The 44,936-nt window shown below is 71.7% G+C and carries 41 protein-coding genes and 1 pseudogene; 21 read left to right on the forward strand and 21 right to left on the reverse strand.

The annotated features are described in order from the left end of the window. Nucleotides 1-182 precede the first annotated feature (182 nt). The 4 genes from A3Q37_RS31835 to A3Q37_RS31850 all read right to left on the reverse strand — a co-directional run bounded on the left by A3Q37_RS31835 (nucleotide 183) and on the right by A3Q37_RS31850 (nucleotide 3,813). A complete protein-coding gene (locus A3Q37_RS31835) occupies nucleotides 183-1,253 on the reverse strand; it encodes a MarR family transcriptional regulator (protein WP_079138081.1) in 1,071 nt (356 codons plus the stop codon). Between the two features lie 346 nt (nucleotides 1,254-1,599). Further along, nucleotides 1,600-2,181: an HD family hydrolase gene (locus tag A3Q37_RS31840; RefSeq protein WP_065490005.1), complete on the reverse strand. Its 582-nt coding sequence runs from the start codon at nucleotides 2,179-2,181 to the stop codon at nucleotides 1,600-1,602. 49 nt (nucleotides 2,182-2,230) lie between these two features. Further along, a complete protein-coding gene (locus A3Q37_RS31845) occupies nucleotides 2,231-2,545 on the reverse strand; it encodes a 4a-hydroxytetrahydrobiopterin dehydratase (RefSeq protein WP_065490006.1) in 315 nt (104 codons plus the stop codon). 2 nt (nucleotides 2,546-2,547) lie between these two features. Next, nucleotides 2,548-3,813 carry a Twin-arginine translocation pathway signal gene (locus A3Q37_RS31850; protein ID WP_255312001.1) on the reverse strand — a complete coding sequence of 422 codons (1,266 nt, stop codon included), beginning with the start codon at nucleotides 3,811-3,813 and terminating at the stop codon, nucleotides 2,548-2,550. Nucleotides 3,814-4,550: 737 nt separating this feature from the next. On the opposite strand from A3Q37_RS31850, the gene A3Q37_RS38130 reads away from it, so the two are divergent. From A3Q37_RS38130 to A3Q37_RS31855, 3 genes are read left to right on the forward strand one after another with little or no spacing between them, the layout of a single operon-like run. Then, nucleotides 4,551-4,775 carry a hypothetical protein gene (locus tag A3Q37_RS38130; protein ID WP_079138083.1) on the forward strand — a complete coding sequence of 75 codons (225 nt, stop codon included), beginning with the start codon at nucleotides 4,551-4,553 and terminating at the stop codon, nucleotides 4,773-4,775. Further along, a complete protein-coding gene (locus tag A3Q37_RS38135; protein WP_255312007.1) occupies nucleotides 4,772-4,903 on the forward strand; it encodes a hypothetical protein in 132 nt (43 codons plus the stop codon). The genes A3Q37_RS38130 and A3Q37_RS38135 overlap by 4 nt, the downstream gene beginning before the upstream one ends. Beyond that, nucleotides 4,900-6,003, forward strand: coding sequence for a methyltransferase domain-containing protein (locus A3Q37_RS31855; RefSeq protein WP_065490009.1), 1,104 nt, complete (start codon nucleotides 4,900-4,902; stop codon nucleotides 6,001-6,003). Before A3Q37_RS38135 ends, A3Q37_RS31855 begins: the two co-directional genes overlap by 4 nt. Nucleotides 6,004-6,144: 141 nt before the next feature. Here the strand turns inward: A3Q37_RS31855 and A3Q37_RS31860 are convergent, their stop codons facing one another. After that, nucleotides 6,145-6,546 carry a hypothetical protein gene (locus tag A3Q37_RS31860; RefSeq protein WP_255312002.1) on the reverse strand — a complete coding sequence of 134 codons (402 nt, stop codon included), beginning with the start codon at nucleotides 6,544-6,546 and terminating at the stop codon, nucleotides 6,145-6,147. A gap of 416 nt (nucleotides 6,547-6,962) precedes the next feature. Here A3Q37_RS31860 and A3Q37_RS31865 point away from each other — a divergent pair, with 416 nt between their 5' ends. The 3 genes from A3Q37_RS31865 to A3Q37_RS31875 all read left to right on the forward strand — a co-directional run bounded on the left by A3Q37_RS31865 (nucleotide 6,963) and on the right by A3Q37_RS31875 (nucleotide 12,988). Then, nucleotides 6,963-12,005 carry a hypothetical protein gene (locus A3Q37_RS31865; protein ID WP_065490013.1) on the forward strand — a complete coding sequence of 1,681 codons (5,043 nt, stop codon included), beginning with the start codon at nucleotides 6,963-6,965 and terminating at the stop codon, nucleotides 12,003-12,005. Between the two features lie 65 nt (nucleotides 12,006-12,070). Continuing rightward, a complete protein-coding gene (locus A3Q37_RS31870) occupies nucleotides 12,071-12,418 on the forward strand; it encodes a hypothetical protein (protein WP_065490016.1) in 348 nt (115 codons plus the stop codon). A gap of 189 nt (nucleotides 12,419-12,607) precedes the next feature. Further along, the gene (locus A3Q37_RS31875; RefSeq protein ID WP_065490021.1) at nucleotides 12,608-12,988 is read left to right on the forward strand and encodes a hypothetical protein; all 381 of its coding nucleotides are present in this window, start codon (nucleotides 12,608-12,610) and stop codon (nucleotides 12,986-12,988) included. Nucleotides 12,989-13,067: 79 nt separating this feature from the next. Here A3Q37_RS31875 and A3Q37_RS31880 read toward each other — a convergent pair whose 3' ends face one another. The 5 genes from A3Q37_RS31880 to A3Q37_RS31900 form a co-directional block, all read right to left on the reverse strand. After that, nucleotides 13,068-14,234 (reverse strand): alanine--tRNA ligase-related protein, encoded by a 1,167-nt coding sequence (locus A3Q37_RS31880; protein WP_065490023.1) that lies wholly within the window; start codon nucleotides 14,232-14,234, stop codon nucleotides 13,068-13,070. Between the two features lie 264 nt (nucleotides 14,235-14,498). Next, nucleotides 14,499-15,311, reverse strand: a complete 813-nt coding sequence (locus tag A3Q37_RS31885) for an alpha-ketoglutarate-dependent dioxygenase AlkB (RefSeq protein ID WP_176711547.1) — start codon at nucleotides 15,309-15,311, stop codon at nucleotides 14,499-14,501. Next, a complete protein-coding gene (locus tag A3Q37_RS31890; RefSeq protein WP_065490026.1) occupies nucleotides 15,295-16,530 on the reverse strand; it encodes a hypothetical protein in 1,236 nt (411 codons plus the stop codon). Before A3Q37_RS31890 ends, A3Q37_RS31885 begins: the two co-directional genes overlap by 17 nt. Further along, entirely contained in the window at nucleotides 16,527-17,249 is a 723-nt protein-coding gene (locus A3Q37_RS31895) for a uridine kinase (protein WP_255312003.1), read from the reverse strand. The genes A3Q37_RS31890 and A3Q37_RS31895 overlap by 4 nt, the downstream gene beginning before the upstream one ends. Nucleotides 17,250-17,259: 10 nt before the next feature. Beyond that, the gene (locus tag A3Q37_RS31900) at nucleotides 17,260-17,916 is read right to left on the reverse strand and encodes a helix-turn-helix domain-containing protein (RefSeq protein WP_065490035.1); all 657 of its coding nucleotides are present in this window, start codon (nucleotides 17,914-17,916) and stop codon (nucleotides 17,260-17,262) included. Between the two features lie 108 nt (nucleotides 17,917-18,024). Here A3Q37_RS31900 and A3Q37_RS31905 point away from each other — a divergent pair, with 108 nt between their 5' ends. Both A3Q37_RS31905 and A3Q37_RS31910 read left to right on the forward strand, forming a co-directional pair. Beyond that, on the forward strand, nucleotides 18,025-18,684 hold the full coding sequence (locus tag A3Q37_RS31905) for a bifunctional 2-polyprenyl-6-hydroxyphenol methylase/3-demethylubiquinol 3-O-methyltransferase UbiG (RefSeq protein WP_065490038.1): 660 nt from the start codon (nucleotides 18,025-18,027) through the stop codon (nucleotides 18,682-18,684). Nucleotides 18,685-18,785: 101 nt separating this feature from the next. Then, complete coding sequence (locus A3Q37_RS31910; RefSeq protein ID WP_065490040.1) at nucleotides 18,786-19,373, forward strand: hypothetical protein; 588 nt, start codon at nucleotides 18,786-18,788, stop codon at nucleotides 19,371-19,373. 100 nt (nucleotides 19,374-19,473) lie between these two features. On the opposite strand, the gene A3Q37_RS31915 is transcribed toward A3Q37_RS31910, so the two are convergent. Then, nucleotides 19,474-20,577 carry a citrate synthase 2 gene (locus A3Q37_RS31915; RefSeq protein WP_065490042.1) on the reverse strand — a complete coding sequence of 368 codons (1,104 nt, stop codon included), beginning with the start codon at nucleotides 20,575-20,577 and terminating at the stop codon, nucleotides 19,474-19,476. 274 nt (nucleotides 20,578-20,851) lie between these two features. Between A3Q37_RS31915 and pdxH the strand changes: the two genes are divergently transcribed. Then, the gene (pdxH, locus tag A3Q37_RS31920; protein ID WP_065490045.1) at nucleotides 20,852-21,490 is read left to right on the forward strand and encodes a pyridoxamine 5'-phosphate oxidase; all 639 of its coding nucleotides are present in this window, start codon (nucleotides 20,852-20,854) and stop codon (nucleotides 21,488-21,490) included. Between the two features lie 291 nt (nucleotides 21,491-21,781). Here the strand turns inward: pdxH and A3Q37_RS31925 are convergent, their stop codons facing one another. Then, nucleotides 21,782-23,188, reverse strand: a complete 1,407-nt coding sequence (locus tag A3Q37_RS31925; RefSeq protein WP_065490047.1) for a phytase — start codon at nucleotides 23,186-23,188, stop codon at nucleotides 21,782-21,784. 350 nt (nucleotides 23,189-23,538) lie between these two features. Here A3Q37_RS31925 and A3Q37_RS31930 point away from each other — a divergent pair, with 350 nt between their 5' ends. Next, nucleotides 23,539-24,969, forward strand: coding sequence for a PAS domain S-box protein (locus A3Q37_RS31930; RefSeq protein ID WP_065490049.1), 1,431 nt, complete (start codon nucleotides 23,539-23,541; stop codon nucleotides 24,967-24,969). Nucleotides 24,970-25,553: 584 nt separating this feature from the next. Here A3Q37_RS31930 and A3Q37_RS31935 read toward each other — a convergent pair. The 4 genes from A3Q37_RS31935 to A3Q37_RS31950 are packed head-to-tail and all read right to left on the reverse strand — an operon-like array spanning nucleotide 25,554 to nucleotide 29,108. Then, the gene (locus A3Q37_RS31935; RefSeq protein ID WP_065490051.1) at nucleotides 25,554-26,783 is read right to left on the reverse strand and encodes an ABC transporter permease; all 1,230 of its coding nucleotides are present in this window, start codon (nucleotides 26,781-26,783) and stop codon (nucleotides 25,554-25,556) included. Then, nucleotides 26,780-27,520 (reverse strand): ABC transporter ATP-binding protein, encoded by a 741-nt coding sequence (locus A3Q37_RS31940; protein ID WP_065490053.1) that lies wholly within the window; start codon nucleotides 27,518-27,520, stop codon nucleotides 26,780-26,782. Before A3Q37_RS31940 ends, A3Q37_RS31935 begins: the two co-directional genes overlap by 4 nt. Next, nucleotides 27,517-28,581 (reverse strand): efflux RND transporter periplasmic adaptor subunit, encoded by a 1,065-nt coding sequence (locus A3Q37_RS31945; protein WP_176711548.1) that lies wholly within the window; start codon nucleotides 28,579-28,581, stop codon nucleotides 27,517-27,519. Before A3Q37_RS31945 ends, A3Q37_RS31940 begins: the two co-directional genes overlap by 4 nt. Continuing rightward, on the reverse strand, nucleotides 28,578-29,108 hold the full coding sequence (locus A3Q37_RS31950) for a hypothetical protein (RefSeq protein ID WP_065490057.1): 531 nt from the start codon (nucleotides 29,106-29,108) through the stop codon (nucleotides 28,578-28,580). Before A3Q37_RS31950 ends, A3Q37_RS31945 begins: the two co-directional genes overlap by 4 nt. A 126-nt stretch (nucleotides 29,109-29,234) precedes the next feature. Here A3Q37_RS31950 and A3Q37_RS31955 point away from each other — a divergent pair, with 126 nt between their 5' ends. Both A3Q37_RS31955 and A3Q37_RS31960 read left to right on the forward strand, forming a co-directional pair. After that, nucleotides 29,235-29,954 carry a response regulator transcription factor gene (locus tag A3Q37_RS31955; protein ID WP_065490059.1) on the forward strand — a complete coding sequence of 240 codons (720 nt, stop codon included), beginning with the start codon at nucleotides 29,235-29,237 and terminating at the stop codon, nucleotides 29,952-29,954. Next, nucleotides 29,951-31,207, forward strand: coding sequence for a HAMP domain-containing sensor histidine kinase (locus A3Q37_RS31960; protein ID WP_255312005.1), 1,257 nt, complete (start codon nucleotides 29,951-29,953; stop codon nucleotides 31,205-31,207). The genes A3Q37_RS31955 and A3Q37_RS31960 overlap by 4 nt, the downstream gene beginning before the upstream one ends. Before the next feature lie 29 nt (nucleotides 31,208-31,236). Here A3Q37_RS31960 and A3Q37_RS31965 read toward each other — a convergent pair whose 3' ends face one another. Continuing rightward, nucleotides 31,237-31,992, reverse strand: coding sequence for an SIS domain-containing protein (locus tag A3Q37_RS31965; RefSeq protein ID WP_065490061.1), 756 nt, complete (start codon nucleotides 31,990-31,992; stop codon nucleotides 31,237-31,239). 210 nt (nucleotides 31,993-32,202) lie between these two features. Between A3Q37_RS31965 and A3Q37_RS31970 the strand changes: the two genes are divergently transcribed. Further along, nucleotides 32,203-32,895 (forward strand): metal-dependent transcriptional regulator, encoded by a 693-nt coding sequence (locus tag A3Q37_RS31970; RefSeq protein WP_006126698.1) that lies wholly within the window; start codon nucleotides 32,203-32,205, stop codon nucleotides 32,893-32,895. A 536-nt stretch (nucleotides 32,896-33,431) separates the two neighbouring features. Continuing rightward, nucleotides 33,432-34,316: an alpha/beta fold hydrolase gene (locus A3Q37_RS31975; protein WP_065490066.1), complete on the forward strand. Its 885-nt coding sequence runs from the start codon at nucleotides 33,432-33,434 to the stop codon at nucleotides 34,314-34,316. Between the two features lie 34 nt (nucleotides 34,317-34,350). Here the strand turns inward: A3Q37_RS31975 and A3Q37_RS31980 are convergent. The 3 genes and pseudogenes from A3Q37_RS31980 to A3Q37_RS31990 all read right to left on the reverse strand — a co-directional run bounded on the left by A3Q37_RS31980 (nucleotide 34,351) and on the right by A3Q37_RS31990 (nucleotide 37,557). Continuing rightward, nucleotides 34,351-35,975, reverse strand: a pseudogene (locus tag A3Q37_RS31980) (transporter). Continuing rightward, nucleotides 35,972-36,811: an ABC transporter ATP-binding protein gene (locus A3Q37_RS31985; RefSeq protein WP_065490068.1), complete on the reverse strand. Its 840-nt coding sequence runs from the start codon at nucleotides 36,809-36,811 to the stop codon at nucleotides 35,972-35,974. The pseudogene A3Q37_RS31980 and the gene A3Q37_RS31985 overlap by 4 nt, the downstream one beginning before the upstream one ends. 59 nt (nucleotides 36,812-36,870) lie before the next feature. After that, on the reverse strand, nucleotides 36,871-37,557 hold the full coding sequence (locus A3Q37_RS31990; protein ID WP_065490070.1) for a bifunctional DNA primase/polymerase: 687 nt from the start codon (nucleotides 37,555-37,557) through the stop codon (nucleotides 36,871-36,873). 290 nt (nucleotides 37,558-37,847) lie between these two features. On the opposite strand from A3Q37_RS31990, the gene A3Q37_RS31995 reads away from it, so the two are divergent. The 6 genes from A3Q37_RS31995 to A3Q37_RS36985 all read left to right on the forward strand — a co-directional run bounded on the left by A3Q37_RS31995 (nucleotide 37,848) and on the right by A3Q37_RS36985 (nucleotide 43,469). Beyond that, nucleotides 37,848-39,230 (forward strand): transcriptional regulator, encoded by a 1,383-nt coding sequence (locus A3Q37_RS31995; protein WP_065490072.1) that lies wholly within the window; start codon nucleotides 37,848-37,850, stop codon nucleotides 39,228-39,230. A 199-nt stretch (nucleotides 39,231-39,429) separates the two neighbouring features. Further along, nucleotides 39,430-40,977: a hypothetical protein gene (locus tag A3Q37_RS32000; protein ID WP_176711549.1), complete on the forward strand. Its 1,548-nt coding sequence runs from the start codon at nucleotides 39,430-39,432 to the stop codon at nucleotides 40,975-40,977. Between the two features lie 135 nt (nucleotides 40,978-41,112). Next, complete coding sequence (locus tag A3Q37_RS38140) at nucleotides 41,113-41,433, forward strand: leucine zipper domain-containing protein (RefSeq protein WP_255312006.1); 321 nt, start codon at nucleotides 41,113-41,115, stop codon at nucleotides 41,431-41,433. Nucleotides 41,434-41,701: 268 nt separating this feature from the next. Further along, on the forward strand, nucleotides 41,702-42,103 hold the full coding sequence (locus A3Q37_RS36980) for a hypothetical protein (RefSeq protein ID WP_141693628.1): 402 nt from the start codon (nucleotides 41,702-41,704) through the stop codon (nucleotides 42,101-42,103). Further along, nucleotides 42,100-42,843, forward strand: coding sequence for a hypothetical protein (locus A3Q37_RS32010; RefSeq protein WP_065490080.1), 744 nt, complete (start codon nucleotides 42,100-42,102; stop codon nucleotides 42,841-42,843). The genes A3Q37_RS36980 and A3Q37_RS32010 overlap by 4 nt, the downstream gene beginning before the upstream one ends. A gap of 374 nt (nucleotides 42,844-43,217) precedes the next feature. Then, nucleotides 43,218-43,469 carry a hypothetical protein gene (locus A3Q37_RS36985; protein WP_141693629.1) on the forward strand — a complete coding sequence of 84 codons (252 nt, stop codon included), beginning with the start codon at nucleotides 43,218-43,220 and terminating at the stop codon, nucleotides 43,467-43,469. A gap of 22 nt (nucleotides 43,470-43,491) precedes the next feature. Here A3Q37_RS36985 and A3Q37_RS32015 read toward each other — a convergent pair whose 3' ends face one another. Beyond that, on the reverse strand, nucleotides 43,492-43,674 hold the full coding sequence (locus A3Q37_RS32015) for a UTRA domain-containing protein (protein ID WP_065490081.1): 183 nt from the start codon (nucleotides 43,672-43,674) through the stop codon (nucleotides 43,492-43,494). 700 nt (nucleotides 43,675-44,374) lie between these two features. On the opposite strand from A3Q37_RS32015, the gene A3Q37_RS36990 reads away from it, so the two are divergent. Further along, nucleotides 44,375-44,936: hypothetical protein (locus tag A3Q37_RS36990; protein WP_218064581.1), on the forward strand; the 562-nt coding region annotated here is incomplete at its 3' end.

Raw genomic sequence — 44,936 nt, forward strand, 5'->3', positions numbered from 1 at the left:
GCCCCTGGAGTTGTAGTGGTCGCAGTTGGAGTTCGTCAGTGGCGATTCTGCCCTCTGCCCGGCTGTGGGGCGCGGGTTTCTCGGAGGAGAGAGTCGTGGCTTTCGTCCCGTCGGGGTCTGTGTGTTGGTCTTGCTGGGGGCGGTAGGCCTGGCGGTGGCGGGTTGTTCAGGCGTGGTTGGGGTCAGACGGGTTTGAGCAGGGTGCGGAGGTTGGCCATGTGGGCCTTTACGGCGGCGATTTCGGTGGGGTCGGGCGGACCGGCCTGCTGGCCCTGGGAGTGGGCGGCGCGGCAGGGGCGGCAGAGGCCGTCCGGGAGGGCTTCCGGCTGGCCGGGGCGGCCGCAGTCGGTGCATTCCACGAGGATGCGGTGGGTGGGGGATGGTGCTGAAGTTCCGGTGCCAGGCGAGGGGGTCGGGGTGGTGGGGAGCTGGGGTGGGATCTTGTCGGTGAGGCGGCGGCGGATGAAGCGGGGCGGGCAGTCGACCTGTTCGGGGAGTCCTGCGGTGAGGGCTGCGGTCAGGTAGTCGGTGCTCACGCCTCGGGCGAGCCATTCCCCAGCCTGCGCCTCCAGGGCGGCGCAGTCGTCGGCGGACAACGCCAGCCGGCTGTCCTTGCGGCCGAGTTCGGCCAGGGCCAGGTAGGCGGGGGAGGGGGCTGCTGTCGGGGCTGCCTGGGCTGTCAACGCCGCCGGAGCTGTCGACGGTGCCGGTGTTTCCGGTGTCTGGGTCAGAGCCTCTGCCGGGCCCGGGGCGGCCTCGGGCGCGGTGCGCTGCTGCGGTACGGCGACGGGGGCTGGGGCAGGCGGTGCTGTGGCGGCCGGGGGCTCCGTAGGGGCTGCGGTCCGGGCGGCTTTCTCGGTGGCCAGGTAGGTGTTCCACCACTCGTTGTCGCGGGCGGTGCGGGACCAGAACGTGCGGAAGACCCACCGGGTTTCGTCGCCCGCGCCGACAGCGCACCGTACGCGCCGAAGGTGCCCCGCGACGGACAGGGCGTTCAGGGCGGTGGAGATGGCCTGCTGTCCGTAGAGCGGGAGCTGCTTGGCCAGCTGCTTCACGCTCATGTCTGCCCCGTCGGGGAGGTGGTCGACGAATCCGGCGACGTACCGCTCACGAGTCGGAAGCAAGGCGAAGTCGTCGCGAGTGCGGGGTTGTTGGTCGGGTGCGGAGCGTTTGCCGTAGCCGGGCTTGGCCATCGGGTACGCGGCGGGGACTGCGGGGACGGGCAGGGCGGAGCTAGAGTGCTGGACAGCCACGGGATCGCCTTCCAAGGGAGTGATCTTGCGGTGAGACCCCGGCCTGGTGCTGTAACACCGTGTCGGGGTCGTTTGGTTCTCGCACCGTAAGCGGCTGTCACGCTGCGCCGCAAGCTGTCACGATTAGTCATACTGGCTGGCCGTGACGGGGTGGGGAGGTGGGGGAGGTTTTTCCCAACCCCCCTCATTTCCAGCCCGGTTAAAGAAGGCGCTCGGGTCACGGGTCTCGCATCCCGACGCCCGAGTCTCGACACCCGAGCTTCGGGCCGGAGCCCCGTCCACGTACCCCCGAACGAGTGATGACGGAGGCTCGGGTCTCGGGTCTCGGGCCCCGAGCTTCGGGGGTTTACGCCTTGCTCTCGCCCAGGGCGGCACGCAGCCAGTCGAGGCTTCCTTGTGCCAGGAGTTCGTCGGCGAGGCGGTTGGCGGTCTCGGTGACGATTCGACCCCGGCTGTTGTCGATCCACCGCTGAGCGTTCTCGTAGCCCTGGGCCTTGTACTCGATGCCCTGGAGCAGGCACTCCAGCTTGTCCGCGTCCCGGGCGCAGACCGCCTCCGGCGATTCCTTCGCCTCGTACTCCGCGACCAGTTCGCGGATCGCCGAGGCCAGCACCTCGGGCATTCCCGCAGTTTGGTCGGCGGTGACCTCCTGCGGGTCGCCGGCGGGGGCGTACTTCTTCCCGAGGTGGTTCACGTCCCCGGTCCGTGTCTCCTGCGTGTCGTGCCAGACGGCGAGATAGGCGGCCCGGGCGGGGTCCGCGCCCTCCAGCTTCGCGATGATCGTGGCGATCAACGCCGTACGCCACGAATGCTCGGCCACACTCTCCGGGTCGCGCACTCCGGCCATCCACCAGCCGGTGCGCCGCGTCTGCTTGAGCGTGCCCGCCTCGTACAGAAAGCGGCCCACCGCGGACAGGTCGTCGGTCACGACCTTCTCCTCTCACGCCTTGCTGAGGCGGATCGCATACCGGGTGTCTTCAGGTGTTGTGAGGCTGTGCCTGGTGTGCCGCCGCGATCCGGTCGATGCGTGCGGCCAGGTCGAAGTCGGCCGCTGTGAGCCGGTGGCCGGCGTCGTGCGTCGTGATCCGGAACCGTACGTGGTCCCACCGCAGGTCGATGTCCGCGTGGTGGCCGACGAGCCGCTCGACGTCCGCGACGTTGACGATCAGCGCGACACCGCCGTGATACCGGACGCCGAACGCGCGGGTGATCGCGTCCCCTTCACGCACCCACCCCGACAACCCAGCCAGGCGCTCCACAATCTCCTCGTCCGGCAGCGGATCCTTGCCCATCGTCAGCTCCCCTCGGTCACCGGTGCCAGGATCTCCGCGAGGTCCCGGCCGACCGGGGCATCGTGCCACGGGCGCATCGCCCGTTCCAGCGTGGCCAGTTCCCGGCACATGCGGGCCGAACGGGTCTCGACAGCGATGGTGGCGACGGTGCGGGCGATCTCCACCGCCTGGTCAGGCTCCCGTGCTGTGGCGGCGGCGGTCGCCTGCCGGGCCATGTACACCCCGCGGTCCCGGCGGGCTGTCTCCGGTACCGTTGCCAACACCTGCGCCCAGAGGGAACCTGCTTCGGCGCTCAGGCCGAGCCGCCCGTAACAAGTGGCTCGCTGCACCTCCAGGTACCCCGGAGTCCGGCGGCATGCGTTGCCCCACGGCAAGTCGTCGTCGACGTCGGGCAGAAGGCGGTCGGCCTGGTCCAGGAGGTGATCGACGGCGCGCCGTTCGCCGGTGAGGCTGGCACCGTGGGCCTGCTGCTGCATGGCCATGATCCGCACTTTCGGTACGAGCCGGTCGGCATCGTCGAGAACGGCCTCGCACAGCTCGACGACCGCGTGCCCGTCGCCCAGATCGGTACGTACCTGGGCTTGGTTCACCAGTGAGTACCCGATCAGGTGCGGGTCACGGGACCGCGCCGCGATCTCCTGCGTCACTCCTCGCCAGAACGCCGCTCCGTCCATGTCGCCGGCATCCTGGTACAACCAGCCGACGAGAGCCGAGTAGGCCGCGCCCGCGCGAAGAAGCCCACGCCGCGTCTCACCCTTCGCGGAGCGCACCAGCTTGTCGATGAGCTGGTACTGCGCGGACACCGTACCGATCAGATCATGGGGTCCCAGGAACATGTCGGCCCGGTAGTGACCCTCCAACTGCTGCTGGAAGTAGTCGACCAGAGCAGGGTCCACGTGCTGCGGGGCCGTCGGACCCATGGCGAGCGCGGCCGCAGTGACGGAGGTGAAGGCCCGACGGTTCACCTGCTCCTCCTCATGGTGCTCCGGCCGGATCCAGCCCGGCGGGGTCGTGAAGCCCAGGTCCTCGGGCCAACGGCCGAGGGCGTCGTGGAGAACAATCGCGGTTTCCTCGGCCGGCCAGCCCGGGCGTTCTCCTTCCCAGCGGCGCCACGTTCGTGCCGAGACGGTGAACTGGCGGTCGTCCAGTAACTGTTGCCCGTGCTTGGTGAGCGCCCCAGCGGCGGCCTCGATGCTCCGCCACCCACGGCGCAGGCGGGCGGCTCGTAGTGCGTCGTTGCGGCCCATGCGTTCAGTGTGAGGTGTCATCGTCCGTACTCCTGGCCGTGGCCGTCGGGTGGCCGCACGTGGCCATCGCACGACCTATCTCTCACTCGACGTACTCGCCCATCATCAGGGTGTGACAGCGGGCCATACAGCGAAATGGCCGCGAGCTCGATGAATTGGTCAGGGAGAACGCCGTGCCGATGACGCTGAAGGTGTACGAGGTGAACCGCACAGGCACTGTCCGTGTCCTGCGGGAAGAAGCCGAGGTGATTCCCTTCGAAAGGCCGGAAGTTTCACACGAGTTCCCCGCCTGCGAATGCCCCACTTGCACCGAAGGCGCGTTGTGAAGACCACTGCCCTGGGCGACACCGCCTACAGGACGTGGCTCGGCCACACCCAGTTCTGCGCGGCCTGTCGTGCCGGGGCCTGCTGTCCGACGGCTGTGCGTTTGGGGCGTGCTTGGCGGGAGGCGCGGCGCGGATGAGGGGCTACGTGAATGGGGACGCGGATGACGTCCCGGTCGAGGATGAGCCGGAAGCTTGCTGCACCGAACGCGGGGTGACGCTGCTGTGGCGTGGTGATCCGATCACGGCGGCTGATGCTGTCGGAGGGCCGGTCGTTGCCCTGAACGCTCTGTCGGTGGGGCCGGATGGTCCGTGCAGTGTTGTCTGCCGCAGTGCGTTGGTGACGGACCTGGCCGACGTGCACGCTCTGTGCCGCCTGCCGGAGTGCGCCTGCCCGTGCCACGCGCCGCAGTCCGCTGCTGTCCGGGGTGCCGGATGAGCGTCAGCCTGTCGGTCACGGATGTCCGTACGTGCGAGGCGTGCTGGCGAGAACCGGTGACCGCCGTCCGGCACACCGCCCACGGCCGGGATCTGTTGTGCCGGGCTTGTGCCGAGGGCGGCTGTCCGCGCCGGGTCGACCTCTTTCCGCCGTACGGGATCTACCGGCTGCGCCACCCGCTCAACCAATCAGCTGTACCGATCAGAGGAGATGGACGATGACCGCTACCCACGTCCCGGTCGAGGCCGGCAAGCACGGCGGGCCGCTGTCGGACAAGCCGTGGACTCCGCCGCAGGAGCCGAAACCGTCGCCGGACGGCAGCCGGCCGAAGTGTGTACCGCAGCCATGAGCACCGCGCGCGAGGCACCCACGTACGCGGACCTTGTCCAGGATCTTGCTGATCGGGGCTTGCTCACCGGTCGTTGGCGGCAGGTGTTCGAGGCTGTGCCGCGCAGCCGGTTCGTTCCGGCCGATGTCTGGCGGCAACTCCCCGACCGGTGCGAGCCGGTGGTGGGGACGGACGACTGGCTCGCGCTGGTCAACAGCGACGAGCCGGTGGTGACCCAGCTCGATGACGGGGCCGAGGACGGGCCCGGTATCGCGACGTCGTCGAACTCGATGCCGTCGATGGTGGCCCGGATGCTCGGACTGCTCGATGTCCAGGACGGCGTACGGGTGTTGGAAATCGGCACCGGCACCGGGTACGCGTCCGCGTTGCTGTGCGAGCGGCTCGGTGACGATCTGGTCCACAGTATCGAACTGGACCCGGTCGTGGCCCGGCAGGCGGCCGAGGCCCTTGCTCAGGCCGGATACCGGCCGCACCTGCGGGTCGGGGACGGCGAACAGCCCTGGCCCGGCCTGGGGCCGGTGGACCGGCTGATCGCCACCTGCGCCCTGAGATACGTCCCGTACGCGCTGCTCCGGCAGGTCCGGCCCGGCGGGATCGTCGTGGCCCCGCTGGCCCGGGAGTTCTGGTCGGGGGCGTTGGTCCGGCTCCATGTCCAGGACGACGGCACCGCGTCCGGCCCGTTCCGCGGCGGGGCCACGTACATGCCGATGCGGGCCCATCGCCTGCCCGACCTCCACGACGTACACGGGAAAGGGCGAGCGCGTGCGGCGGGCCTGGATCCCGCCCGGCTCCTCGACCTCGGGTTCGCCCTGTACGCGGGCGCGCGACTGCCCGGCGTACGGCTCATCCACCAGGACACTGCCAACGGTGTCCAGGTGTGGGCGACCCGTGAGGACGGAGTTGCCGCGACGGCCGCCACGGGGGAGGAGGTGTGGCAGTACGGGCCCGGGTTCCTCTGGGAGGAGATCGAGCAGGCCTGGTGGGAGTACGAAGCGGCCGGGCGGCCCGACGCCGAGCAGTTCGGGCTGACCGTGACCGACCGGGGGCAGCAGGTATGGCTGCGCGACCCGCGTGAGGTCATCCGGCCGAGCCGGGCGTGACCCACGCCGGTGCCCGCTCGTGCGCACCGAGCGGGTCGACGGGGGCGGGCTGCCTTCCTGCTCACTTCTTGAGAGCCGTCGGCAGCGCGGACGCCGTCCACCACGGAGAAGGCCGCACGGCCCTCCCGACGTGGCGTCGGCCTACTTCTTCGTGCTGCCGGTCACCGATACGACGAACCGTCCATCGCGCTCGATGACCGCAAGGTCCGCGACCGGTGCCGATGACGGTCCGAGGACGAACCGGTGCTCCGCACCCATCTGGTCGCCTCGCGCCTCGCGGACCTCAAGCGCGTCGACATCCCCGGCGGGGCCGAGTTCGGATACCCATGTCACCGCGTCATCGACGCTCTCCCCTTCCTGGAGGTATCGGCAGACAGCCTCGTCGGAGTCGTCCCGGGCCGCCGCGCTCAGGAACTGACGTACCGCGTCCTCGCCGGACTCCGCACCGCTACCGCAGCCCGTCTTGCCGCAGCCCGTCGCCAGCAGGCCGGCCGATGCCACGAGGGCGAGCCATGCCGGCAGACGGCCCACGAGCCTGCTCACGCCCTGTTCTCCCGCCATGCCCTACCCTGCCCAGGTCCACGAAGCACGGATATCGACGTTCCCGGTGTACCACCAGTTGCTGTCGCTGCGGTACCAGCCAGCCCAGGTCGTGGCTCCAGTCTCCTGCTTTGCCGGGAACCGGGCTCCAGGTGTACGGGAGTTGGCGCGCGGATGAGGAGTCGGCGGCCAACCTCCGTACGGCCTCCCGAACGGCCCTGGGTCGTCGTGCCGCTGGCTACCTTGATGCCGTGCGGAGCCAGCGGCAGAGGGCGGAGAGCGACGGTGGGGGCAGGCCCGAGGGTGCGCGGGGCGTGGCCGGGGGTGTTGAGCAGGTCCGGCGGGCAGGGCTTCCGAGCGGGCCGGGCGGGCCTGGGGTCGTCGGTGGTGGGCCGGGGGGTCTGCTGCCGCTCCAGCGCATGATGGGGAACGCGGCCACCACGCGGGCGGTACGGCGCGGTAAGCGGCCCGTCGTCCGGCCCCCGGCCATCGACGAGCGGGCCGAACAGGGGCTCGTCCTGCCGCCGTACCTGATGGACCTCGAAGCGGGCGGGCTGTCCACCGCCTACGGGCTGACCGGGCAGGAGTTTGTCAGCAGCGCCGTCGCCGCCGTCGTGGGGCACGGCGACGGCACCGTGGCCGCCATCGCCGCCGAACTCGCCGGGCGGCCCGAGTCGTTCTTCGGGCGAGGCCGCGCGTTCGCGGTGGAGGGTGCGCAGGGCGGCGACGGGTTCGACGTCACCGTACGCATCGCACCCGCCCCCGACGACCGGCCGCCCACCTTCCACCCGTCCGCCGCCCTCCCCACGGCCGCCCCGGACCCGGGCGGGGCCCCGCTCGCCGCTCTCGACGACGCCGAGGGCAAAAACACCAAGGTCGACGTCCACCACAACAGCGCGGCCACCGCGAGCAGCGCGACCGGGAACTCCACGAGCACCGGCGTCGGCGGCACCGCGTTCGGGCTCGGCCCCGTCGCACCGGGGCTGTGGCTCGGCGGCGCGGTGACCGGCAGCGTGCAGCCCTGGCAGTCCTCGCGGGACTCCCGCACCCAGCGGGGCGTCGCCGAACCCCGCGTACTGCGCAGCGACCAAGGCTCGGTGGAGGTGCCGCGCCGTGTGGTGTACGCCGTACGGATCCGGCGGCAGACGGGCGGTGACGAGCAGTCCTTCCGGGGCTCCGGCACGCTCACGCAGCGCGTGCCCACCGAGCACCTGATTCCCGCCGGTACCGGGGCCCCGGCCCGGCCGCAGCCGGTCGACGACGAACTCGCCCGGCGCGTCTCGCTGGCCGACTCGCTCGCCCCGATCGGCGTGTCCGACACCGCCGCACCGCACCAAGGCGGCGGCGGGCTCTTCGACGCGGTCGCCTCCGTCCTGCACCCCTCACTCACCGCGCCCGGCGCTCCCGGCCGCGCCCGCCTGTACGAGGCGACCGCCACGCCCACCGTGCTGGAGGACCTGCCCCGGCTGCTGGGCAGCGGCGTCACGGGGGACGATCTGTACGCCAAGGACGGCACGAGCGCGGGCAGTTACCGCATGCGCGCAGTCGTCACCGGGCTGTCCCCGGCCTGGGGTGCCGGGAAGACCCAGCTGCGTACGCACCAGCAGGCCCAGCACTCCACGGCCGAGAGCGCGGGCAAGGGGCGAGCCGTCACGGCGGGAATCGGCCCGGCGGTCGGGCTCGGGGCCGCCGCCAACGCGGCCGTCGTACGGGCCACCGCGATGCCGGTCGCCGGGGCGCGCAAGGCCCGGTACAGCGTGAACGAGCAGACCGTCTCCAGCCGCCAGGGCGCGGAGGTGCGCGGCGAGAAGGCGCTGTACCTCGGGACCGTACAGCTGACCGTGGAGGGCACCGGGCCCCGTTCGGCGGGGATGATCCTGCGCCCGGAGACCCGGGTCGCCACGCACACCCTTCAGGTCTGGGTCGCGCTGCGGGCCGACGAGGCCCAGGAGTTGGGGCTTCCCTTGCCGCCGGGGAAGCAGGCGGGCGACTTCATCAAGCCTCCGCCGCGGGGGGAGGAAGGGGGAGGGGAAGGTGCGTCGGAGGGCGGGGCGCCCGCGGCCGCAGCGTCCCAACGCCATCTGCCCTTCGGTGCCATGGGGTCGAGCGTCACCCTCGGGCGGCTCGACACCGCCCCCATGCTCAAGGCCGTGCAGGAGCTGTTTGCCACCGACCCCCGGCTGACCGGCTATCTGCCCGCCTTCGGCACCACCGCCCCCTCTGCAGGCACCAGCCGGGAGGAAGCCGAGGCTCAACGCGCCAACTACCGCGACCTGATGGCGACCCTCTCCGAGACCAACTTGCGCGTGAACAAAGACCAGTTGCTGTCCACCGGGATCCGGGTGCGCCTGCGCCGCAAGACCGCGATGCACTCCCACGACGTACAGGTACGGGTCCACGGCGACCTGGACGAGGCCACCCACCTCGGCGACATCGACGACTGGCTGGTGCGCAGCCACGCCGGAGTTGCGGCCAACGTGCAGACCGGGCGCAGCAGTTCGCGTTCGATCGGCGGCATGGTGCTGGCTCAGGCCCGTCTGGTCCCGGGGGTGCTCACGGGCTCGGCCCGCTACGAACGCACCAGCTCCGGCGGTCGCCGCAACCAGGGCGGCCCCACGACCCGTACCGACGTCCTCACCAACGGCTCGGAGAAAGCGAGCGCGTTCGGGGCGGCGCTCCGCCTGAACGTGGACGTCACCATGACCTCGCGGCAGCGCAAGCTGGCCCGTGCCGTGACCCCGGGCGGCCCCGGCCGGGACGCGCCGGAGGCCAGGCTGCTGTCCGGGCTGCACCTGGAGGAGCAGGACGTACGGCTGCTGACGCCGGCGGAGTTCACGGTCGGCACGGAGGAGAAGCGGCGGCTGGACGCGGGCGGCGGGCAGGCCCCGGGCCCGGAGCAGCCGGTGGCGGCGGCCGGGATCGGTGATCTGGCCGCCCTCGCCCCGGCCCCGGCCGCCGGACGGCTCGTACGGGACTGGCAGCTGGTCGAGACGGTCGGCGACGGGCAGCCGGTCCGCGATCTGGCCCTCGCGCTGCTGGCCCGGGCCGCCGCCCGGGGCGAGGCGGGCCGCCAGGACCCGGCGCTGGCCACGGAGGGCCTCGCGCCCCGGCTCGCGGTCGAGGAGCGCTTCAGCCCGCAGGCGATCACGGGCGCGCTGCGGCAGGCCGCGTCCGTCGGCTGGGTCGTGAAGAACCTGCGCTACCCGCGCCGACTGGCCGCCTTGAACGGTGCGGTGGGTACCCGACTGGCGCTCGCCGCACCGCAGTTGGTGCACGAGGCGGCGGGCCCGGGTACCGAGACGTTCGTCCTGGGTGGTCACCAAGCGGGCGGGCAGCAGAGCAGCGGCAAGGCGAGCACGGTGCAGGTCGGGGCGACCGGCGTGCAGAACGGCGCGGAGTGGCGGGCCGGCGAGGGCCTGTCGGGGTTCAGGACGACGAGCGCGGGCGACAGCGAGGCGGCCACCGTGTCGGGGACGGTGGAGCGGAACGCCCACACGCCGAAGAAGGCCCCGCTCTATCTCGTACGGTGCGATCTGCTGGTCACGATGGTCGCGGAGGTCAAGGTCACGGGCGGCGGCCCGTACGTGGCGAACGCTGCGCGGACTCTGCCGGGCGCGGCGGCGGTGTGGCTGACGGCGGAGCAGCTGCGGGCGGCGGGGGTGGAGCTGCCGGGGTCGGCGCGCAAGGCGCTGAAGATGCCGGAGGCGAAGAAGACGCCGGAGGCGAAGGAGGCTGCGGTGGCGAGCAAAGCCCCCAAGGCACCCAAAGCGCCCAGGGCGGGGGAGGGGCGGTCGGGCGGGGACCAGGCGGAGTCGTCGGCGTCGGGGGCGGCGCGAGGCTCGACACGAGCGGGCGCGGTCGGAGCTTCGGGCAGCAGCGGCCGGGCCCGCCCCGGGCAGACCTTCTCCCGCGATCTGCCCCTCGGATTCGGCATGATCGAGGAGGTCCCGGACTTCGTCCCCCTGCTGGACGGCCTGCGCGGCACCCTTGCACGTACCGGGCACCAGGACATCGCTGACGACCTGCTGCCGCGCCAGCAGCTGCGGGACCGCAACGACAACGTCCAGCGTCTCCTGCGGGTCCTGGACCGGGACGGTTCCACCGGTCTGCTGGCGAGCGCGATGGACGGCGGGGTCACGGTGGAGCTCCTGGACGGCCGCAGCACGCCGTACTGGGCGGTGTTCAAGGTCGACCGGGTCGGGGACGGGATCCGGGAGGGGGCGGCCGAGGACGGCCGGGACATGGAGTACATCACCTCGGCCGTGGCCCAGCAGGCCTCGTCGCACGACGAGGGCGCGACCACCGGCGTGGAGGGCGTCCTCGCGGGCTCCGGCAAGCCGGACGGCGGAACGGGCCAGGTCAAGAGCGCCGGCGGGGCGGGCGGACTCGGCATCGCCTCGGGCTCGGGCCGCCGCCGGGGTGAGGCCGCGCGGGGTCAGCTCGGGATGAAGACGGTGGCCGAGGCGAAGACGGCCGGGTCGGAGAAGGTACGGGTGCCGGTCATCGCGAGCCTCGAACTCCACCGGGGGAACCGACGGTTGGCCATCGCCGGCTCGGGCAGGACGTCCCTGGTGCACCGGGTCCTTCAGAGCGACCTGACGGCGCTGCGCCGGGTGACCACCCCGCGCCGCAACCCGGCCCGCACGGCACCGGACACCCCGCCCGGCGACGCGGCCGGGCTGGGCGTCTGGCGGTCGGGCGGGGTGCCGCTGCCGATGGAGGCCCAGGTGAACGGTTTCCAGGGGGCCCCGCGTGTACGGGAGTTGGTGTCATCGGCGATACGGGCGGCGGGTGGCAACGACCGCTTCCGGCAGAAGGGCCAGGCCGCCGCGTACACGCTGGGCGAGGCGGTCTCCACCGAGTGGCTGATCGCGGCCCTGCCCCTGCTGACGAACGCCGGCGCGGAGCTGCCCCCGGTGCACGCGAGCGGCGCGTCGGGCCAGGACCTCCGGGCTTCCGTGCACGCGCGCCTGCGGGCGGGCCGGGTGCTGGGGGCCGGGGACAAGATGGCGTTCGAGACGATCGCCCAGAGCCACCCGGGAGCGCCCCGCCCCACCCAGACCGACGGCCAGAGCTCGGCCGAACAGGGCAGGCAGGCCCGCGGACTCATCGGCGCCGGAGTGCTGAACGCCGACGAGTTCCGGCTGAACCAACTGATGGGCAACACCGGCGGCGCGGGCTCGGCGAGCGGGGCGTCGGCCCACGGGGCAGGCTCGATGCCGGTGCACAAACCGAAGTTCACCTCGGTGCTGGTCCAATTCACGCTGGACGTACGAGTGGTGGCCCGGGTCACGGACCGGGTGCGCACCTCCCGAACGGCGATGGCGGAACGCGAACTGACCCTGCCCCGCCCGGTGGTGGTCCGCATGCCGCTCCCGGTGGCCCAACGCCTCCTGGCCGCACACCCGGACGCGGTGACGGACCCGCGCGATTACCTGGGGCTCCAGGCGGACCAGCGATGATGGTGCAAAGGTCGGGCTTCCACGCCGATCGCCGTTGTCGTGGTCAGGGTAGGTGAAATTCTCCGATGAAACTGGACTTTACGGGTCTGCGAAGAATGCCGGATGAGGAGCTGGTTCGCAAGGAAATCCGATATCTGGCGCTGGTGCAGGTCGACCTCATGGCGCTGTATCAACGTTGGGGGCGCCCCGATGTCGGCGTGGACTCCTTGGCCGAATGGTTGAGCTTCGCGTTCGCGCTGCCCAGCGGGGAGAAGTTCGCTTTGCAGCGTGAGGCCTGCTATCCGCCTACACCCGGATTCCTCCTCAGTACGACCCGGGCGCTCTTCTCCGCAGAAGGAGCGGAGCAGGTGATCGTGGCGCTTGAGATTCCCGAGGCATTCGCGGTGGAGTTGAGCTCCGAAGTGGTTGGCTGAGACCTGTCCCGTGATGATCGAACGGCTGAGCCGGATGCTTGGCGTGGCCGCGTGCTCAGCCCGGCGGACGGCGTTGTCCAAGACGGGTTGGACGCCGTGGTCACGCCAGCCAGGCGACAGATCATTTCAGTTGCTGATCTTCCTCCGCCCAGTTGAGCATGGGTGTCAACGAGACGAGGAGGACGATGGATGGGACTCATGCTCTGCCCTGCAGACGACGATGTGGCCGGCCCGGACATCTCGTGGTCGTACTACGGGTTCAAGCTGTTCAGGGAGTGGCTGGCCCACATCGAGGGATTCACTCTTCCCGAGATGGTCGGATTCGGTGGGAAGCGCGCGTGGAGCAGCATCACCACCACGCTGACGCCGCTGCTCAACCATGCGGACGACGACGGCGACCTTGCTCCCGCTCAGTGCGCGGCCATGCTGCCACGGCTGGAAGAGATCGTCGGCGAGCGGCGACAAGTCGCCGACGATCCCGTCCTCCAGCGGCGCATTGATGACACCCGCCAGCTGATCGATGTCTTGAAGTACTGCGTGGACAAGGGCATCGCGCTCAACTTCTGCTGACTACCGGACCAGCAGTTCCCGCTCCAGACGACCGGTAATTGCGGGACAGCTCTTGGGCGCCACCAAGCTCTGCGCGCCCTCACTCCTCGCGCAGGCTCGTGACCAGGTCGCGCGGCAGCCCATGCGTGTCGTGCAGGTAGTGGAAGTCCTCCTCGGTCAGCGGGCCTTGGAAGCGGGGGCGGGCGAGTACGCTGCGGCCGCGGTTCAAGAGGCGGCCGAATCGGTGCTCCTCGTCCAGCAGTGTCCGGAGCACGTCGGCCGGGCGCATGTCCTGGTGGAAGTGGTCCAGGGTGTGCCGGACCAGGTCATCCGGCAGGTCCCCGAGGCTGCGTGAGGCGTCCTCCCGCCACAGCACCGTGAGTACGCGGCGTACCAGGCGGCGCAGCACGTAACCCTGTCCCGTGTTGGACGGGCGGACGCCGTCGCCCAGCACCACGACGGCCGAGCGCAAGTGGTCGCTGACCAGGCGCAGGTCGGGCTCCTTCAGGGGCCAGAGGGGCGGGAGCAGGCGGCGCCACGGGTCGAAGGCGTCGCAGGCGAAGACGGATGGCTTGCCCTGGAGCAGGGAAGCCAGGCGCTCCAGGCCCAGGCCGGTGTCGACGTTGCGCTGGGGCAGCGGGACGAGCGAACCGTCGTCGAGGCGGCGGTGCGTCATCGTCACGTGGTTCCACACCTCCACCCAGCGGTCGTCGCGCGTGGGCGTCGACTGCGGCGGGCCCTCGCCGCTCCAGAAGAAGATCTCCGAGTCGGGGCCGCACGGCCCCACCGGACCGTTGGACCACCAGTTGTCCTCGATGGTCAGTTCCACGGGGACGCCCAGGCCCTGCCACAGCTCCACCGAAGCGGTGTCCGGGCCCGTCCGGTCGTCACCGGCGAAGGCGGTGGCGTACAGCAGGCCGGGGTCGATGCCCAGGCCCTCGGTGAGCAGCCCGTACCCCCAGTCGAGGCTGCGCGGGCCCCCGTAGTCGCCGAGCGACCAGGTGCCCAGCATCTCGAAGACCGTCAGGTGGGTGGCGTCCCCGACCTCGTCCAGGTCCGTGGTGCGCAGACAGCGCTGTACGTTGACCAGGCGCTTCCCCAGAGGGTGAGGCCGGCCTTCCAGGTACGGGGTGAGCGGGTGCATGCCGGAGGTCGTGAAGAGCACGGGGTCGCCGGGGGGTGGCAGCAGGGTCGAGCCGGTGATCCTGCGGTGGCCGCGTTCTTCGTAGTACTCGACGAACGTCCTGATGAGCTGGTCCGTACGCATGGGGGTGGCTCCTTCGCGTCGTAGCGGGGAGGCACCGGAGAACGGAACCGTTCAGTCACCCGGCCGGGGCCAGAGGCTCCGCGGCACTACCGACGGACCGTTTCCGGTCGCCGGGGGGAAGATGAAGTCAGACGGCGGCGGCCGGCGAGCTGGTCGCTCGCGCGGTCGCGGTGGTGCTTCGGCCGGTGACGTTCATACGGCAACCCTAGCGCGGGTCCGGTCGGGGGAGCATGTGAATTTGCCGTCGGTGTCGGAACGGCCAGGTCAGATCGGCGGCATCAGGTCGCTCTCGCTGATGGTGTACGCCAGTGGGGGATAGGTGAAATTGGCTTCCTGGTTCTCGCGGCGCCGCAGTCGGTAGAACTCGTCCCGCTGCTCATCGTCGGCCAGCGCGAGCCGCGCGCCCTGCGGGAGGTAGGCGTGGCCGTCCCGGAAGTGGACCGAGGTCTTCGACGTTCGGAACGTCAGCCCCAGCCATTCGTTCTCCTCTGCCTCTCCCGGCGAGTCCAGGACAATCCTGTGTTTCAGGCGGCGATTCGACGCGACCGAGAAAGTCACCACGCTGTTGTGTGTGAGAGGGATCTCGAACTTCTCCCCGTCGCCATCCTTCGGGGTGAAGATCAGCTTCCTCGGTGGGCCTGCTTCCGGATTCCGGTAGCAGGAGAAGACGGCGATATGCGAATCGTCGGCCAGGTCCAGGGCCTGGTCGGAGTGGGCGCCCATGGTCCTGTACGCGTTCGTGTAGCTCTCGAACAGGGCGTTGTTGAATTCGGCCGGGAGGTCTGAGTGGTCTTGGATCTGTTGCGCCAGGCGCTCGTGCACCGGGCGGAAGCGCTGCGCCGGGGCGCTGTATCGCGTGGTCGTACGCACGAGAGGCACTCCGCCCGTCGCGTCGACCCTGGTGAGCACAGCGCCTCGGCGGCCCTTTCCCGCGTCCTCCAGTACGGCCGACGCCGACAGCTCCGCGAAGAGGTTCTCCCCGGTCTCCTCGGGCTCCCCGGTCTCCTCCGTCGGCAAGGCGTGCGCGAGGACCCCGTACGAGAGGATCCCGTCCGAGATCCTAGATTCCGGGGGCAACGTAGTCCCCCGAGTTCATGCTGAAGCGGAAATCGTTCCCGTAGTCGATGAAGGACGACGTCCTGTTCTCCTCGGCGTACAGCTTGCGCAGATCCTCCATGCCCTCCTGCGTGGGCGGCTCCAGCTTCACCAGGTCTCCGGCCACTCTGAGGAACGTGTGCCCGTCCTTGTGCACGGCCTCGGTGCTCGAACAGCGCACCACATAACCCAGGCGGGTCGGGAGCAGTTCGGCGTTCAGCCCCGAGGGCCGAATTTCGTGCGTGTACAGGCGGTTGGTGGACAGCGGCATGAAAAAGACCGAGCCGGGGTGGAGGGTGATGCTGAACTGCTGGGGAAGGGCATTCGCCGTGCCCCGTTCTTCGGCCGTTTCCTTGAGGCGGAAGTGGAGGCGCGTGAGGCCGCTGGTCCCCTTCACGCCGTAGTCGAAGGCGTCGCCGGGCATCGGCCGCAGATGGTCGAGCCCGTCGTAGAAGGTGCAGAAGGCCATGATGCCGTTGGCCGGCATGTCCTTGGTCTTGTCGGCATGGGCCGAGATCTTGGCCTTGGCCTGCTTGCGCTCGGCCGTGGCACGGGTGTTGCGGTAGATCTGGGCGAGGACGTGGTTCAGCGGTGCGTGGCCCCGGAAGACGGTGTCGGCCTCACGGTTCAGCTCCTCGACCACGCTCGTGTCGGTCGGTCGGAACGTCTCGGTCGGGCCCGAGAGATTCGTGGAGCACCGGAGCAGCCGGAAGTGCCGTTCGTCGCCGTCCTGTGTGACGGGCGTCAGATAGATCCCGCTGCGATGGGACGTTCCCGGCTTCGTGGACTCCGTCAGGGACTGGAACACGTGCTCCGAGCTGATCCGTCCGAAGTGGTCGGCGTCGAGGTCGAAGAAGCGGCGGTAGTACACGCCGGCCCCGTGCACCCGCAGGGGGACGCGGCCGAGGCCGATGGTCGTCCACGGTCGGCCGGCGTCCTCGTCGTCACCGTGCGACAGTTCCCGGATCACGAATACCCGGGCAGCGGAACTCAGTTGATCGTCGGATACGGTCGACAGGTCGCCGCATACGTAGACGGTCTTCCCTGCGAGGCCGGGCGGGTCGGAGGCGAGTTCCTCCGGAGTGATCGTGGACCCGAAGAAGTCCCTGATCGCGTCCGAGCCCTGTACGTCCGAGGGGGCGACCAGGACGTTGTCCGCCTCTTCGATGCGGGCCTCCAAGGCCTTTGCCGCGTACGTCAAAACGCTCCCCGTCCTTTCGCGGACATCAAGCGCGGCCGCGCGAAGTCCGTGTTGTCCACCACCGCGTCCATCCTCGGCAGCGGGTCCACCTCGTCGAGGTAGAGACGCTCCGCCACCAGGTACCGGTTTCGGTGGATCGACTCCGCGTCCGTGCCCGCCCAGTCCTGGTCGCGTTCCGCACCACGGCGTACGGAGAGTTCGGCGTCCACGTCCATCCAGATCCGGAAGTCCCAGTAGGCGTCGATCTCGGGCCGGAACGCGAAGACGCCGTCCACGATCAGGATCGAGTCCGGAGCGAGCGGGGTCGTTTCCCCCGCGTGGTTCTTCTGTGTCAGGGGGTCTATGGAGCACAGCGAGCAGGCCTCTGCCTCCGGGGTCCGACACGGGTCCAGCAGGAGGCGCTTGGCCGTGCCGTAGTCGTACGCGTTGCGGTAGTAGCCCTCGCCCGACTCCCGGTCGTACAGGTGCCGGTCCTTCCACGGGTTCTTGAAGTCGTCCAGCGTGGCCCGGAGCACCGGGCGGCCCGACTCCGCTATGTGCGCCGCCAGTTCGTGGCCGAAGCTCGTCTTCCCCGCTGCCGTGAAGCCGTCGATGCCGACCAGGAGCCGGCCCGGTCCCCGGGCCCGGATGCGGTCCGCGATGGCCTCCGTCAGCGCGCTGCGTTCCGCCGACGCCGGTGCGGGGTACGGCTGTTGCCAGGTCGAGGGGGAGTGGCTCACGGATGCTGCCTCAGGTCGTCCCATCCGCCGATCCTCGCAAAGGCTCCTGGCGCGCCCTCAGGTGGGCCCGTTCGCCCTGGTGGCCGAAGAGGACCAGCAGTTCTACGGTGCGGTCGTCGTCGGGGCCGAGCCAGTGCGGGACATGCGTGTCGAACTCGGCCGCCTCGCCGGGCTTCAGGGCGAGCGTTCGCTCGCCCAGGATCAGCCGGAGCCGGCCGGCCAGGACGTACAGCCACTCGAAGCCTTCGTGGGTCCGCAGGGTCGGTTCCGTGCCCGCCGGGCTCGGGCGGATCAGCAGTTTGTGGGCCTGGACCCCTCCCGGGCGGCTCAGCGGTACGTACGTGAGGCCGTCCCGCGTCACCGGGCGCAGGTGGATGCGCGGATCGCCCGTGCGGGGCGCGCCCACCAGCTCGTCCAGCGGGACCGCGTGGACCTCGGCCAGCGGCAGCAGCAGTTCCAGCGTCGGCTTGCGCGTGCCGCCCTCCAGGCGGGACAGCGTGCTCTCGTTGATCCCGGTCCGCTCCGCCAGTTCGGCCAGCGTCATGCCGTGCCGGCGTCGCAGTTCGCGCAGGCGGGGGCCCACGCCCGCCAGTACGCCGTCCCGGTCCCTGGTGCCCGACGCCGGTGACGGCTGTTCCGGCGGTGGCTGTTCTGACGCGTCTCCCATGCGCCCCAGGTTGCCGAAACGGCATGGAAGCTTGCAAGGGCGGCAGGCCGCGGCGCACCTTCCTCCCGAGAAGCAGGAAACAGGGAACGGAAACGAAAGGGATCCGACATGAGCAGCGACACCACCCGCGCCACCGACTCCGCCGCGTTCTGGGAGAACCACTACGCCGGCATGGACCCGCAGTGGGGCACCCGGCCCAACGCCGTCCTCGCCGAGGTCGTCACCGCCCTGGCCCCCGCGCCGGGCGGCGGTGACGGCGGCCGGGCGCTCGACCTCGGCTGCGGGCACGGCGGCGACGCCCTGTGGCTCGCCTCGCTCGGGTGGGACGTCACCGCCGTCGACGTCTCGGCGACCGCCCTGGAACGGGTTGCCGCCGGAGCGGCCGCGGCCGGGCTTGCCGACCGGGTCCATCCGAGCCGGCACGACCTCGCCCGGTCCTTCCCCGAGGGGGCCTTCGGTCTCGTCACCGCCAGCTACTTCCACACCCCTGTGGAGATCCCGCGGGATCAGGTCCTCCGGCGCGCCGCCGAAGCCGTTGCCCCCGGCGGTCTCCTCGTCCTGGTCGAGCACGCCTCGCTCGCCCCCTGGTCCTGGCGGGACGGCCACGAGGACGTACGGTTCCCCAGCCCCGACGACGTACTCGCGTCCCTGCGGCTCGGCGACGGATGGCGCACCGAGCGCTGCCACGCGCCCCGGCGCACCGCCACCGGGCCCGGGGGACAGACGGCGACCGTGACCGACAACGTCATCGCCGTCCGCCGCGCCTGAACCCGCCCGAGCCCGCCTGAGCCCGCCTTGACTGTCAGAGGCGGGTGGCAGAGTGGACACCATCGAAGGACCGGGCGCCGGAAAGGACCGGAGGGGGAGTTGTGGGGGATTACTTCCAGACCGTCGTCGACCGCGATGTCACCGAGGCGGACGCCGCCCCGCTGGCCGCGCGCGTCGTCGCCTGGCTCGTGGCCGAGGGCGTCATCGGGCCCGACCGCACCGAGCTCGTGCTCGGCCGCGACCTCGGATATCCGCCGGGGCCGCGCATCCGTGAGGTCGTCGACAGCAGCGGCTGGGGCGAGCCCTGGCAGGGCGGAGGGCTCGACGTCGCCGTCACCCGCACCATTTTCGACGCCGGGCAATGGGCCGACCCGTCCTCGGCCCGATGCCCGCGCTGCGAGCGGGATATCGAGTTCCGCGACAGGGCTCTTCAGGACATACCCGGTGCCTGGGATCCGTTCTCCGAGGCGATCTCCGACTGGGAGGCGGGCGTCGAGGCCCTCGTGCGGTGCGCCCACTGCGACGCGTCGTCCCCGCTCGTCGACTGGACCGGGATGGAGCACTGCTTCGCCTTCGGCGCCCTCGGCTTCACCTTCTGGGGGTGGCCCGACCTCACCTCGGCCTTCCTCGCCGAGTTCGACCGCCGGCTGGACGGCCACCGTACGGTCGTCGTGAGCGGGAAGATCTGAGGCGGGCCGGGGCCGGGCGAGCCGGCTGAGGGCTGTCCCGGAGAGCCCTGACCCGCCCCGTATCCCGACCCTGCCCCGTAACCGCGAACTCCGCCCCGGCTCAGCCCGCGACGATGTCCTCGTACCCGCTGATCTCGCGCGGGTCCCGCGTCCCCGGGCCCACGTACGTCGCCGACGGGCGCACCAGGCGGCCCGTGCGCTTCTGCTCCAGGATGTGCGCCGACCAGCCCGCCGTGCGGGCGCAGGTGAACATCGACGTGAACATGTGCGCCGGGACCTCCGCGAAGTCCAGCACGATCGCCGCCCAGAACTCCACGTTCGTCGCCAGGACCCGGTCCGGGCGGCGGTTGTGCAGCTCCTCCAGCGCCGCCTTCTCCAGCGCCTCCGCCACCTCGAAGCGCGGGGCCGCCAGCTCGCGGGCCGTGCGGCGCAGGACGCGGGCGCGCGGGTCCTCGGCGCGGTAGACGCGGTGCCCGAAGCCCATCAGGCGCTCGCCCCGGTCCAGGGCGCCCTTCACATACGCGGTCGCGTCGCCCGTACGCTCGATCTCCTCGATCATGCCGAGGACCCGGGACGGGGCGCCGCCGTGCAGCGGGCCCGACATCGCGCCCACCGCGCCGGACAGGGCCGCCGCGACGTCCGCGCCCGTCGACGCGATGACCCGGGCCGTGAACGTCGAGGCGTTCATGCCGTGCTCCGCCGCCGACGTCCAGTACGCGTCGACCGCCTTCACATGCTTCGGGTCCGGCTCCCCGCGCCAGCGGATCATGAAGCGCTCGACCACCGAGTGCGCCTTGTCGATCTCGCTCTGCGGCACCATCGGCAGCCCCTGGCCGCGCGCCGACTGGGCGACGTACGACAGGGCCATCACCGCGGCCCGCGCCAGATCGTCCCGGGCCGTCGCCTCGTCGATGTCCAGCAGCGGCTTCAGACCCCAGACCGGGGCGAGCATCGCCAGCGCCGACTGGACGTCGACCCGGATGTCACCCGAGTGCACGGGGATCGGGAACGGCTCGGCGGGCGGCAGGCCGGGGTTGAACGCCCCGTCCACGAGCAGGCCCCACACATTGCCGAAGGAGACGTGACCGACCAGGTCCTCGATGTCGACCCCGCGGTAGCGGAGCGAACCGCCTTCCTTGTCCGGTTCGGCGATCTCCGTTTCGAACGCGACGACTCCCTCAAGACCGGGTACGAAGTCGGACATCAGGCGGCTCCCTCAGTTCGGCGGGCGACGGGTGGCGTGCGGTGCGCGGCGTGCTGGGCTGTGCGGAGGCCACAGCGGCCTGCCCCAAGATATTGGCGGGTTCCTCCGATGCGGGGAAGCGTGACATCCGGCACAGGACCCCCTTTCGGCGGCGCGTGGTTACGGCCCCTCGGCGCCGGGCAGACTCGGCCCCTGCGGCAGGATGGGCCCCGTGCCCACACCAGAAGGTTCCACGGGACCCCTCCCGGACGATTTCACCACCGATCCCGCGGCCATGCGCGAGCAGTACCGCTCGGAGGACTTCGTCGAGCGCGACCTCGCCGCCGATCCGATGGAGCAGTTCGCCCGCTGGTTCCGCCAGGTCGCCGTCGGCGGCGTGCTGCACGAGCCCAACGCGATGATCGTCTCCACCGCCGACGCGGACGGCCGCCCGTCCTCGCGCACGGTGCTGCTCAAGCAGTACGACGACCGGGGTTTCGTCTTCTTCACGAACTACGACTCCCGCAAGGGCCGCGAGCTGGCCGCGAACCCGTACGTCTCCCTGCTCTTCCCCTGGCACCCGATGGCCCGCCAGGTCATCGTCACCGGCACCGCCTCCCGTACCTCCCGCGAGGAGACCGTCGGCTACTTCCGCACCCGCCCGCACGGCTCCCAGCTCGGCGCGTGGGCCAGCGCCCAGTCCGCCGTCGTCGGCTCCCGCGAGGAGCTGATCACCCGGTACGAGGAGCTGGCCGCCCGCTACCCCGAGGGCGAGAAGGTTCCGGCCCCGCCGCACTGGGGCGGCTTCCGGGTGGTGCCCGAGACGATCGAGTTCTGGCAGGGGCACGAGAACCGGCTGCACGACCGGCTGCGGTACGTCAGGGAGGGCGGCGAGCCGGGCGGCCTGTGGCGGGTGGAGCGGCTCTGCCCGTGAGGCCCCGCGCCCGGCATCCGTACGACGCAGAAACCCGCAGGCCCTGGCAACGCAGAAACCCGCAGGCTCTGGTTCCTCCGTGCACAGAGGAGCCGGCCGGACTTACCGGCGAGCCTGCGGGTCGGTGACTGCTTGGGATTGGCCGGCGTCCGGCCTGGCACTGCAAAAGAGTGCGACGACGGGCGTCAGCCCGCAGCCACCTCACGAGTCCGAAGAGAAATCACTTCCGGAACACCTCCTTTCCTGTGTGCTCCACAGCCTAGGAGCGCCCCGCATCGCGGTACAAGCGATTTATTCGCCGGTCCGCGTCGCCCCTGTAACCCGTGTCAGGCCCAGCGCGCTCCGGACCTTCCGCAGGTCCACGAACTTGAAACCGGTGGCCTCCCGGCCCTCCTCCGCCGGAGTGGCATTGCCGTCCTGGACGACGAGCAGGCCGCCCGGGTACCGGCTGCCGAGCGGTTCGTTCAGGACCGCCGCGCCGTCGCAGGCCTCGGACCCGTCCAGCGTCGCCGAGGCCGCCGTCACCCGGAAGCCGCCCGCGTACCCGGGAAGGGCCCGGCTCTCGCGGCCGGTCCGGCGGGCGTACGCGGCGAAGGTGTCGTCACCCTGGCTGGAGGCCAGGAGGTAGCGGTCGCCGTTCCGCTCGGGGAGCAGGGTCAGGCCCTCCACATCGGCCGAGATACGGGTGCCGCCGAAGCCCGGGTCCTTGCCGGGGGCGCACTCCTCGCTCTCCTCGTCGTACGTCCCCGGCACCCCGTACTCGCGGACCTTGTCGACCAGCACCGGCTTCCCCCGCAGGTCGGCGGGCATCCGCCAGATGCCCACGTCCTCCTGGCCGGCGAAGAGCGTGCCGTCGGCCGGGTCGACCACCATCCCCTCGACCTGGGGCAGCTCGCCCGGCTCGCCGCAGGGCGTCCAGGCCGTGCCGTCGGGCAGCCGGAAGGTGGAGGGCAGGTCGAGGCTGCGGACCTTGCGGTACGTCACCGTGCCGGACCGGGTCGGCAGCAGCTCCAGCAGCGCGATCGAGGTCCGGTTGCGGCGGCTGGCCAGTGCGTACGAGCGGCCGCTGCGGCGGTCCGTCCAGGTGGCCAGACCGTACGCCGTCGCCTGCTCGTTGACCTCGTCCTGGCCGGCGGAGAACACCCGGGGCGCGGCCGGGTCGGTGACGTCGGTCAGCGGACCGCCCGGGCGGGACGGGTCGATGCGGTGGATACGCAGCCGGTCGTGGCCCCGGTCGGAGGTGACGGCCAGATCCGCCGTACGGCCCTTCCCCCGGCCCGCCGTCGAGTTCGTGGTCCGGTCCGGGGCCAGCCGCATGCCGTGCACCAGGTCCACGTTGTTGAAGCGGCCCGGAGCGTCGTCCGGGCCGGGCGCGGCGGGTGCGGGCAGCGACTGTACGAGGCGGGCGTCCAGGCCGTAGACCCGCAGCCCGCCCTCCTTGGCGGTGGCGATCACCAGGCTGCGGTCCGGGTCGGCCGGGTTGCGCCAGATCGCGGGGTCGTCCGCGTTGGCGTTTCCGCCCTGCTCGTCGTCGTACAGCGTGGCGGTCTCGGCGCGCGGGGTGACGGCGGGGAGCGGGCGGGAGGCGTCCTGCCGGGCGGCGGCGGGCGCGGGGGCCGCGGCGGTGAGCGTCGCGAGCGCGGCGCAGACGGCCACGGTGGTCGCGGTCGCCGGGCGTACGGTGCGGAAGGGCGTCACGGAAGGGCTCCTGGAGGTCGAGGGCGAGCGCGAGGGGCGGGGCCCGAGGTCGGGGAGCGGGGCCGGGGCGGACGAAGGCGACCCAAGGCTGGGCGCGCCCGGTGGACTCCGTGTGACGGCGTCACCACGCACCGCCGTGCCGCCGGTGAACTCCCCGTACCGGAGCGCTCGTCGCCCGCTGACGGGCGTTCACGACGTGGCGCGAAACCGTCGGGAGGCCGGTGGCGGAAGAAATGATTTCGGTGAAGTGGATGTGTGCTGGGTCACGTTCGAGTTGAATGGTCTGACGTGCAGCAATACACGCGGCGACGCGTGGGGAAACGGCCGACACGTTCTGCGGGGGGTGCGGAGTGGGTGCTTCCAGGAGCAGCGGGACCACCGACGAGCTCGGGCCGGACGAGGATTCCGGCGGCGGGCCGCCGGGGTGCTCGGCGGCCCCCGGGGCCCCGGCCCCCGGCGAGGACGGGCTCCCCGGCGCGCCCGACGGCTCCGAGCTGCTGGCCGCGCTGCTCGACGGCATGGACGCGGCGCTCTGCGCGTTCGACGCGGCCGGCACGGTCACCCACTGGAACCGTGAGGCCGAACGCGTCCTCGGCTGGACGGCGGACGAGGCCGTCGGCCGCAGCGGATTCGCGGGCTGGGCGGCGCGGCGGGCCGACGCGGACGAGGTGCGGGCCCGGCTGATGTCGGCCATGGGCGCGCCGGGGCGGCAGGTGCACGAGTTCGCGCTGCTGCGCAAGGACGGCGGCCGGGTGCTGGTGCGGACCCAGTCCGCCGGGGTGCGCGGCGCGGACGGCCAACCGGCCGGGGTCTACTGCGCGTTCAGCGAGGTGCACGCCCAGATCGATCTGGAGCGGGCCATCGCGCTGAGCGAGGCGCTGCTGGAGGACGCGTCCTGGGGCGTGGTCCTCGTCGATGTCGACCTGCGCCCGACGGTCGTCAACGCGCACGCCGCTCGCGCGCTCGGCGGGAGCCGCACCGCCCTCCTCGGCCGCCCGCTCGGCGAATTGATCGTCCAGGGCGTCGAGGAGCTGGAGGCCGCCCTGCACCATGTGCTCGCCGAAGGGGCCCCGAGCGCCCCGGCCGAGCTGTGGGTGACGCTGCGGACGGCCGAGGGCGAGCGGCGGCGGTGCTGGCGCAGCGGATTCCTGCGGCTGGCCTCGCCGTTGACGGAGGAGCCGGTTCCGCTCGGTGTGGGCTGGCTGTTCCAGGACGTCACCGCCGCCAGGCTCGCGGAGCAGGAGGCCGACCGGTTGCGGTTCCGGACGAGCCAGCTGCACCGGGCCGCCCGTACGGCCTGCGAGTGCGAGGACCCGATGGAGGCGGCGACCTCCCTGCTGGACTTCGCGCTCGCCGGGTTCGCCGATCACGTCCTGGTCGACTTGGTGGCGGGCGAGCGCCTGGTACGTACGGCCGCCACCCCGTTCGACGCGCCCGGCCCGTGCCTGCCGGTCGCCGGGGGCTCCATCCCCGCCCGGTACGCCCCCGGCCACCCGGCCCTCCAGTCCGTCGAGCGCACCGGCACCGTCCGTACGAGCGCGGGGGCCGGGACCGCCGCGTCGCAGACCTGGGCCGTGGACCGCCGCTGGCCCCGGGACGCGGCACACGCACTCTGCGCGGTGCTCCGGAGCCGGGGCCGGACACTGGGCGTCCTGACGTTCCTCCGCGCGGCGAACCGGGCGGCCTTCGAACGCCCGGACACGGCATACGCGGAGACGGTCGCGGCCCGGGTCGCGGGGGCGGTGGACCTGGCGTTGGTGACGGGGGCGGGCAGCCTTTAGGCCCCATGGCCCCATGGCCCCATGGCCCCATGGCCTCAGGGCCTCAGGGCCTCAGGACCCCAGAGCCCGTGAGGGACGGGCCCCGCGCCTTCGCGATCCGTGCCCGCCGCCCGGCTTTTGCCGCGCGGCGGGCACCCCCTGGGTGCCCCGTGAGGCCCTGGACGGCCCCCGCGCGCCCGCCGCACGAAGGCCCCGGCCGCCCCCGCGGCGAGGTCGTCACGAGAGGTCCCCGGACGCCCCCGCCGCTCCCGCAAGCCCCCGGGACGGCCCTGCGGGGCTCAACACGGCCCCGGGCACCCCGCGAGGCCCGGGACGGGCCCCGGCGCGCCCGCCGCACGAAGGCCCCGGACGTCCCGCAGCGAGGTCGTCACGAGAGGTCCCCGGACGCCCTGCTGCTCCCGCAGGGCCCCCGGGACGGCCCTGCGGGCCTCAACACGGCCCCGGGCACCCCGCGAGGCCCGGGACGGGCCCCCGCGCGCCCGCCCCACGAAGGCCCCGGTCGCCCCCGCAAGGCCGCCCCGCGAAGACCCCGGACGATCCCACGACACCGGGCCACACGAGGCCCCTGCGGCCCCCCCGGCCCCCTACGCCGCGTGCAGCGCCAGCGTCGGGGACAGGCGTGATGCCCGCACCGCCGGGTACAGGCCCGCCACCGTGCCGATCGCCAGTGTTGCGGCGAAGCCGCCTCCCGCTGCCCACAGCGGGACCACCCACGGCAGGCCGCCCGAGTGCGCGTACACCCCCGTCGCCGCCGCGCCCAGCGCCACGCCCGCCAGGCCGCCCAGGCCCGACAGCATCAGTGACTCCGTGACGAACTGGATCCGGATCTGGCCCCTCGTCGCGCCCAGCGAGCGGCGCAGGCCGATCTCGTACCGCCGTTCCAGGACGGAGATGATCATGGTGTTGGCGACGCCGACGCCGCCGACCAGCAGGGCGATGCCTCCCAGGCCCAGCAGCAGGCTGCTGAACGCCCCCTCCGTCGCCGCCTTCGCGCGCAGTGCCGACGACGGGTCCGTGACCTTCACGTTCTGCGGGTTCTGCGGGTCGACCGTCGCCGCCATCACCTTCCGTACGTCCTCGACCGCCGCGTCCGTCGACCGCTCGTACACCGATGTCGGGTGGCCGTCGAAGTTCAGCAGGCGCTTCGCGCCCTCCCAGCCGACCAGGGCGGAGCGTTCGATCTCCGGGGCGAGGGGGAGCGGTTCCAGGATGCCGACGACCGTGAAGTAGCGGTCGCCCAGCCATACTTGGCGGCCCGGTTCCGTGATGCCCAGGCGTTCCGCCGCCACATGGCCGAGCACGACCGAGGGGTAGCGGCCCGTCGCCGCGTTCAGCCAGCTGCCGCTGCCGACCTCGCCGCGCAGGACGCGCAGCAGGTCGGCCGTCGTCGCCCGGACCGTGATTCCGCCCGTGTCGTCCTCGTCGACCTTCTCCGTGCGGCGTACGGTCGCGTTCAGATCGGCCGTCGCGCCCACGTCCTGGACGCCCTTGATCCGGCCCACCATCCCGACCGACTCCTCCGGCAGCTTCACCTCCTCCCCGGCGAACATCGACTCACCGGGCGAGGCGACCAGGAGGTTCGTGCCCAACTTGTCCAGCTCGCGCAGCAGTTGCGCCTGGCTGGAAGCCGAGATGCCGACCACCGAGATCATCGTCGCGATCCCGATGGCGATGCCCAGCGCCGAGAGCACCACCCGCATCGGGCGGCTGCGCAGTCCGGACGAGCCGACGTGCGCCACGTCCCGGGGGCTCAGCCGGGCCGCCTTCAGTCGCTCCCGGCCACCCGAAGTCCGGTCGCCCGCGCGCCCCTTCACAGCGCCGCTCCCGTCGTCGCCGTCGTCCCGTGGGTCACGTCCGCGACCACCTGGCCGTCCCGGATCCTTACCTCGCGCGGCAGTTGGGCCGCGATCTCCGTGTCGTGCGTGATGACCGCGATCGTGGCCCCCTCCCGGTTCAGGTCGCGCAGCAGCTCCATCACCGCCGCCCCCGACGCCGTGTCGAGCGCCCCGGTCGGCTCGTCCGCCAGCAGCAGTGCGGGCTCGCCGACCACCGCCCGGGCGATGGCGACCCGCTGCTTCTGGCCGCCCGACAGCTGGTGCGGCTTGTGGTCGAGGCGGTCCGCGAGGCCGACCCGGGCCAGCGCTTCGGCCGCCCGGCGGCGGCGTACCGAGCGGGAGAGGCCCGAGTAGAGCAGGCCCTCCGCCACGTTGTCGCGGGCGCTGACGCCCGGCACCAGGTGGAACGCCTGGAAGACGAAGCCCACGTGGTGGGCGCGCAGCGCGGAGAGCCTGCGGTCGGAGAGCGCCGCCACGTCGTGGCCCGCGATGTGGACGGAGCCGGCGGTGGGGCGGTCCAGGGTGCCGATGATGTGCAGCAGGGTCGACTTGCCGGAGCCCGACGGGCCCACGATGCCCAGGAGTTCGCCCTCCTGCACCATGAGATCCACTCCGCGCAGCGCGGCTACCGGGCCCGGGTACTCCTTGGTGACGCCGGTGAGCGCGACGACCGTACGGGGGTGGGGCGCCGGGCCCTCGGCGGTGCCGGTGCTCATATCTTCGGCACCCCGACCTTCATGCCCTCGCGCAGACCGCCGCCGGACACCTCGACCCGGCCCTCCGCGAACATGCCGAGCTCGACCGCCACCTCACGGGTCCTGCCGCCCTGGACGACCTGGAGGCCGAAGCCGCCGCCGGGCAGCGCGAGCAGCGCGTTCACGGGCACGGTCAGGACGCCCTTGCGGGTCTCGCCCGTCAGGTTCACCGTGACCGGCGACTGGTCGAAGCCGCCGACCTCGTCCGGGTCGTCGAAGGAGACGGTCAGCGTGACCTTGGGGCTGTTGTCCTGCGGATCGTCACCGGGCTTCGCCGTCCTGCCCACCGACGAGACCTTTCCGGGCGCGGTCGTACCGTCCGGCAGCTCCACACCCACCTTCGTGCCCACCTTCGCCAACTGGCTCTCCGACACATCCAGTTGGAAGGTCACGATGCGCTCCGAGCCGGTCGTGACCAGCACCGGGGCGCCCGGCTGGGCCTGCTCGCCCACGCCCGCCCCGACGCTCTTGATCCGGACCTTCCCCGGGGCGAACGTGACGTCCTCCGGCCCGACCTTCCCGGTCTGCTTCGCGTCGTGGGACTTCTGCCAGCGCTTGACGGCCGCCGCCGTCAGCTCGGTGTACTCCTGGTCCGGGGTGAAGCCCGTGTAGCCCAGCTCCGCGAGATTGCGCTCCAGCTGTTCCACGTCCCGGCCCTTGTCGCCCGGCTTCAGCGTCCGGTACATGGGCCCTGAGCCGTACATCAGCCGGACCGGCCGCCCGTCGATCTCGTACAGCCGCTCGTTCCGCTCCACGGTCGAGCCGGTGCGCGGTGTCCAGGTGACCGTGCCCGCCGCGCCCGCGTTGACCTTGCGCTCCTTGTCGTAGCCGAGCGTCCCGTCGGCCTGGGCGCTGTCGCGCAGGTCTCCGCGCTCGACCGGGGCGGTGGCCGGGGGCAGCCCGGTGTTCTTCGCCGCGCCGGTCTCCTCCTCGCCGCCGAGCTGCGTGAGGGCGACCGAGCCGGCCGTCACCGCGAGCACGGCCACCGCCACCGCTGCCGTCACGGCCCGTCCCCGCTTCATCGGCCGGCGCTTTCGCACGCCTTGTTGGCCTTCTCGAACTTCTTCATGTCCTTCGCCTTCAGCGCGGGCGCCGCCTGCATCGCCCCGCCGTCGAACTTCGGGTCGGGCATGTCGAAGCCGTTCTGGCGCATGCACCGGGCGTAGGCGAGCATCTTGTCCTTCTCCGCCTGCGACAGCTCCTTGGGCCCGCCGCCGACCGCCTTGTCCTCGCAGGCCTTGAACGCCTTCTCCATCTTCTCCTTGCCCATCGAGCCGCCGTCGATGGTCAGACCCATGCCGTCCTGGCCCGGCTTCGGCTCGGGGATGTCCAGGCCCTGCTCCCGCAGGCACTTGCGGTGCTCCAGCGCCTGATCCTCCTTCGTCTTCTTCGTGGTGGACGCCGATCCGCCGTCCTTCGTCCCACCGCCGTCGCCGTCGCCGGAGCACGCGGTGGCCGTCAGGGCGAGGGCGGCGGCCAGCGCACAGGCCGCGGCGAGGGAGCGGCCGCGTGAGCGCGCGGCGGTCCGGCGGGCAAGGGTCTGCTTCATGGGGGCTCCTCGTCGGTTGCCGACAGGTCGGGTACGTCGGCCCGAGCGTGCGCGAGGACGCCGTTTCGTTTCTCTCAGCGCCGACGCTTACACCGCCGAAACATCGCTTTCGGGTACACAGGGCCCATGCGCGTGCTGGTGGTGGAGGACGAGGAATTCCTGGCGGAGATGATCGCCGAGGGGCTGCGCCGTGACGCCGTCGCCGTGGACGTCGCGCCCGACGGCCGGGCGGCGCTGGAGCGGCTGCGGTTCGGCGCGTACGACGTGATGATCCTCGACCGCGATCTGCCGGGGCTGCACGGCGACGAGGTCTGCCGCCGCGTGGTCGCCATGCGCCTGCTGACCCGGATCCTGATGCTCACGGCCGCGGGGACCGTACGGGACCGGGTGGCCGGCCTCGGGCTCGGCGCCGACGACTACCTGACCAAGCCGTTCGCGTACGACGAACTCCTCGCCCGGGTCCTCGCCCTCGGCCGCCGCGCCCGCCCCGCCCTGCCGCCCGTCCTGGAGCGGGCCGGGCTGACGCTCGACACCGCCCGTCGCCAGGTCTGCCGCGACGGCCGCTTCCTTTCTCTGTCCCGCAAGGAGTTCGCCGTGCTGGAGACCCTGCTGCGGGCCGAGGGCGCGGTCGTCAGCGGCGAGGACCTGATCGAGGAGGTGTGGGAGGCGGACACCAGCTACCGCACCAACGCCGTCCGCGTCACCCTCTCCAAACTCCGTACGAAACTGGGGGCACCGCCCGTGATCGAAACCGTGCCCGGAGCCGGATACCGCATCGGCGACGGCGGCAGCCCTCAAGCCCCCGAGGACGGCCCTTCGGCCGGGACCGGGAGCGGCACCCCGTGAACAGTGAGCGCACCCGTCTCGCCGCGCTGTACGGCGGACTGCTGGTCATGGCCGGCGTCCTGCTCCTGGCCATCGTCTACCTGTTGGTCAGCGAGAACGTGTACGCCGGGATCGTCACGGCCGTCGCCCCGGCCGTCCCCGCCGCCCGGCTGGACGCGGGGGTGGCCGCCCCCACCCTGCCTACCTCGGACTGGGCGCAGACCGCCGTCACCGAACCCGGGCAGTACGCGCTCGTGCAGAAGGTCGGCACCGTGGCCGGGGACGCGGCCCTCAGCCAGCTGCTGACCGTCTCCGGGGTCGCCCTCGCCGTCTACTCCGCGCTCTCCGTGGCCCTCGCCTGGTGGATGGCGGGCCGGGTGCTGCGGCCGGTCGGCGTCATCACCGCCCGGGCCCGTCGGCTCTCCGGCTCCAACCTGCACGAACGGATCGCGCTGAAGGCCCCGCCCGGTGAGCTGAAGGAGCTGGCCGACACCTTCGACGGGATGCTCGACCGGATCCAGCAGCTCGTCGCCGCCCGGCAGCGGTTCGCCGCCAACGCCGCCCACGAACTGCGCACCCCGCTCGCCGTGCAGCGGGCCGCCGCCGAGATCGGGCTCGCCGACGACCCGCCGCCCGAGAAGGTCGCCTGGATCCGGGACAAGCTCATCGACACCGCGGCCGACAGCGAACGGCTCATCGAGGGGCTGCTGCTCCTCGCGGTCTCCGACGAGGGGCTGCGGCGGCGGGAGCGGGTCGCCCTGGACGAGACCGTCACCACGGTCACCGAGGCGCTGGCCGCCGAGGCGGAGGAGCGGGACATCACCGTCGAGGTGACCGCCCGGCCCGTGACGGTCGAGGGCGACGCGGTCCTCCTCGACCACCTCGTGCACAACCTGGTCGCCAACGCGCTGCGCCACAACCACCCCGGCGGGACCGTCACCGTCCGGGTCGGGCCGGACGGCCTGGAGGTCGCCAACACCGGGCCCGAGGTGGACCCGGCGAGCGTGCCGCTGCTGTTCGAACCGTTCCGCCGGGCGCGGGCCCGCCGCCACGCACCCGGCGAGGGGGCGGGCCTCGGGCTCTCCATCGTGGCGTCGGTGGCGCGGGCGCACGGCGGGGACGTCGGCGCGCGGGCCAACCCGGGCGGCGGGCTGACGGCCCGGGTCACCCTGCCCACGCGCGCCGCGGAGGCCGGGGAAACCCTTCCCACGCGCGCTCCGGCGGCCGGGGCGCACGACGTGCCCGCTCGCCTTCCGGTGGCGCGGGCTCAGTGACGGCAGCCGGGGCCGCCGGAGGTGCTCGCTCAGTGCCGGTAGAAGATCCGGTCCCGGTTCTCCGTCATGACCCGGCCGTTCCACTCGTGGCCGCCGTCCACGTTCCCCGAGCGCAGCATCGGCGGCTCGACGCCCCGGGCCACCAGCTGCTCCACGGCGGCCGCCAGCATCGACTGCATGATCGCGCTGGTCACCACGGTCGAGGCGGGGGCGAAGGGGGCCTCGACGCCGGGGACCGTCAGCTCCGCGTCGCCGATCGCGATCTTGCTGTCCAGGACGATGTCGCAGTGGTCCCGCAGGAAGCCGCCCGAGACATGCCGGGAGCGGGTGTTCTCCGCGTACGCGACCGAGGTGACGCCGATGACCTTCAGCCCGAGGGCGCGGGCGTTCTGCGCCATCTCGACCGGCAGGGCGTTGCGCCCGGAGAGCGAGACGATCACCAGGAGGTCCCCGGCGGTGGCGGGGCTGGAGTCCAGGACGGCCGAGGCCAGCCCGTCGACCCGCTCCAGCGCCGAGCCGAGCGGGGCGGGCATGACGTCCACGCCGACCACGCCGGGCACGGTGAGCAGGTTCATCAGGGCGAGGCCGCCCGCGCGGTAGACGACGTCCTGGGCGGCCAGCGAGGAGTGGCCCGCGCCGAACGCGAAGAGCCGACCGCCCGACTCGACGGTGTCCGCGACGGCCGCGCCCGCGGCGGCGATGCTCTCCGCCTCCTCGTCCCGCACCCGCGTCAGCAGGCCGATCGCCGCATCGAAGAACTGGCCGGCCAGCTTGCTGTCGCTCATCGGGAAAGGCCCTTTCGGCGGGGTGGGAATGCCTGTGCCGCCGATCACGTTGCGGTCTGGACCAGTGGACTGTCAATACCGCCCGGCGCCCGCGCCCGTACCCACTTCCACCGGTCTTCCACGGGGGCGGCACGGTTGTCGGCGCTATGCGTCAGAATTGGTGCAGGGCCATCGCACGACGTTTTCTAGTCACCGCATCGAGGGGCACGTATGTCCGGACTGATCGACACCACGGAGATGTATCTCCGCACCATCCTCGAACTGGAAGAGGAAGGCGTGGTCCCCATGCGCGCCCGGATCGCCGAACGGCTGGACCAGAGCGGTCCGACCGTCAGTCAGACGGTGGCCCGCATGGAGCGCGACGGACTGGTCCAGGTCGCGGGGGACCGCCATCTGGAGCTGACCGAGGAGGGCCGCCGCCTCGCCACCCGCGTCATGCGCAAGCACCGGCTCGCCGAGTGTCTGCTCGTGGACGTGATCGGCCTGGAGTGGGAGCAGGTCCACGCCGAGGCCTGTCGCTGGGAGCACGTGATGAGCGAGGCGGTGGAGCGGCGGGTGCTGGAGCTGCTGCGCCACCCCACGGAGTCGCCGTACGGGAACCCGATCCCGGGCCTGGAGGAGCTGGGCGAGAAGGCCGAGGCCGAGTCGTTCCTGGACGCCTCCATGGTGAGCCTGGCCGAGCTGGACCCGGGCGCCGAGGGCAAGACCGTGGTGGTGCGGCGGATCGGGGAGCCGATCCAGACCGACGCCCAGCTGATGTACACGCTGCGCAGGGCCGGGGTGCAGCCCGGGTCCGTCGTGAGCGTCACCGAGTCGCCCGGCGGGGTGCTGGTCGGCTCCAGCGGTGAGGCGGCCGAGCTGGACACCGAGGTCGCCTCGCACGTGTTCGTCGCCAAGCGCTGACCGCGCCGCCGCCCGGCGGCGCTCTGTTGTCGCGCGGCAACACAACCGTGATGTGCGCTCGCCGGTTTCCGTCCGGAACGGCAGCGCCCGGACGCTGTCACATGCCAGGCTGATGCCAGGCAGAGGACCTGGCACAGGACCTGAGGGTGTCGGCCGGCTCCGGTCGGCACGGTCGGGGAGGGAGCAGGGAATGCGCCCGTCGCAGCGGCACGCGCACCGCACGGCTGCCATCGTTGTCGCGACCGCCGGCGGCCGTCCCCGGACAGGGGGCGGCCCCGGCGTCCGCGGACGCCGGGGCCGTTCCTCCCCTGTGCTGACCCGGAGCCCCGAGCTCTCAAGGTCAGTTCCCGCGGGCCCCTGTCCCCGAGCGGCCCGCCTCCCGCTGAAGATCTCCCCAGGCCGGTCGGCATCAATCCTTGACCGGTGTCACTCGAACGTGGGGTGTTGGGTGGCGGAACCCCGTTTTCGAATACGAGTTCGATAGCCTGGCGGCGCGACCACACGGTGACCGAGGACCAGAAGGGGGTGCCAGGACTATGGTGCGGCGCATCGATGTGACCGGATCCGACGGCGTACGCCTCGCGGCATGGGAGTTCGCCGACCCGCCCAAGGAGCGCGCGGAAGCGGCCGGCGCTCCCGGGGTGTTACTGCTGCACGGACTGATGGGCCGGGCCTCGCACTGGGCCCCGACCGCCCGCTGGCTCTCCGAACGGCACCGCGCGGTCGGCCTCGACCAGCGCGGCCACGGCCGCAGCGACAAGCCAGCCGACGGCCCGTACACCCGCGACGCCTACGTCTCCGACGCCGAGGCCGCGATCGAACAGCTCGACCTCGGCCCGGTCACCGTCGTCGGCCACGCCATGGGAGCGCTCACCGGCTGGCAGCTCGCCGCCAAGCGCCCCGACCTCGTCCGCGCCGTCGTCATCTGCGACATGCGGGCCTCCGCCCTCGGGGCCGCCTCCCAGCGCGAGTGGACCGACTGGTTCGACTCCTGGCCGCTGCCCTTCGCCACCCTCGCCGACGTACGGAAGTGGTTCGGCGAGGACGACCCCTGGGTGGAGCGGCCGAGCCCCGCGCGCGGTGAGTTCTACGCCGAGGTGATGGCCGAGGGCGAGGACGGCTGGCGCCCCGTCTTCTCCCGCCGCCAGATGCTGCGTTCCCGGGCCACCTGGGTCTTCGACGCCCACTGGGAGGAGCTGGCCCAGGTCCGGTGCCCCGCCCTGGTGCTGCGCGGCCTCGACGGGGAGCTGGGCCGGGCCGAGGCCCAGGAGATGGTCCGGGTCCTGCCCCGCGGCCAGTACGCGGAGGTGGCGGACGCCGGCCACCTCGTCCACTACGACCAGCCGGAGGGCTGGCGGGCCGCCGTCGAACCCTTCCTGGAACAACTGGCCGAGGACAACCGCGAACCGGTCGCGCCGTAGCCCTCGGCCCGCGCCTCTCCCCGAGGGCGGCGGTTCAGCCCTTGCTGACCGCCGCCAGGATCTCCGGCAGCCGGTTCGCCGTGCGGCCGGCCGCGATCCGCAGACCCGCCCACCCGAGCAACGCCCCGTACACCAGACCGCCCGGCACCATCAGCCACAGCGCGTCGTGATGGTCCGTGACATGCAGCCAGATCGTCGGCACGATCACCGGCGCGGACAGCAGCGCGGCGGCCAGCATGCCGCCGAGGATCGAGATCCAGGCCAGACCGCCCTGCCCGGGCACCACGTTCTTGAACGCGCCCTCTTGCGGAATCGAGTACGGGAACAGCGCCGAGGCCACCGCCCCCGTCGCCAGCATCGAGCCCAGCAGCGCGAAGGACAGACCCAACGCCCCAGGCAGGGAGCGCCAGTCGCCGATCATCGCCGCCGTCACCCCGCACACCAGCAGCGTGAACGGCAGCGTGAGCAGCAGCAGGACCAGTGCCCGCGCCCGCAGTTCGACGTACGCGTCGCGGGGCGAGGAGATCGTCAGCGCCACCATCCAGAACGCCGAGGTGTCCTGGCCGAACTGGTTGTACATCTGCATGCCGAGCATCCCGGCGGCGAAGCACGCGAAGTAGACCGAGCCGGTGCCCTGGAGGGCGTTGAGCAGCGGCACGATCGCGCCGACCGCCAGCGCCGTCACCCAGGCCGCCTTGGTCTTCGGGTCCCGGGCCACGTACCGCAGACTGCGCTGCATCACCGTCGCCGTACGGCCCTCCGGCAGCAGCGCCGAGAGCCCGCCCCGGCCGGACGCCTTCTCGCGGGTCGGCTCCGCCGCCGCCAGCGTCGAACCGTCCGGCGCGGTCATCAGCTTCACCAGACTCCGCTGCCACAGCCGCATCAGCGCCACCAGGGCGGCCACCGTGATCAGGAGCTGGGCGACGGCGACCCCGTACGCACCGTCCGACGCCGCGTCCACCGACGCCATCGCCGAGGCTCCGGGCAGCCAGCGCACCACGGCCGCCGCCGGGTCCAGCGAGGAGAGCCCACCCGCCTGGCGAAGTTGACGAACTGGATGCCCACCGCGATCACCAGCCCGCTGAGCACCGCGAGGTCGCGGCCCTTGCGGGAGTTCAGCAGCCGTACGTTGGCCGTGGCCACCGCCCTCGACAGCGCCACGCACAGCAGCATCGTCAGCGGGACCGCGAGCACCGCGAACACCACGCCCGCCGCCCCGTGCGCCAGCGCGATCGCCGAACCGACCACCAGGCAGAGCGTGAACAGCGGACCGATGCCGACCATCGAGGACACCAGCAGGGCCCGGATCAGCGGCTCGGGCCGCAGCGGCAGCATCACCAGCCGGGTCGGGTCGAGCGTGTCGTCACCGCTCGGGAAGAACAGCGGCAGCACCGCCCAGCCGAGCGCCACGATCCCCGTGAGCAGCACCACGACCGTGCCCGCGTGCTCGTTGCCGCGCAGCAGGACCAGGCCGAGCACCTGGCCCGCGGCGAGCAGCAGGCTGAAGACGAGGGAGACGATGAACGCCGCCCTGCGCCCGGCCGACTGCCGCAGCCCGTTGCGCAGCAGCGCCAGCTTGAGCCGTACGAAGACCGGGGTCAGGCCCGTCGTCGGCGCGACCGGGGCGGCCGCCGTGACCGGGGCGTCCAGCACGCTCATCGGGAACCGCCCAGCCAGTCGAGGGAGTCGCCGTTGTCCCGGCCGCCCGCGCCGACCAGTTCGAGGAAGGCGTTCTGGAGGGACGGCGCGTCGCCGCGCACCTCGGCCAGCGTGCCCTGCGCCTTGATCCGGCCCGCCGCCATCACGGCCACCCAGTCGCACAGCGACTCGACCAGTTCCATCACATGGCTGGAGAAGACCACGGTCGCCCCGGACCGGGTATAGCGCTCCAGGACCCCCCGGATGGTCTGCGCCGACACCGGGTCGACGCCCTCGAACGGCTCGTCCAGGAACAGCACTTCGGGGTTGTGGAGCAGGGCGGCGGCGAGCCCGATCTTCTTCCGCATGCCGGTCGAGTAGTCGACGACCAGCTTGTGCTGCGAGCCCGCGAGATCCAGCACGTCCAGCAACTGTGTGGCCCGCTTGTCGACCTCGTCGCCCGGCAGCCCGCGCAACCGGCCGTTGTACGCGAGCAGTTCACGCCCCGACAGCCGTTCGAACAGCCGCAGCCCCTCCGGCAGCACCCCGATCCGGGACTTCACCTCGACCGGGTCCGTCCACACGTCGTGGCCCGCGACCTCGATCTTCCCCATGTCGGGCCGCAGCAGCCCGGTGACCATCGAGAGCGTCGTCGTCTTGCCCGCCCCGTTGGGCCCCACCAGGCCGATGAACTTGCCTGCGGGCAGCTCCAGATCGATCCCCGCGACGGCGACCTGTTCCCCGAACCGCTTCCACAGCCCCTGCACACGGACGGCGGACCGCACCTCGTGCGCCCCGCCTGTCGTCGCGTCGGTCGTCGCGCCTGTCTTCGTACGTGCATCTGCCCGGTCCGGCATGGCACAGCCTTTCGATATCCCCACGTGGTGAGGACACCCTACGAAAGGCCGCCGGTGTCCTACGAGGTCCGCGCGCGGGCGGCGGCCGCCTCCCGCGCGCAGGCGTACGCCAGCGGGCTGATCAGCTCGTCCACATCGGGCAGCCAGCGGTTGGCGTTGTTCGGCCCGCAGGCCCACTGCACGGCGCCCCGGCCGCCGACCCGGGTGGGCGGGGCGGCGATGTAGTGGCCCTCGCCGCGGCCGGTCAGATCGATCGCCTCGGCGTTCCAGCCGAGCGCCCGCACCAGCTCGGCGGCCTTCGCGGCGCCGCCCGGCAGCACGAAGAACAGCATCCGGCGGTCCGGCGTGCAGGTGACCGGGCCCAGCGTCAGGTCCATCCGCTCTATCCGGGCCAGCGCCAGGAAGCCCGCCGCCTCGGGGACCTCCAGCGCGTCGAAGGCCCGCCCGGTCGGCAGCAACACCGAGGCGCGGGGCTGCCGGGTCCACATGCGCCGGGCCGCGGCCCCGCTGCCGGTCGCCTGGCCCGCCCAGTCCGGCCGGTCCGCGTGGGCCCCGGGCAGGGCGCAGCCGGCGTCGCCGCAGGAGCACCGCTCCACGCCGCCCGCCGCCTCCAGCCAGGTGCCGGGGAACACGTCCCAGTGACGCTCTTCCGCATACCGCACCGCGGCGTCGAGCAGCAGCTCGCTCCGCTGCTGAGGGACCTGCGCGGCTTCCGTGACTCCCATGGGCTTCTCCACGTCCAGCACAACTCCCGCCGTCACCAGGGGTTACGGCCTCCCCTGAACCCGGGCCCGGCGCATCGATCCTGCACGCGGGGCGCACCGGTGCACGGGCGGGGGCGCGCGTGAGGCGTCGCACCGAAGGAGGGGTAACCACCTCCAGGACCGCCGCCCAGGATCGCTCCCGGCCCTGCGCGACGGTGCGACGCGCCATGTCCGTACCGAATGCCGATGGAATATGCGCATTTCTTGTGTATGTGCCGGGCAGTGATCCCTTTCACCGATCACTGCACATAACCAACGTTTCAGGGGGACATATGGCTGCAAGGCCTCTCGTAGCCCGCCAGCCCAACGAACGGCTCCAGACGCTCATCCAGGAGGCGGCCTGCTCCAACGCGGGCCTCGCGCGCCGGGTGAACATGGTCGGGGCCGAGCGGGGGCTCGATCTGCGCTACGACAAGACCTCCGTGGCCCGTTGGCTGCGGGGACAGCAGCCCCGGGGCCGGGCCCCGGGGATCATCGCCGAGGCGCTGGGCCGCAAGCTGGGCCGTACGGTCACGATCGACGAGATCGGCATGGCCAACGGCAAGAACCTCTCCTCGGGCGTCGGCCTCCAGTACGCGCCGACCGTCGCCGGGGCCGTCGAGCAGGTCTGCGAGCTGTGGCGCGGCGACGTGGGCCGCCGCGATCTGCTCACCGGGTCGGCGGTCGCCGCGTCCGCGCTCGTCGAGCCCAGCCGGGACTGGCTGATCTCGGGCCCGGACGCCCAGGTCGAGCGGACGGCGGGGGCCCGGGTCGGGATGTCCGACGTCGAGGCGGTGCGGGCGATGACCACCGCCCTCACCGACCTCGACCACCGGTTCGGCAGCGGCCATGTCCGGCCGGTGCTCGTGCACTACCTCAACAGCGTGGTCTCCGGGCTGCTTTCGGGGGCGTACCGCGAACAGGTGGGGCGCGAGCTGTTCGCCGCGGTGGCCCGGCTCACCGAGCTCGGCGGCTACATGGCGGTCGACACCGGCCAGCCGGGCCTGGCCCAGCGCTACTACATCCAGGCGCTGCGGCTCGCGCAGGCGGCGGGCGACCGGGCGTACGGCGGCTATGTGCTGGCCGCCTCGATGAGCCATCTCGCCGCCCAGCTCGGCAACCCGCGCGAGATCGCCCAACTCGCCCGCGCCGCCCAGGAAGGGGCCCGGGGCCAGGTCACCCCCCGCGCCCAGGCCATGTTCCACGCGGCGGAGGCCCGGGGGCACGCGCTCCTCGGGGACGCCCGGACCTGCCACGCGGTGGCGGGGCGCGCCGTCGCCGCGCTGGAGCAGGCCGATCCGGACACCGGCGACGATCCGGTCTGGATCCGGCACTTCGACACCGGCTATCTCGCGGACGAACTGGCCCACTGCCACCGGGATCTGGGGCAGCCGCACGAGGCGGCCCGGCGGGCGAAGGAGGCGCTGGCCGCGCTGCCGGAGACCCGGGCCAGGCGCCGGGGCATCGCGCTGGTGCTGCTGGCCTCGGCGCAGGTGCAGCAGCGCGAGGTGGAGCGGGCCTGCCACACCGGGACCCGGGCCATGGAGCTGCTGTCGACGGTGCGCTCCAGCCGGGGCGCCGAATATCTCGACGACCTCCAGCAGCGGCTGACGCCCTTCGGGGAGGAGCCCGCGGTGCGGGAGTTCGGCGAGCGGCTGGAGCTCCGGGCGGCGTGAGGAAGAGGTGGTCGTCCGGGGCGGTCCGGGCCGCCCGGGAGCCCCGTGCGGCGGTCCGGACCTATAACAGCGTCGCCGGGCCGCGGGATGTTACCCACCCTGTGAAGGGGTGGTGAGGGGCACCACGCGCTTGGCGGAGGCGGGCGACCACCCGATAGCGTGAGCCGACGATTCCGTAGGTTCACACGTAGGAGTCCCGGTGACGCAGAGCGGACAGGGCGGACAGGGCGGCGAGCACCAGCTCCCCGCCGCACGACCCGCGCACGAGGGTGTCGTGCTGCCCGCCGACGGCGGAGCCCCCTGGACCCCGGGGGTGCCCCCGGCCGGTCAGGGCGGGCAGGGCGCTCCCGCGGGCGGTGAGCCGTGGGGCCAGGCCTGGGGGCCGCAGTCCGCCGGGGCGCCGCAGCCGGACCAGCAGGCGCAGGGCGGCTACGGCTACCCGCAGGCGCAGCCGCTGCCGCCCGCGCAGCAGGCGCCGGGCCCGGAGTCGTACCAGCAGCCGGGGGCGTACCAGCAGCACGGCTCCTACGAGCAGCCGCAGCAGCCCGGGGCGTACGACCCGCAGCAGTACCAGCCCCACCAGCCCCACCACGACCAGCAGCACCAGCCCCACTCGCCTTCCCAGCCGCTCCCGTACGCGCAGCCGCTGCCGCCGGAGGCCGGGCCGGGTGCGCCGGGCGGCCAGGGGGTTCCCGGCGGGGACGCGGACGCCACGCAGTACATCGCGCCCGTCCCGGGCGGCCCCGGACCCGTCGGGCCGCAGCCGGGCGGCGGGGACGCGGACGCGACCCAGTACATACCCCCGGTGCCGGGCGGAGCCCCGTACGGGATCAGGCCGGGTGCGCCGGGGGACCGGCAGCCGCCCGCGGAGTTCGACAACCTGTTCCGCAGCGAGGACCCGGCGGGCGCCACGCAGCAGATTCCGCAGTACGACGCGGGGCAGCAGCCCCCGTCCGCGTACCAGCAGCAGGGCTACCAGCCCCAGCAGCCGTCCCAGGGCGGTCAGTTGCCGCCGCAGGCGCCCGGCGGCTATGAGTCGGGCCTCCAGGGCTTCCAGAGCCGCGCGGAGGACGACGGGCCGGTCGGGCACCAGAGCGGGGACGCCCCGCGCCGGCGGTCCGCGCACATTCCGCTGATCGCCGCGGTCGTCGTCGGCTGCGCGGTCATCGGACTCGGCGCGGGCGCGCTGATGAGCGGTGGCGACGACTCCGGCAAGGACGACAAGCAGCCGGTCGCCGCGCAGAGTTCACCGGCCGAGGCGGAGCCCACCGCCAAGGCGGCGGCCGACCCGGCGAAGCCGCAGGCCGAGGCGCTGGACAAGCTGCTGGCCGACAGCAACAACAGCCGGGCCGCGGTGATCAGCGCGGTCGAGAAGATCAAGTCCTGCAAGGACCTGGACCAGGCCGACGCCGACCTCCGGGGCGCCGCCCAGCAGCGCCGCGACCTGGTGACCCGGCTCGACGGCCTGACCGTCGACAAGCTCCCGCAGAACGCGAAGCTGACGGCCGCGCTGAACCGGGCGTGGAAGGCATCGGCGGCGGCCGACGACCACTACGCCACCTGGGCGCGGCAGGCCAAGAAGAACAAGTCCGTCTGCAAGGGCGGCCAGGCCCGGTCGACGAACGAGACGGCCAAGGGGAACAACCAGAGCGGGGTGGCCACCGAGGCCAAGCGCGAGGCGTCCAAGCTCTGGAACGCGATCGCGGGCAAGTACGGCCTGACCAAGCACACGCCCACCGAGCTCTGAGGCGGGGAACGCGCGACTGCGGCACGCCCTAGGTGTATTGATCACGAGCGTTGTTAACGCTGGTTGAGTCTTGATCATGACGAAGACCTCGGGTGTGGTGGAGGTTTCCAAGCTGCACTGCACACGGAGGTCTTCGTGTCCCACCGTAATGCCCGGCTGACCGTGCACGGCAGGCGGATCCTGGTCGAACGCGTCCAGTCCGGCCGTCCTGTCGCACACGTCGCCGCCGAGATGGACATATCCCGTCCCACCGGCCTTGGTCGTGCTCACCGCGGCCGGAGTCGGCTACCGATGGTGGATCGAGCTGGCCTGCGATCGCGACGCTGCGCGGCACTGCGGCCGCGAAGTCGCCAGCACCTCGTGGCAGCAGGACGTTGCCGAGGCCCGCGGCATCCCCCTGGCCTCGCCCGCCGGCAGGCGTCGGGGTGCCCACCGGCGACGGCGGCCGCTTCTTGAAGGAGCCAGGTCGCGGATGGTGGAGTTCGCGCCATCCTTCGTCAAGATCCAGGGGGCCTTGCAGCGGTCGCGATACTCGTTCCGTCGGCCTTCGGAAGGCCAGGGGAGGGCTCGGAGCGAGGGGGACCGATGGGCGAAGCGCAGACGGAATACGAGGTGCATCAGCAGCACGAGAAGCTGGTCTGTGCTCGGGCCGACCAGCATGCTCTCACCGCTGTCCAGGACCACGACGAGAGTGCCCCGGACGACGAGGTATTTCGACGCCCTGATGGATCGCGCGCAGACGCTGATTGCGTACGAGAAGCAGATGCCGACTCTCCTGGCCGAACCGGAGCAGGCACGCAGCGCACGAATCATCTACTGGTCCTGGCGCATCCAGAGTGCGGTGGCGATTGCCCTGATCTTCGTCTTCCGCCTCTTGGGGCACTCGGACGGCTGGTACTTCCTGGTCGTGCCCCACCTGGTGGCCACTTTCTTCGGCTGGCTTCTTCAGGCGACCGTGAAGAACCACCTGTCCCGCCGCGACGCATCCCTCGGCCTCCATGCAGTGGGAGTGCTCCTCATCCTGATCGTCCTGGGCATCCTGTCGCCCTGGTTCATCGTCGCTATCCTGATCGGCTGGGCCGTCGTCGGGACGGCCACTGCGGACGGACAGAAGACGGGGAAGTGAGCGACGCTCTGGACGCCCAGTTCCGCGACACCGACCGGCGGGTCCGCACCATCGACATGCAGGCGAGCGGCCTCGACAGCCGCCTGGACGACCTAGAGGGCGAGCACGAGCGGCTGAAGTCCCGGTTCGGCTACACCGAGGACTGGACCCCGACCTGCGGTCCCTCCGGCTTGGAGGCCACGACCGAGGAAGTTGACGGCCGGGTCGACGAGCTTGATGACCGCGTCGACACTGCGGAGCGAACGGTGAAGAGGCTCACCCAGCACGTACGGCTGTTGGAAGGCCAGATCCCGGCCGCTGGGAATATCCGTTCGGCGGACCTGGACACCTTCACCAAGGACCAGCATGTCCTGGCCGCCGCGACGGTGGCTGGCTGGGAAGCCGCCGACGACCTCCTCACCACCACCCTGCGCACCCACCACCACACCCGGGTACAGCGCTTCCACAACGCGCAGGCCCAGCACCGGGCCACCTGGGAAGAAGCCGTCGCCCTGCTCGACACCCGCTACAACACCCAGCCCCACGCCAAGGCCGCCACCAAACTGCGCTCCGTCATCGCCCGCGAATCCACCGAGCACCAAAACCTCGCCCGGCAGAGAGCCGAGGCCCCACACCTTCACCACGGCCCTCGCCGCGCACCATGCGGCCACTGCCGAAAAGTAGCCGCCTGCTCCTGCCCGCCTGGTTCGCCACCGCCCTCGGCCCGTCGGGTCTCCGAGCCGACGCCCCGCAGCTGGTGACCGCGCCGGTCTGGTCGGGCGTCGTCCCGATGACGCCCGACCGGTACACGGTCTTTGCCCGTCTGGCCAGCCCGGAGCTCGCCGAGAACTAGGTGCTGCCCGTTCAGGATCGGCGAGGACTGCGGCAGGGAAGAGCGTGCCATGTACATCGTGGTCAACAGCGACGGAATCGCCGGCTATTGCGGCCAGACCCGGCTAGCTCGGGTCGTACGGCAAGGCGTGGCACGCACAAGTGTCCACCAGCACGCCAGGACTGCCCGCTCGAAACGCGAAGAGTGGGTGCTGCCGCTCCACCAGAACACCCCAGGCACGTTCGTCGACTGGCTTGAGCGCACTGTCCAAGCCCGGCTCGGCCTGCCTCAGAGGAACAGCCGATGGCGGGCGACGTCGCCTTGAGCCATGCTGGCATCTTCAAGATCATTTCTCGCTGTGGGTACGTTCACCGGCACACACTCGGCGCGCAAGTTCGCGACTGCGCGATCTCATTCTCCCCACGCGCTCCGTCGTGGCGTGTGCCCATTCGGGAGCCTGCACACGCTGATCGCCGCCGAGGCACCGCCGACGGCCACCTGCTCAAGTTCGCCGCCAACCCGCTGACGCTCCACGCCGACAGACGCATCGGCTGACCGCGGCGTCGGCCCGGTGCCGTCACGGGCGTTGGGCGCTGGGGCGCCGGGTGAGGGGGTAGCCGATGTCGAAGGTGTCGGCTGACATCTGGGTGTCGTTGATCTCGACGATGGTGCCGTCGGGGCCGGCGGTGGTGCGGGTGATGAGCAGGAGCGGGACGCCTCTGGGGAGGTGGAGGCGGTTGCTCTCGGTGGGGGTGGGCATGCGGCTGCGAGGTCTGCAGCTGGATCGGCCACCACGCGTCTAGGTGCCGCTGGTACAGCCTGGGCTTGACCTCGGGCCTGAGCCAGGTCCGGAAGCAGCTGGCACCGTGCAACTCCGCCAGGCGGTCGGCGAACTCCGTGAGCCAGTTCAGCCGAGGTCCGCTGTGAGCGATCCGGGACCCGTGACGGCGACCCCAGAAAGCAGCCTGGACGGCATGGAACAGGGCCTTCCTCTGCGAAGTCGTCTTCGAAGCCCACGATCAATCTTCTCGGCGATCGTCTGGCGTCCTCGCCGTCGATCACGCGCATGCCCCTCCATCATGCCTTCGTCTGGCCTTGCCCCGGCACCGCGCCGCCACATCGACGATGCGGAGAGCTCTTTCGGCTCGGGTTGATCCGGTGCTCAAGTCCCTCGTCAGCGGTTCGTTTTCGTCGATACCTCCGGTCCCGGCGACACCACACCGGATCACGCACAACAGGATGCCGGTAGCCGAGGGACCACCTGGGGTCGATGACCTAATAGTGATCAAAAGGCTAGCGGATTCCTGCACCCCAACCACTCCCTTGGTTGATTGCTTCAGGCTTGTCAGAAGGGCTGGTCGCTCCGCAATCTGGGTGGGGAATTCTTTATTCTCTTTTGGAGGTCGAGCATGACACAATCACCGAAATTGACCGCTCAAGGAATCGGTGATTCTTTTGGTGTGGCAATCGATTCAATGGGGAATATTTATGCCACCGACTATTATAACCAGAAGGTGTGGAGGGTGAAAAGCGGGGGCGATGGAAGCTTGGAGGTATTTGCAACCCTACCCGACCGTGTCGCACATTTGGCGCTAGACGACGAGGCGGATTGCGCCTATATCACTACACCTGATGCGCTATGGAAAGTGGCCGGCCTGCACGACACTGTGGACAGCACGCAAAAAAAGCTCGTCGCTAGCATACCGGGTGCCATAGGCGTCACGTTGGACACGGCCAGGCGTTTTGGATACGTCACTGCGAACGGCGCTCTGCTGAGGGTGGCCCTGGACGGCCAGCCTGGCACGAATACCACCGAAGTGGCTCGCATTGAAACTGACGAGATCGGCGATGTAGCACTGGATGGAAATAGGGAGAATGCATATGTGACCGACGTTAAAGGTGGCTCACTGTTCAAGATTAACCTGGAGAAGGAGACATCAATAAAGGTTGGCGAGAATCTCGGCAACCCTATGGGTGTAACGCTGGATGACCTAGGCAATGCCTATGTCACGAGCGGCAAGG

It is taken from the genome of Streptomyces sp. PTY087I2 (assembly GCF_001687325.1).
Taxonomy (GTDB): Bacteria; Actinomycetota; Actinomycetes; order Streptomycetales; family Streptomycetaceae; genus Streptomyces.

Coding starts and splice junctions, on each gene's coding strand:
- A3Q37_RS31875 (WP_065490021.1), top strand. CDS start 12,608: ATGGGACTCATGCTCTGCCCTGCAGACGACGATGTGGCCGGCCCGGAC.
- A3Q37_RS31965 (WP_065490061.1), bottom strand. CDS start 31,992: ATGAGCGACAGCAAGCTGGCCGGCCAGTTCTTCGATGCGGCGATCGGC.
- A3Q37_RS31940 (WP_065490053.1), bottom strand. CDS start 27,520: ATGAGCACCGGCACCGCCGAGGGCCCGGCGCCCCACCCCCGTACGGTC.
- A3Q37_RS31855 (WP_065490009.1), top strand. CDS start 4,900: ATGAGCACCGCGCGCGAGGCACCCACGTACGCGGACCTTGTCCAGGAT.
- A3Q37_RS36985 (WP_141693629.1), top strand. CDS start 43,218: ATGGCGGGCGACGTCGCCTTGAGCCATGCTGGCATCTTCAAGATCATT.
- A3Q37_RS31880 (WP_065490023.1), bottom strand. CDS start 14,234: ATGCGTACGGACCAGCTCATCAGGACGTTCGTCGAGTACTACGAAGAA.
- pdxH (WP_065490045.1), top strand. CDS start 20,852: ATGCGCGAGCAGTACCGCTCGGAGGACTTCGTCGAGCGCGACCTCGCC.
- A3Q37_RS31865 (WP_065490013.1), top strand. CDS start 6,963: ATGATGGGGAACGCGGCCACCACGCGGGCGGTACGGCGCGGTAAGCGG.
- A3Q37_RS31975 (WP_065490066.1), top strand. CDS start 33,432: ATGGTGCGGCGCATCGATGTGACCGGATCCGACGGCGTACGCCTCGCG.
- A3Q37_RS38130 (WP_079138083.1), top strand. CDS start 4,551: ATGAGCGTCAGCCTGTCGGTCACGGATGTCCGTACGTGCGAGGCGTGC.
- A3Q37_RS31995 (WP_065490072.1), top strand. CDS start 37,848: ATGGCTGCAAGGCCTCTCGTAGCCCGCCAGCCCAACGAACGGCTCCAG.
- A3Q37_RS36980 (WP_141693628.1), top strand. CDS start 41,702: ATGGATCGCGCGCAGACGCTGATTGCGTACGAGAAGCAGATGCCGACT.
- A3Q37_RS31970 (WP_006126698.1), top strand. CDS start 32,203: ATGTCCGGACTGATCGACACCACGGAGATGTATCTCCGCACCATCCTC.
- A3Q37_RS31915 (WP_065490042.1), bottom strand. CDS start 20,577: ATGTCCGACTTCGTACCCGGTCTTGAGGGAGTCGTCGCGTTCGAAACG.
- A3Q37_RS31905 (WP_065490038.1), top strand. CDS start 18,025: ATGAGCAGCGACACCACCCGCGCCACCGACTCCGCCGCGTTCTGGGAG.
- A3Q37_RS31845 (WP_065490006.1), bottom strand. CDS start 2,545: ATGGGCAAGGATCCGCTGCCGGACGAGGAGATTGTGGAGCGCCTGGCT.
- A3Q37_RS31870 (WP_065490016.1), top strand. CDS start 12,071: ATGAAACTGGACTTTACGGGTCTGCGAAGAATGCCGGATGAGGAGCTG.
- A3Q37_RS31950 (WP_065490057.1), bottom strand. CDS start 29,108: ATGAAGCAGACCCTTGCCCGCCGGACCGCCGCGCGCTCACGCGGCCGC.
- A3Q37_RS31945 (WP_176711548.1), bottom strand. CDS start 28,581: ATGAAGCGGGGACGGGCCGTGACGGCAGCGGTGGCGGTGGCCGTGCTC.
- A3Q37_RS31850 (WP_255312001.1), bottom strand. CDS start 3,813: ATGACACCTCACACTGAACGCATGGGCCGCAACGACGCACTACGAGCC.
- A3Q37_RS31985 (WP_065490068.1), bottom strand. CDS start 36,811: ATGCCGGACCGGGCAGATGCACGTACGAAGACAGGCGCGACGACCGAC.
- A3Q37_RS31955 (WP_065490059.1), top strand. CDS start 29,235: ATGCGCGTGCTGGTGGTGGAGGACGAGGAATTCCTGGCGGAGATGATC.
- A3Q37_RS31900 (WP_065490035.1), bottom strand. CDS start 17,916: ATGGGAGACGCGTCAGAACAGCCACCGCCGGAACAGCCGTCACCGGCG.
- A3Q37_RS38135 (WP_255312007.1), top strand. CDS start 4,772: ATGACCGCTACCCACGTCCCGGTCGAGGCCGGCAAGCACGGCGGGCCG.
- A3Q37_RS32015 (WP_065490081.1), bottom strand. CDS start 43,674: ATGCCCACCCCCACCGAGAGCAACCGCCTCCACCTCCCCAGAGGCGTC.